Annotated in this window: 51 protein-coding genes and 1 pseudogene (2 of these 52 only partly in view); 35 read left to right on the top strand and 17 right to left on the bottom strand. The window is 66.4% G+C overall.

Annotated elements, in window-relative coordinates; all coding sequences use genetic code 11:
- Positions 1-585, bottom strand: the 5' portion of a protein-coding gene (locus ACFRAH_RS01045; RefSeq protein WP_377989059.1) for an LLM class flavin-dependent oxidoreductase. 456 nt of this gene lie to the left of the window's left edge; the window shows 585 of its 1041 coding nt (coding positions 1-585); the start codon lies at positions 583-585; its stop codon lies off the left edge, out of view.
- Positions 586-770: 185 nt separating this feature from the next.
- Here ACFRAH_RS01045 and bioB point away from each other — a divergent pair, with 185 nt between their 5' ends.
- Genes bioB through ACFRAH_RS01015 form a run of 6 tightly spaced genes read left to right on the top strand, consistent with a single transcriptional unit; the run spans position 771 to position 6429 of the window.
- The gene (gene bioB, locus ACFRAH_RS01040; protein WP_377989058.1) at positions 771-1820 is read left to right on the top strand and encodes a biotin synthase BioB; all 1050 of its coding nucleotides are present in this window, start codon (positions 771-773) and stop codon (positions 1818-1820) included.
- Positions 1817-2026 carry a hypothetical protein gene (locus tag ACFRAH_RS01035; RefSeq protein ID WP_377989057.1) on the top strand — a complete coding sequence of 70 codons (210 nt, stop codon included), beginning with the start codon at positions 1817-1819 and terminating at the stop codon, positions 2024-2026. Before bioB ends, ACFRAH_RS01035 begins: the two co-directional genes overlap by 4 nt.
- On the top strand, positions 2023-3390 hold the full coding sequence (locus tag ACFRAH_RS01030) for an adenosylmethionine--8-amino-7-oxononanoate transaminase (protein ID WP_377989056.1): 1368 nt from the start codon (positions 2023-2025) through the stop codon (positions 3388-3390). Before ACFRAH_RS01035 ends, ACFRAH_RS01030 begins: the two co-directional genes overlap by 4 nt.
- 8 nt (positions 3391-3398) lie before the next feature.
- The gene (locus ACFRAH_RS01025; RefSeq protein ID WP_377989196.1) at positions 3399-4556 is read left to right on the top strand and encodes an 8-amino-7-oxononanoate synthase; all 1158 of its coding nucleotides are present in this window, start codon (positions 3399-3401) and stop codon (positions 4554-4556) included.
- On the top strand, positions 4553-5227 hold the full coding sequence (bioD, locus tag ACFRAH_RS01020; RefSeq protein ID WP_377989055.1) for a dethiobiotin synthase: 675 nt from the start codon (positions 4553-4555) through the stop codon (positions 5225-5227). Before ACFRAH_RS01025 ends, bioD begins: the two co-directional genes overlap by 4 nt.
- A complete protein-coding gene (locus ACFRAH_RS01015) occupies positions 5224-6429 on the top strand; it encodes a cytochrome P450 (RefSeq protein ID WP_377989054.1) in 1206 nt (401 codons plus the stop codon). Before bioD ends, ACFRAH_RS01015 begins: the two co-directional genes overlap by 4 nt.
- Here the strand turns inward: ACFRAH_RS01015 and ribA are convergent.
- Both ribA and ACFRAH_RS01005 read right to left on the bottom strand, forming a co-directional pair.
- Positions 6426-8324 (bottom strand): GTP cyclohydrolase II RibA, encoded by a 1899-nt coding sequence (ribA, locus tag ACFRAH_RS01010; protein WP_377989053.1) that lies wholly within the window; start codon positions 8322-8324, stop codon positions 6426-6428. The two genes, ACFRAH_RS01015 and ribA, sit on opposite strands and share 4 nt — an antisense overlap.
- Before the next feature lie 179 nt (positions 8325-8503).
- Positions 8504-8770, bottom strand: a complete 267-nt coding sequence (locus ACFRAH_RS01005) for a DUF1876 domain-containing protein (protein WP_377989052.1) — start codon at positions 8768-8770, stop codon at positions 8504-8506.
- A gap of 162 nt (positions 8771-8932) precedes the next feature.
- On the opposite strand from ACFRAH_RS01005, the gene ACFRAH_RS01000 reads away from it, so the two are divergent.
- Entirely contained in the window at positions 8933-9745 is an 813-nt protein-coding gene (locus ACFRAH_RS01000; protein WP_377989051.1) for an SDR family NAD(P)-dependent oxidoreductase, read from the top strand.
- A gap of 364 nt (positions 9746-10109) precedes the next feature.
- Here ACFRAH_RS01000 and ACFRAH_RS00995 read toward each other — a convergent pair whose 3' ends face one another.
- Positions 10110-10748: a dihydrofolate reductase family protein gene (locus tag ACFRAH_RS00995; protein WP_377989050.1), complete on the bottom strand. Its 639-nt coding sequence runs from the start codon at positions 10746-10748 to the stop codon at positions 10110-10112.
- 160 nt (positions 10749-10908) lie between these two features.
- Between ACFRAH_RS00995 and ACFRAH_RS00990 the strand changes: the two genes are divergently transcribed.
- Positions 10909-12312 carry an aspartate aminotransferase family protein gene (locus ACFRAH_RS00990; protein WP_377989195.1) on the top strand — a complete coding sequence of 468 codons (1404 nt, stop codon included), beginning with the start codon at positions 10909-10911 and terminating at the stop codon, positions 12310-12312.
- Between the two features lie 28 nt (positions 12313-12340).
- Here the strand turns inward: ACFRAH_RS00990 and ACFRAH_RS00985 are convergent.
- A pseudogene (locus ACFRAH_RS00985) lies at positions 12341-12962 on the bottom strand (dihydrofolate reductase family protein).
- Between the two features lie 204 nt (positions 12963-13166).
- On the opposite strand from ACFRAH_RS00985, the gene ACFRAH_RS00980 reads away from it, so the two are divergent.
- Both ACFRAH_RS00980 and ftsW read left to right on the top strand, forming a co-directional pair.
- On the top strand, positions 13167-13601 hold the full coding sequence (locus ACFRAH_RS00980; RefSeq protein ID WP_377989049.1) for a CHAD domain-containing protein: 435 nt from the start codon (positions 13167-13169) through the stop codon (positions 13599-13601).
- Between the two features lie 125 nt (positions 13602-13726).
- Complete coding sequence (gene ftsW / locus ACFRAH_RS00975; protein WP_377989048.1) at positions 13727-14950, top strand: putative lipid II flippase FtsW; 1224 nt, start codon at positions 13727-13729, stop codon at positions 14948-14950.
- 8 nt (positions 14951-14958) lie between these two features.
- Here ftsW and ACFRAH_RS00970 read toward each other — a convergent pair whose 3' ends face one another.
- Complete coding sequence (locus ACFRAH_RS00970) at positions 14959-16419, bottom strand: MFS transporter (RefSeq protein ID WP_377989047.1); 1461 nt, start codon at positions 16417-16419, stop codon at positions 14959-14961.
- Between the two features lie 235 nt (positions 16420-16654).
- On the opposite strand from ACFRAH_RS00970, the gene ACFRAH_RS00965 reads away from it, so the two are divergent.
- On the top strand, positions 16655-16879 hold the full coding sequence (locus ACFRAH_RS00965; RefSeq protein ID WP_377989045.1) for a hypothetical protein: 225 nt from the start codon (positions 16655-16657) through the stop codon (positions 16877-16879).
- Positions 16880-16972: 93 nt separating this feature from the next.
- Here ACFRAH_RS00965 and ACFRAH_RS00960 read toward each other — a convergent pair whose 3' ends face one another.
- A complete protein-coding gene (locus ACFRAH_RS00960) occupies positions 16973-17335 on the bottom strand; it encodes a cupin domain-containing protein (protein WP_377989043.1) in 363 nt (120 codons plus the stop codon).
- Between the two features lie 193 nt (positions 17336-17528).
- Positions 17529-19349, bottom strand: coding sequence for a glycoside hydrolase family 15 protein (locus ACFRAH_RS00955; RefSeq protein ID WP_377989041.1), 1821 nt, complete (start codon positions 19347-19349; stop codon positions 17529-17531).
- Between the two features lie 119 nt (positions 19350-19468).
- Between ACFRAH_RS00955 and ACFRAH_RS00950 the strand changes: the two genes are divergently transcribed.
- The 7 genes from ACFRAH_RS00950 (at position 19469) to ACFRAH_RS00920 (ending at position 30458) form a co-directional block, all read left to right on the top strand.
- Positions 19469-20059: a TetR/AcrR family transcriptional regulator gene (locus tag ACFRAH_RS00950; RefSeq protein ID WP_377989039.1), complete on the top strand. Its 591-nt coding sequence runs from the start codon at positions 19469-19471 to the stop codon at positions 20057-20059.
- A 161-nt stretch (positions 20060-20220) separates the two neighbouring features.
- Complete coding sequence (locus tag ACFRAH_RS00945; protein ID WP_377989037.1) at positions 20221-20352, top strand: hypothetical protein; 132 nt, start codon at positions 20221-20223, stop codon at positions 20350-20352.
- Complete coding sequence (locus ACFRAH_RS00940; protein ID WP_377989035.1) at positions 20349-21845, top strand: aldehyde dehydrogenase family protein; 1497 nt, start codon at positions 20349-20351, stop codon at positions 21843-21845. Before ACFRAH_RS00945 ends, ACFRAH_RS00940 begins: the two co-directional genes overlap by 4 nt.
- Complete coding sequence (locus tag ACFRAH_RS00935; protein ID WP_377989033.1) at positions 21846-23486, top strand: GMC family oxidoreductase; 1641 nt, start codon at positions 21846-21848, stop codon at positions 23484-23486. It begins immediately after the preceding gene.
- Between the two features lie 293 nt (positions 23487-23779).
- Entirely contained in the window at positions 23780-25396 is a 1617-nt protein-coding gene (locus ACFRAH_RS00930) for an APC family permease (RefSeq protein WP_377989031.1), read from the top strand.
- An 82-nt stretch (positions 25397-25478) separates the two neighbouring features.
- Positions 25479-26720: an NAD(P)/FAD-dependent oxidoreductase gene (locus ACFRAH_RS00925; RefSeq protein ID WP_377989029.1), complete on the top strand. Its 1242-nt coding sequence runs from the start codon at positions 25479-25481 to the stop codon at positions 26718-26720.
- A gap of 489 nt (positions 26721-27209) precedes the next feature.
- Positions 27210-30458, top strand: a complete 3249-nt coding sequence (locus tag ACFRAH_RS00920; protein WP_377989028.1) for a choice-of-anchor D domain-containing protein — start codon at positions 27210-27212, stop codon at positions 30456-30458.
- A gap of 9 nt (positions 30459-30467) precedes the next feature.
- Here ACFRAH_RS00920 and ACFRAH_RS00915 read toward each other — a convergent pair whose 3' ends face one another.
- Positions 30468-31082 (bottom strand): carbonic anhydrase, encoded by a 615-nt coding sequence (locus ACFRAH_RS00915; RefSeq protein WP_377989026.1) that lies wholly within the window; start codon positions 31080-31082, stop codon positions 30468-30470.
- 21 nt (positions 31083-31103) lie between these two features.
- Complete coding sequence (locus tag ACFRAH_RS00910) at positions 31104-32597, bottom strand: PucR family transcriptional regulator (protein ID WP_377989024.1); 1494 nt, start codon at positions 32595-32597, stop codon at positions 31104-31106.
- A gap of 176 nt (positions 32598-32773) precedes the next feature.
- On the opposite strand from ACFRAH_RS00910, the gene speB reads away from it, so the two are divergent.
- The 7 genes from speB to ACFRAH_RS00875 all read left to right on the top strand — a co-directional run bounded on the left by speB (position 32774) and on the right by ACFRAH_RS00875 (position 41106).
- Positions 32774-33775 carry an agmatinase gene (speB, locus tag ACFRAH_RS00905; RefSeq protein WP_377989022.1) on the top strand — a complete coding sequence of 334 codons (1002 nt, stop codon included), beginning with the start codon at positions 32774-32776 and terminating at the stop codon, positions 33773-33775.
- On the top strand, positions 33775-35223 hold the full coding sequence (locus ACFRAH_RS00900; protein ID WP_377989021.1) for a purine-cytosine permease family protein: 1449 nt from the start codon (positions 33775-33777) through the stop codon (positions 35221-35223). The genes speB and ACFRAH_RS00900 overlap by 1 nt, the downstream gene beginning before the upstream one ends.
- Positions 35224-35238: 15 nt before the next feature.
- The gene (locus tag ACFRAH_RS00895) at positions 35239-36741 is read left to right on the top strand and encodes an aminobutyraldehyde dehydrogenase (protein ID WP_377989019.1); all 1503 of its coding nucleotides are present in this window, start codon (positions 35239-35241) and stop codon (positions 36739-36741) included.
- Between the two features lie 29 nt (positions 36742-36770).
- Positions 36771-38063 (top strand): D-arabinono-1,4-lactone oxidase, encoded by a 1293-nt coding sequence (locus ACFRAH_RS00890; RefSeq protein WP_377989017.1) that lies wholly within the window; start codon positions 36771-36773, stop codon positions 38061-38063.
- 200 nt (positions 38064-38263) lie between these two features.
- A complete protein-coding gene (locus tag ACFRAH_RS00885) occupies positions 38264-38701 on the top strand; it encodes a CBS domain-containing protein (RefSeq protein WP_377989015.1) in 438 nt (145 codons plus the stop codon).
- Positions 38702-38950: 249 nt separating this feature from the next.
- On the top strand, positions 38951-40150 hold the full coding sequence (locus ACFRAH_RS00880) for a pyridoxal phosphate-dependent aminotransferase (protein WP_377989013.1): 1200 nt from the start codon (positions 38951-38953) through the stop codon (positions 40148-40150).
- On the top strand, positions 40147-41106 hold the full coding sequence (locus ACFRAH_RS00875; protein ID WP_377989011.1) for a 2-hydroxyacid dehydrogenase: 960 nt from the start codon (positions 40147-40149) through the stop codon (positions 41104-41106). The genes ACFRAH_RS00880 and ACFRAH_RS00875 overlap by 4 nt, the downstream gene beginning before the upstream one ends.
- A gap of 147 nt (positions 41107-41253) precedes the next feature.
- Here the strand turns inward: ACFRAH_RS00875 and ACFRAH_RS00870 are convergent, their stop codons facing one another.
- Positions 41254-41376 carry a hypothetical protein gene (locus ACFRAH_RS00870; protein ID WP_377989009.1) on the bottom strand — a complete coding sequence of 41 codons (123 nt, stop codon included), beginning with the start codon at positions 41374-41376 and terminating at the stop codon, positions 41254-41256.
- A 534-nt stretch (positions 41377-41910) separates the two neighbouring features.
- On the opposite strand from ACFRAH_RS00870, the gene ACFRAH_RS00865 reads away from it, so the two are divergent.
- The 4 genes from ACFRAH_RS00865 (at position 41911) to ACFRAH_RS00850 (ending at position 46182) form a co-directional block, all read left to right on the top strand.
- Positions 41911-42663, top strand: coding sequence for a DUF429 domain-containing protein (locus ACFRAH_RS00865; protein ID WP_377989008.1), 753 nt, complete (start codon positions 41911-41913; stop codon positions 42661-42663).
- A 135-nt stretch (positions 42664-42798) separates the two neighbouring features.
- On the top strand, positions 42799-43053 hold the full coding sequence (locus ACFRAH_RS00860) for a helix-turn-helix transcriptional regulator (protein WP_377989006.1): 255 nt from the start codon (positions 42799-42801) through the stop codon (positions 43051-43053).
- Positions 43050-44303, top strand: a complete 1254-nt coding sequence (locus ACFRAH_RS00855; RefSeq protein ID WP_377989004.1) for a HipA domain-containing protein — start codon at positions 43050-43052, stop codon at positions 44301-44303. Before ACFRAH_RS00860 ends, ACFRAH_RS00855 begins: the two co-directional genes overlap by 4 nt.
- A gap of 373 nt (positions 44304-44676) precedes the next feature.
- A complete protein-coding gene (locus tag ACFRAH_RS00850; protein WP_377989002.1) occupies positions 44677-46182 on the top strand; it encodes an FAD-binding oxidoreductase in 1506 nt (501 codons plus the stop codon).
- A gap of 43 nt (positions 46183-46225) precedes the next feature.
- Here ACFRAH_RS00850 and ACFRAH_RS00845 read toward each other — a convergent pair whose 3' ends face one another.
- Together ACFRAH_RS00845 and ACFRAH_RS00840 are read right to left on the bottom strand one after the other, a co-directional pair.
- Complete coding sequence (locus ACFRAH_RS00845; RefSeq protein WP_377989000.1) at positions 46226-47098, bottom strand: RNA polymerase sigma-70 factor; 873 nt, start codon at positions 47096-47098, stop codon at positions 46226-46228.
- Positions 47099-47102: 4 nt separating this feature from the next.
- Positions 47103-48260, bottom strand: coding sequence for an NAD(P)/FAD-dependent oxidoreductase (locus ACFRAH_RS00840; RefSeq protein WP_377988998.1), 1158 nt, complete (start codon positions 48258-48260; stop codon positions 47103-47105).
- A gap of 445 nt (positions 48261-48705) precedes the next feature.
- Here ACFRAH_RS00840 and ACFRAH_RS00835 point away from each other — a divergent pair, with 445 nt between their 5' ends.
- Entirely contained in the window at positions 48706-49107 is a 402-nt protein-coding gene (locus ACFRAH_RS00835; protein ID WP_377988996.1) for a VOC family protein, read from the top strand.
- A gap of 21 nt (positions 49108-49128) precedes the next feature.
- Here ACFRAH_RS00835 and ACFRAH_RS00830 read toward each other — a convergent pair whose 3' ends face one another.
- Positions 49129-49407, bottom strand: a complete 279-nt coding sequence (locus ACFRAH_RS00830; protein WP_377988994.1) for a DUF1801 domain-containing protein — start codon at positions 49405-49407, stop codon at positions 49129-49131.
- A 249-nt stretch (positions 49408-49656) separates the two neighbouring features.
- Between ACFRAH_RS00830 and ACFRAH_RS00825 the strand changes: the two genes are divergently transcribed.
- On the top strand, positions 49657-50103 hold the full coding sequence (locus ACFRAH_RS00825) for a ubiquinol-cytochrome c reductase iron-sulfur subunit (protein WP_377988992.1): 447 nt from the start codon (positions 49657-49659) through the stop codon (positions 50101-50103).
- 154 nt (positions 50104-50257) lie between these two features.
- Here ACFRAH_RS00825 and ACFRAH_RS00820 read toward each other — a convergent pair whose 3' ends face one another.
- From ACFRAH_RS00820 to ACFRAH_RS00810, 3 genes are all read right to left on the bottom strand, one after another.
- A complete protein-coding gene (locus ACFRAH_RS00820; RefSeq protein ID WP_377988990.1) occupies positions 50258-51181 on the bottom strand; it encodes a pseudouridine-5'-phosphate glycosidase in 924 nt (307 codons plus the stop codon).
- Between the two features lie 89 nt (positions 51182-51270).
- A complete protein-coding gene (locus ACFRAH_RS00815) occupies positions 51271-51444 on the bottom strand; it encodes a hypothetical protein (RefSeq protein WP_377988987.1) in 174 nt (57 codons plus the stop codon).
- Positions 51445-51843: 399 nt separating this feature from the next.
- Positions 51844-52722: a LysR substrate-binding domain-containing protein gene (locus ACFRAH_RS00810; RefSeq protein WP_377988985.1), complete on the bottom strand. Its 879-nt coding sequence runs from the start codon at positions 52720-52722 to the stop codon at positions 51844-51846.
- Between the two features lie 129 nt (positions 52723-52851).
- On the opposite strand from ACFRAH_RS00810, the gene ACFRAH_RS00805 reads away from it, so the two are divergent.
- The 4 genes from ACFRAH_RS00805 to ACFRAH_RS00790 all read left to right on the top strand — a co-directional run.
- Entirely contained in the window at positions 52852-54012 is a 1161-nt protein-coding gene (locus ACFRAH_RS00805) for an FAD-dependent oxidoreductase (protein WP_377988983.1), read from the top strand.
- Entirely contained in the window at positions 54009-55259 is a 1251-nt protein-coding gene (locus ACFRAH_RS00800) for an allantoate amidohydrolase (protein ID WP_377988982.1), read from the top strand. Before ACFRAH_RS00805 ends, ACFRAH_RS00800 begins: the two co-directional genes overlap by 4 nt.
- A gap of 555 nt (positions 55260-55814) precedes the next feature.
- Positions 55815-56189: a hypothetical protein gene (locus ACFRAH_RS00795; RefSeq protein WP_377988980.1), complete on the top strand. Its 375-nt coding sequence runs from the start codon at positions 55815-55817 to the stop codon at positions 56187-56189.
- Positions 56190-56319: 130 nt separating this feature from the next.
- On the top strand, positions 56320-57035 hold the 5' portion of the coding sequence (locus ACFRAH_RS00790; protein ID WP_377988978.1) for a dienelactone hydrolase family protein. 34 nt of this gene lie beyond the right edge of the window; the window shows 716 of its 750 coding nt (coding positions 1-716); the start codon lies at positions 56320-56322; its stop codon lies off the right edge, out of view.

Below are 57035 nucleotides of genomic sequence, written 5' to 3'. Positions count from 1 at the left end.
GGGAAGTCCCAGCCGTCCGGCCCGGACGAAGCTTGCCGGTGTGCCGCCCACCCCGACCCAGACCGGCAGCTTGTCCTGCAAGGGGCGGGGCGCGATGTCCATCCCGGGAATGCTCTGCGTCAGGCTACCCTCCCAGTTGAGGTTGGCGTGCTCGCGGAGTTCAAGCAGCATCCGCAGTTTCTCGTCGAAGAGTGCGTCGTAGTCCGCCGTACTGTGGCCAAACAACGGATACGAGTCAATGAAGGCTCCGCGGCCGGCAATGATCTCGGCCCGCCCGCCGGAAATCAGGTCCAGGGTGGCGAACTGTTCAAAGAGCCGAACCGGATCCTGGGTGGACAGAACGGTCACAGCCGTACTCAGCCTGAGGTTTGTGGTCTCCCGGGCAATCGCTGCCAGCACGATCTCCGGCGCGGACAAAGCGAAGTCCGCCCGGTGATGCTCACCGAGGCCGAGGAAGCTGATACCAGCCTGGTCTGCGAGCTTGGCCAGCTCTATGATCTCCGCAAGCCTCTGCCGGGGTGGCATGGCCGAGCCGGTGGTGATGTCGCGGGATAGTTCGCCGAAAGTAAAAATGCCGAAATCCATATTTAGTTGAACTTTCAAGTATGATATTTCATTCCCGGCGTGGCTCCGGAGCGCCGCCACAGGTAGGAGCCCGGCCAACGTCCCGCCGGTCTGCTTGTGGGGACCCCACAAAATCTTGCCCCCAATAGGGAATTAGCGTCGGTTCGGAGGAATATCCGCAGCCATCACACGCAAAGGACCCATCAATGACGATTCAGGCAAACGCGGGCGAAGCCACAAGCCCCGCGACCATCCCGGGCACCTTCCCCATCCTGGAAATCGCCCGGCAGCAGGTACTCGAGGACGGCATCGGACTCACGCAACAGCAGCTCGAGGAGGTACTGCGCCTTCCGGATGCGGCTCTTCCCGCCGCCCTGCAGCTTGCCCACGAGGTTCGGCTCAGGCACTGCGGCGAGGACGTCGAGGTGGAGGGCATCATCTCCATCAAGACCGGCGGCTGCCCGGAGGACTGCCACTTCTGCAGCCAGTCCGGCCTGTTTGACTCCCCGGTCCGGGGCGTCTGGCTCGACATCCCCGAGCTGGTCAAGGCCGCGAAGGAGACCGCCGCCACCGGAGCCACCGAGTTCTGCATCGTCGCCGCGGTCCGCGGCCCCGACATCAAGCTCATGAACCAGATCAAGTTCGCGATCGACCGCATTAACGAAGAGGTCGACATCAACATCGCGTGCTCGCTGGGGATGCTCACCCAGCGCCAGGTGGACCAGCTCGCCGAATGGGGCGTGCACCGCTACAACCACAACCTGGAAACGGCCCGCAGCTACTTCCCCGAGGTCGTCACCACGCACAGCTACGAGGAACGCCTCGAGACCTGCAACATGGTCAAGGCGGCCGGCATGGAACTGTGCTGCGGCGCCCTCATCGGCATGGGCGAGACCCTCGAACAGCGCGCCGAACTCGCGGCCCAGCTCGCGGCCCTCGAACCCCACGAGGTCCCGCTGAACTTCCTCAACCCCCGCCCCGGAACCCCGCTGGAAAACCAGGGCATCATGGACGGCAAGGACGCCCTCCGCGCCATCGCCGCGTTCCGCCTCGCCATGCCGCGCACCGTGCTGCGCTACGCCGGCGGCCGGGAACTCACGCTCGGCGACCTCGGCACCCGAGACGGCCTCCTTGGCGGCATCAACGCCGTGATCGTGGGCAACTACCTCACCACCTTGGGCCGCCCTGCCACGGCCGACCTGAACCTGCTGGTCGAGCTGAACATGCCCATCAAGGAACTCCAGAAGACGCTGTGATCCCCAACACTACTTTTTGCGGGCACTGCGGTGAGGCGTACGACGGCGGCGACGGGCCGCCGTCGTACGCCCACCACGCGTGCGGCGAACGGCTGGCCATGGAACCGCCGCGCTACTGCACCGCCTGCCGGCGCCGGATGAAGGTCCAGGTGACGCCGCTGGGCTGGTCCGCCGAGTGTTCGCGCCACGGGGTGCTGGTCCCGTGAGTGCACAGACGAACCTGATCCAGCGGGACCGTGCACGGCTGTGGCACCCCTACGCGCCCGCGTCCCCGGACCTTCCGCTGTGGGAGGTGGAGGCGGCCGACGGCGTGCGGCTGCGGCTCCGCGGCGAAGACGGCACCCGGCACGCGGTGATCGACGCGATGTCCTCATGGTGGTCGGTGATCCACGGCTACCGCCACCCGGCCCTGGACGGCGCTGCCACAGAGCAGCTGGCGAAGTTCAGCCACGTGATGTTCGGCGGGCTCACCCACGCCCCGGCCGTGGAACTGGCCGAGCGGCTGGTGGCCATGGCGCCCGCCGCCCCGGGCCGCCCGGGGCTGGAGCGTGTGTTCCTCGCGGACTCGGGCTCAGTCTCCGTCGAGGTGGCGCTGAAGCTGGCGGTGCAGTTCCAGACCGCAGCCGGCCGGCCGCAGCGGCAGCGGTTCCTGAGCCTTCGCGGCGGGTACCACGGCGACACCTTCGCGGCCATGGGGGTCTGCGATCCGGTGGACGGCATGCACTCGGCTTTCCCGGGACTGCTGGCCGGCAACGTCTTTGCGCCGCGGCCGCCGGCGGCTGCGTCGGCAACACCGGAGACGGTGCAGGCGTGGGCAGCCGAGGTGGCAGGCCTCGCGGCTGCGCACTCCGCGGAGCTGGCCGCGATCGTCGTCGAACCGGTGCTGCAGGGCGCCGGCGGAATGCACGCGTACCCGGCCGAATGCCTGACAGTGCTCCGGGAGGTGGCGGACCGGCACGGGCTGCTGCTCATCTTCGACGAGATCGCCACCGGCTTTGGCCGCACCGGCGAGCTGTTCGCGGCCGATCATGCCGGCGTCGTGCCTGACATCATGTGCGTGGGCAAGGCCCTGACCGGCGGATACCTGACCCTGGCCGCCATGCTCTGCACGGCCGAGCTGGCGGCGGCCGTTTCCTGCGGCCGGGCCGGCGCGCTGCTGCACGGCCCCACGTTCATGGGCAACCCGCTGGCATGTGCCGTGGCAAACGCCAGCCTCGGCATCATCGAAACCGGCGGGTGGCGGGCCGATGTCGCCCGGATCGGCACCGCCCTGGAGTCCGGGCTGGCACGCGCCCTGGAACTTGGGGCCGTCCGGGATGTCCGCACCATTGGCGCCGTCGGGGTCATTGAGCTGCACGCGGCCGTCGATGTCACCGCCGTCACCGCCGCAGCCATCCGCCACGGGGTCTGGGTCCGCCCGTTCCGGAACCTCGTGTACACCATGCCGCCGTACATCAGCACCGCGGCGGACATCGCCCAAATCACCGCCGGGATGGTGGCGGCCGTCGCCGAAGTGCACGAAGCCCGGGTGCACGAACGCGTTCCGGCCCACTCCGGAGGCGCCACATGAGCGCCTCGATGCTCCAGTGGCTCGAGCGGCAGGCCGCCGTCCGGGAACGCCGCGGCCAGGTCCGCCGCCCGCTCCCCCGCGCCGCGCACGAAAAGTTCATCGATCTGGCCAGCAACGACTACCTCGGGCTCTCCGCCGATCCGCGGGTCGCCGGGGCAGCGGCTGAGGCGGCGTCGCGGTGGGGTGCCGGCGCCACGTCGTCGCGCCTTGTCGCCGGGACCATGCAGCTGCACCTGGACCTCGAGCAGGAACTGGCCACGTTTACGGGGATGGAAGCGGGGCTGGTCTTCTCCTCCGGGTATCTGGCCAACATCGGCGTGATCACGGCGCTGGGCGGCCCCGGAACCCTGATCGTGGCGGACGAGCACTGCCACGCCTCGATGATCGACGGCTTCCGGCTCAGCCGGTCGCGCACGGAATCGTTCACCCACAACAGCGTTGAAGAAGCCGGCCGCCTGCTCGCCGGCCGTCCGGAGCCTCGGGCGCTCATCACTGTCGAATCCGTCTACAGTGTTCTCGGCGACGAGGCACCCCTTGCCGGGTTGCTGGCCCTGGCCGAGCAGCACGACGCCATGCTCCTGATCGACGAGGCCCATAGCATCGGCGTCACCGGCAGCAGCGCTTTCCAGGGCCGGGGATCGGTGGCCGGGACCGCCCTTGCCGGGCACCCCAATGTGATGGTGACGGCCACGCTGTCCAAGGCGCTGGGCAGCCAGGGCGGAGCGGTCCTGGGTTCTCCGCTGCTGCGCGAACACCTCCTGAACCGGGCCCGCAGCTTCATCTTCGACACCGGCCTGGCACCGGCGTCCGCCGCAGCAGCCCTCGCCGCGGTGCGGATCATCCGGGATGAACCGTGGCGTGCGGGGGCCGTCCACGGCAACTCGGCGGCGCTGGCCGCCGGACTCGCCCTGGCCCTCGAAGCCCGCGGCGCCGCGCCTGAGCGGACAGCCGGCGCCGTCCAGTCCGTCCCCATGCCGTCCGCGGAATCGGCACTGGCTGCCGCCGAGGACGCACGCCGCGCCGGCGTCCGGATCGGCTGCTTCCGGCCGCCGTCCGTACCGGACGGGATCTCGCGGCTGCGGCTCACCGCCCGCGCCACCCTCACACCCGAAGAAATCGAAGACAGCTGCGCGGTGCTGCGCGGCATTTTGGAGGAACTTCCATGAACCTGTCCCCCGTCGTTCTGGTCACCGGAACGGACACCGGCGTCGGCAAAACCATCACGACGGCGGCCCTCGCCGCGGTGCTGCACGGAATGGGCCGCAGCGTGGCGGTTTACAAGCCGTGCCAGTCCGGCGCGGCCGACGGCGACTCCGACGCGGCCGAGGTTGTCCGGCTTTCCGGCGTGACCGCTGAAGCCGGGGCCGTCCTGCAGGAGCCCATGGCGCCCGTTGTGGCTGCCGCGATCGACGGGACACCGCTGCCCGCGGTTGCAGCGCACGCGGAACGGATCCGCGTACTCGCGGCAACCCACGACCACGTCCTGGTGGAGGGCGCCGGCGGCCTCCTCGTGGAGCTGGACACCGACGGCGGCACCCTGGCGGACCTGGGATCGCTTCCGGGCGCGGCATTTGTGCTGGTCGCCCGGCCGGGTCTTGGGACCCTGAACCACACTGCCCTGACCCTCGAGGCCCTGTCCACGCGCGGACTGGACGTGCTCGGCGTCGTGCTCGGAAGCTGGCCCCTCAGCCCCGACGCCATACACAGCAGCAACCGGCAGGTCCTCGGTTCGCTGCGGGTTCCCCTCCTCGGCGTCCTTCCCGAGCAGGCCTCCGAACTGTCCCCGGCTGATTTCCGCGCCGGTGCCGCAGCCTGGCTGAACGGACTGACAGCATGATGCCGGCACCCGGCACGGTTTTGGCGCCCCCGGCGGCTTTGCCACAAGCTGCCGTCCCAGTTGACATACCCGGCACGGCGGAAGGTGCCGGTCCCTCGAAGTGCCCGTACCTCGTGGTCCGCGACCCGGACTCTGTCCGGGATGTCCTGCACCGGCCGGCCGACTTCAGCCCGGCCAACGCGCTGGTGGCGGTGACCCCGCTGGAGGGACCCGCGCTGCGCGAGCTGCAGCGGGTGGGCTTTGCCTTGCCTCCCGTGCTGGCCAGCAACGACACCGACACGCACGGCGGCATCCGCAAGGTGGTGGCCGGTTTCTTCACCCCCGCCACCGTCGCAGCCATGGAGCCGCGCATCCGGGAACTGGCCCGGGAGGCTGCGGCGAAAGCCGGCGGGCGGCTCGCCCGGACCGGCCAGGCGGACCTGGTGCAGGCGGTGGCCGCGTTTCCGCCCGCCGTCGTGATGCTTGAACTCCTGGGGCTGCCGGTGCGGGATCTTGCGGACCTCAAGCGCTGGGGGCTCGACTCCATGGAACTGTTCTGGGGCTGGCCCGGCACGGACCGGCAACTCGAGCTGGCCCACAGTGCGGCCGAGTTCTACGTCTGGCTGCGCCGGTTGGTCACTGAATCCGTCGCCGCACCCGGACGCAACCTGTTCAAATCATTGTCCGAGCACGGTCTCTCGAGGACCGAGATGTGCTCGCTCGGCTACTTCCTGCTGATCGCGGGCCAGGAAACCACCACGCAGCTCATCAGCACCACGCTGTTCCGGCTGCTCGAGGGCACCGCGCCCGTGGGCTGGAGGGAAGCCTCCTCTGACGCCGGCGCCCGGTCAGTGGTCCGGCACGTGCTCGCCACCGAATCATCCGTTCCCACGTGGCGGCGCGTGGCGGCACACGACACGAGCCTCGGCGGCGGCGTGATCCCGGCCGGGACGGAGATACTCCTGGAGCTGTCGGGCAACCGGATCACCGCGGGCGCCGGCACAGTACCCCAGCCGGATGCCGGGCATGGTCCCTCCACCGGCCTCATTTTCGGTTCAGGCATCCACCGCTGCCTCGGTGCCAAGCTCGCCGAACTGGAGGCCGCCGTCATCATCCAGGAAGCCGCAGCCGGGCTGCCCGGGATCCGGCTGCAGGGCCCCGGGCCGGACTGGATCCGGCTGCTGTCCTTCCAGGCACCCCGGACCGTCAGTGTGATGAGCTAGAAGGACGGTACGGTGAAGCCCAGGCCCAGAAGGCCCCGGCCCGCCTGCTCAATGACCGGATCCAGACTGAGCGTCGGGTGGTTGAGGAGGACGCTCACGTCGCGCTGGATCCGCTGCAGGGGATGCGACAGCCGGTGGGCGCTGCCGCCCGAGCCCGAGACGGCGAGCCGGACCGCCTCCTCCGCTGCCTCTCCGCAGAGGGCAAGGGAGAGCCGGTAGCTGGCCCGTTCACCATCCGTCAGGCTGGACGGCTGGCGCCGGTGGGACTCAGCCACCGTCTGGACTGCCTCCTGCCAGTGCAGGCGCGCGGTTTCCACCAAGCCCCATGCCTTGCCGAAACGCGCTTGCGCCAGCGGTGAATCCGCCTGCCGGCTTTCAACGGTGTTCTTCACCTTTCGCTGCAGCATCCCTTCGCGGAACACCTCGACGGCGTACTCGGCGGCTCCCAGCGCTGCCGCGGGTGCCACCAGGTTCAGCAGCGTGGCCATCGGCGTGTGGATCATTGGGTCCTCGTGGATCAGGCTGCCAGGGTTATCCTCGGCGGTCAGCAGGGACCAGTCCATGGCCCGGTGCCCGGGCACAAACAGGTTCTCAGCGCGCAGGTCGTTGCTGCCGGTCCCGCGCAGCCCGGCCGTATGCCAGGCATCCACCAACTGCAGCTCTGCGACCGGAACGAGGCACTGCAGGCGCACGCCGTCGCACTCCACTGCCAGCAGGGCCCACTCCGAATGCATGACCCCGGACGCGAAGCTCCAGTGGCCCGAAATTGAAAACCCTCCGGGGACCCTGCCGGCCGTGCCCACGGGGGCGCTGGTGGCGGCAGCCAGCGGAGCGGGGCCATTGGCGAACACTTCGTCCTGGACATTCTGGGGCCAGCGGGCCAGCATCCAGACGTGCTCGATGAGATGCCCGGCAGTCCAGGCAGTCGAGGCGCAGCCCCGGGCAAGCCTCCGGATGACCTCACCATACGTTTCCACCCCCATGCCGAAGCCGCCCACGTTCCTCGGAGCCAGGATGCGGAAGACACCGGCTTCCTTCAGTTCTTCCATGGTGGCTTCGGGGAGGCGGCGCAGCCGCTCGGTTTCCTCCGCCCGCTCCCGGAGGCGGGGAACCAGTTCCTCAACCCGGTTGAGCATCTCGTCGTGACTGGGGACGTTGCCGGCTTTTGCCGGCTGAACGTGCCCGACGTCGGCCTGCGAAAGTTCCAGCGTATGCGCGGTCTTGTTCCGCTTCGCCGCCAGATAGCTGCTGTTGGCCGGCGAGAGGTGCACGCCCGTGGGAACCTGTTCGGCGACGCCGATGCCCAGGGACGTCAGCTGCCCGGACTTGTCCGGGTTATTGGTCAGCAGGCGGATCCGGGTGGCCCCAAGAGCCTCCAGCATCTGGGCAGCGGCGGTGTAGTCGCGCTCGTCCTCGCCGTGGCCGAGGGCCAGGTTGGCGTCGTAGGTATCCAGGCCCGTGTCCTGCAGCGCGTAGGCATCGAGCTTCGAATACAGGCCGATGCCGCGGCCCTCCTGGCGAAGGTAGAGCAGGAAGCCGCCGGCCGCGGCGATCTTCTCGGCAGCCTCGCGGAGCTGTGGGCCGCAGTCGCAGCGCTGGCTGCCAAAGACGTCACCGGTCATGCATTCGCTGTGCAGCCGGACCAGCGGCAGGCCGTGTCCTTCCGGGCCTTCCGCCGCTATGGGGGTGCCAGGAACACCGCCCAGGAGCGCCTGCTCCCAAGGGCCCAGTGCGAGCAGCAGATGTTCCTTGCCGTCCGCAAGGCCGTGGAACGTCAGCACCTCGGCGGTGGTGCTGAAACCGTCCGGAAAACGCAACGGCACCGTCACCTGGGTGCGGACGGCGGCAGCGGGCAGGACATCAGCCTGCAGGGCGGTTTCGGCACAAACGGTCATCTGAGGTCCTCGCTGCTCTGGATGAGGGACGGCATCAATTACTTGAAGCTTAAAGTAAGCGTAGCCGCGTCTACTTGAAGCTGCAAGTAAATTACTCAGATGTGAACGCAAAAAACCCTGCTTCCAGCCCTGGCGGCGCCCATGCCGCCAATCTGGCCCGCACTAACCCCCGGCGGTGGCTAAGCGCGCAGGTGGGCAGGTAATTTGGTGACTTTCTCTATGTCGCCCGCGGTGACCTCGATCAGCTGATGCGCCAGGTCGGCCAGTGCGCGGGCGGTCGCCAGTTCGTTCCCGATCTCAGGGATATCCGAATCTGCCGGATTGCGCCTGGCCATCCCGACGCCTTCCAGTTCAGGCCGATCCCCGGCACGCAACCGCGCGGTGGCCCGTGTTTGGCCATCATGTTCGTCGAGAGCGATGTTTACCGACCAGCTTTTCTCTTGCATTTTTGGTCGCCTCCTCCATCCAAATTCCACGATGCCAAGCCCGGGTCGGGCCGTCAAGGGTGCGAAAATTGCCGTGCGGGCCGTGGCACCTGCCGACGGCTTCGGGCCTATCATGGGCCACGTCACGGGTTGCGAAACGAGTGGTAAGTGGGGCAGTTCGGCATGGCCAGCGATCGCAAAGGCAATGATGATCCGACGGGGAACGTTGCCCTCGTAACCGGCGCCAGCCGCGGCGTCGGGAGGGGCGTCGCCGTTGCCCTGCTGGCAGCGGGGTTCCGGGTGTACGGCTCCGGCCGCTCGATCGGACACGCCGACCTGCCCGGGGAGGTGCGGCGCCTGCAATGCGACCATCTCGACGACGGCGCAACGGGGCGCGTGTTTGGAACGATCCGCTCCGAGTGCGGCCGCCTGGATCTCCTGGTCAACTGCGCCTGGGGAGGCTACGAGAGGATGGTGGAGGACGGCGTGTTCACGTGGGGTGCGCCGTTTTGGGAGCAGCCCCCGCATCGCTGGACCGGCATGATGGACGCCGGCGTGCGCGCCGCGTTTGTGTGTTCGGCGCACGCAGCCCGGATGATGGCGCCGCTGCACCGCGGCCTGATCGTCAACATCAGCTTCTGGGCCGCGCAGCGTCACCTCGGCAACACGATTTACGGCATCGCCAAGGCCGCCACTGACAAAATGGCCTCCGACATGGCCGTCGAACTGACGCCATTCGGCGTTCCGGTCATCTCGCTCTACCCCGGCCTTGTCCGAACTGAGTCCGTCCTCGCAGCGGCAGCGAGCGGCGCCTTCGACCTCTCAACCAGCGAAAGCCCGGAGTTCACCGGCCGCGTGATCAACGCGCTGTTCCATGATCCGGATCTGATGGCGCGGACCGGCCGGGTGTTGGTGGCCGCCGCGGTGGCGAAGGAGTTCGGCGTCCTGGACATCGACGGAAGTTCCCCGCCGGCGCTGACGCTTGATGACATTTAGTCCTGCGGCACTGTGCGGCGCAGCACCGGCGTGGCCGCCTGGCGCGAGGTCGAGGAAGATCAGGCCGCGGACAGCGAAGACGTGGGTATGGACCCCGATTTCATGGCCCTCACCGGCCCCCCTTGGAAACGGAGGCGGGGGCCCCAGCGGCGGAACCGGCTGTGGAGACGAAAGCATCACCGGCGCCGGCTCACGGATGCGCAGGCGGAGTCGGGCGGGTGGTCTGCCCGGGAGCCGTCCCGGATTTGCCGGGCTCGGTTGACGTCTGCTGCCCGTGCTTTGAGCCGCCGGTGCCTGCGTCGCGCAGGCGTTGCTGGACGTTTCGGGCGCCGGGGCGCTGGAACCGAGGTTCCCTCCGCTTGACTTAGCCGGTACCGGCAGCCGGCGGGCCGTTGAGCACGGTGGGGACGTACTCGAGCAGCTGGAGCCGGCCGTCGAACGTCCGGCTGTCCACCATCTCGAGTGCGACGTCGGGATAGCCGTCGTAGATCCGCTCCCGGCCGGTGCGGCCGGTGATCACGGGGAAGACGACCAGCCTGAACCGGTCCACGAGGCCGGCGGTCACCAGTGACCGGCAGAGGCTAAGGCTGCCCAGTGTGCTCAGGGGCCGGGTCCCGGTCCGTTTCATCTCCCGGACGGCCTCGACGGCGTCCCCGGTGACCAGTTCCGAGTTGGGCCAGGTGAGGGGCCCCTGCAGGGTGGAGGAGAAGACCAACTTCGGCACGGCGTCAAGGCCGGTCAGGGCGGCTCCTTCATCCCTGGAGAACTCCGAGTTCCCGGCCGCCGCTTCCTCCGACATGCCGGACAACACCCGGTACGTGGTTGCCCCCAGGAGGAACGTGTAGCCCTTCTCCCCCTCCTGTTCGAGCCAGGCCAGGTATTCGGGCCCCTCCAGACCCCACCAGCCGGGCCACCCTTCGGCCGAGGCATACCCGTCCAGTGAGATGATCAGGTCGACCATCAGGTCTGCCGATGATGATGCCTGTGACGTTGTCCCGCCCATGGCCGTCTCCCTGTTCTGATCGACGCTGGTGGCCGCCGGGACACTGCGCCGTTGGCGGCCGGTGCGGGCAATGCTATCCGTGGAGCAACCGGCCATTCAAGGGCCCCGCGCCGTGCCTTCCTGGCGTTCTGATGGACAGGGCAGCGCGCTGCGGCCGGCCATGAGGATGGCGCTCTGGAAACTGCTGCTGGAAGGTGCCAAGGTGAAGCAGTGGAGTGAACCGCGCGGCACCCAAGCAACGGAGGATGTCATGAATCCCGACGATCTGGTCTTCCACCCCTGGACTGTGCAGGGGCCGCGCGATGTGCCCACGTTGGTGGGCGGCTCAGGGAGCCACGTCTTCGGCGTCGACGGGCGGCGCTACCTGGACTTCAGCTCGCAGCTGGTGTTCACCAACCTCGGCCACCAGCATCCCCGCATTGTCGCTGCGATCAAGGAGCAGGCTGACCGCCTTTGCACCCTCGCACCGGGCAACGCGTCCGATGTGCGGAGCGAAGCAGCCCGCCTGATTGTGGAGGTTGCGCCGGAGCACCTCGGGCACGTGCTGTTCACCACCGGCGGGACCGAGGCCATCGAGCACGCGGTCCGGATGGCGCGTCTTTACACGGCACGGCCCAAGGTGCTCGCCGCCTACCGCTCATACCACGGCTCCACCAGCACATCGATCCATCTCACGGGCGACCCGCGCCGCTGGGCCTCGGACACGGGCGCAGCGGGCGCCGTCCATTTCTTTGGTCCTTTCCTGTACCGGTCGGCGTTCGGATCGGGAACCCTCGAGGAAGAGTCAGAGCGGGCGCTGGCCCATCTCGAGCAGGTGATCCTTCTGGAGGGCCCGTCGACGATCGCCGGGCTGGTCCTGGAATCAGTCATCGGCAGTTCGGGCGTGATCGTGCCGCCGCCCGGCTACCTGCGCGGAGTCCGCGAGTTGTGCACGCGCCACGGCATCGTCTACATCGCCGACGAGGTGATGGTTGGCTTCTGCCGCACGGGTGCCTGGTTCGGCGTGGACCACGCTGGCGTGGCACCCGACCTGATGGCTTTCGCGAAGGGCGTTAACTCCGGGTACGTTCCGCTGGGCGGCGTACTGGTCGGCGACGCGATCTATGAGACGTTCACCAAACGCCCCTACCCGGCGGGCATGACGTACAGCGGGCACCCCCTGGCCTGCGCGGCAGCCGTCGGCGCCATCAACGCCATGCACGAGGAAGGCACCGCCGCGGCTGCTGCCCGCCTCGGCACCGATGTCCTTGGGCCGGGACTGAGGAAGCTTGCCGGGAACCACGGGTCCGTCGGGGATGTCCGGGGCATCGGCGGCCTCTGGAGCCTGGAGCTGGTGCGCGACAGGCTCACGAAAGAGCCACTGGTGCCAGCCGGAGCCAGGGGCGCTGACAACGCGCCGATGGTCGCCGTCGCCAGGGCGTGCCTGGACCGGGGGCTCTTGCCGCTGGTCCAGGGAAACCGCGTCAATGTCGCGCCACCCCTCAACATGACCGACTCTGATGCGGCAGCGGGGCTGGCTATCCTGGACGATGCGCTGTCTGTGGCAGACGCCTACCTCAGCTGAGCCTGTCTGCACCCGTCCGCCGGCCGGATCAGGACACAAGCCGGTAGGTCACGTGCGTGACCAGGCTCGCTGCCCGCGACGCTGCCTGCTCAAGTTTCAGCGGCGGGACACCATCGAAGAGCCGCGTGCCTGCGCCGAACATGAGCGGCGCAATGTGCACGCGCAGCTCATCGACCAGGCCGGCGGCGAGGTACTGGTTGATGGTCGTGGCGCCGCCCCCCTATCGCCACATCGCCATCGCCTGCCGCCGCGCGTGCCTGTGCCAGCGCCGATTCGATGCCGTCCGTGACGAAGTGGAATGTGGTGCCGCCTGCCATCGGCTGCGGTTCGCGCTGGTGGTGCGTCAGCACGAAGACAGGAGCATGGAACGGCGGATCGTCGCCCCACCAGCCGTTCCACTGCCTGTCCCACGCGCCGCGCACCGGGCCAAACATGTTGCGCCCCATGATGAAAGCCTTGGCGGCGACAATCTGGTCGATCTCTTCCCGGTTCTCCTCGGGTGTTGTGAACATCCAGGCGTGCAGCGCGTCGCCGGTGCCGTCGCCGCCGTCGTCACCGAACGGGCGTTGCTCGGTCTGGTTGAGCCCGGCAGAGTATCCGTCGGCCGTGACCGTGATGTCGCACACCACCCTGCCCTGACGTTCCGCCATTGCCTTCTCCTCCTCGCAGCGACCTCGGTCGCTTGAACGGTGAGCCTGCTTGCAAGCCTCAGCATAGAACCTTCCGCATGAGAAGACCCTCACAGGCTTCTCATCGCTGTCTCAGGTCCCCGCGTCACCATGGTGGTGTCGAAGGCGATGAAGTCATCTGGGCCTTCCTCTGGCCCAGGCATCGGGATAGTCGGGACAGAAAAAATGCTGAAAGCTCTGGAAAAAACCCACCACACCGCCGACCCGGACGCGCCATCGTTCCTTGTCGACCAGGTTGCGGAGCTGCTGTGCTGCGACCCCAGTGTGCGGTCCGGCGAACAGTATGCCTCGAACGCCATGACTGCCGCCGCGGGGCGGGTCTGGTCAGTGCTTGGTGACCGCAGGCTGTACGACAGGACTGCCGTGGACGAGCTCCGTGCGGAACTGACATGGCTCACCGGGGCCCTGGGTCCTCTCAACCACTCCACGCCTGTGCGCGAACGTGCCCAATCGAAGGAGCCCGCGTACGAAGCGGCCTACGAAACGGCCCTCTCCGCCCTCGAATCCGACCGGTACTTCAGGCTGGTTGCCGACCTCCAGCAGTTCTGTTCCACTCCCCCGGTCCGGCAGCCGCGGCGCCGGCTCCTCTACATGGGATGATCCCGAAATGCGGCAAAGCACCGGATCCCGCCGGCCAGGACGTATGATTCTTCCCCGGTGGGTTTCTCCTTCCCGGAACGGCCCGGAGCAGGGCCGACCCGAGGGAGGGAAACAGTGATGAGGAAATGACCGCAAAGCTTCCGCCGGGCGGAATGCCGCGGCGCGGCGATGTCCTGCTTCGCATCGGACGCTGGCTGGGCGACGAGTCCGGGGACCGTACCCGGCCCGTCATCCTAGCGGTGGTGCTGGTGCTGGCGGCGCTGGGCCTGATCGAGGTTGCCTCCGCATCGTCAGTGGAGTCCGTGGCGGCCGGAAAGAATCCGTACGACCTTCCGCTGAAGCAGGCCATGTGGACGGCAGCCGGGATAGCCATCATGTTCGTCCTGGCCCGGCTCCGGGCGCGGCACATCCGCTGGCTCGCCTGGCCGATGCTGGGCGCCGCCGTAGTAGCCCTCGGCCTGGTGTTCACGCCCCTGGGCATGACGGTGAACGGCAACCGGAACTGGCTGAGCTTCGGCGGGTTCACCGTCCAGCCTTCCGAGTTCGCCAAGCTCGCGCTCATTGTCTGGGCGGCGGCCGTCCTGTCCCGCAAGCAGGCTTTGCTCCACGAGTCGAAGCACGCCGTGGTCCCCTTGCTCGTGCCGGGCGGCGTGGTCATCATCGGGCTTGTGGCACTGGGCCATGACCTGGGCACCAGCCTGATCATCATGATGATTATTGCCGCCGCAATGTTCTACGGCGGTGTGCGGATGAAGGTGTTCGGTGTCGCCGGCATTGTCGCCTCAGTGGGAGCCCTCACCTTGGCAGCCACCAGCGGCAACCGCGTATCCCGTATTTCGTCCTGGCTCGGCGCTGGTTCGGCGGACGATTCGCAGGGAGTCGGCTACCAGGCGCTCCATGGCCAGTACGCCCTGGCGTCGGGCGGCTGGTTCGGCGTGGGCTTGGGCCAGAGCCGGCAGAAATGGAACTGGATCCCCGAGGCCCACAACGACTTCATTTTCACGATCCTGGGCGAGGAACTCGGCCTGGCCGGAACCCTCCTGGTGCTTGGACTTTTCACCGTGCTGGCGATCGCCGTTTTCAAGGTCATTGCCCGGACCCAGGACACGTTCTCCCGCATTGTCTCCTCCAGCGTGATCACCTGGATCATTGGCCAGGCCGTGGTGAACATCGCCATGGTCACCAGCCTGCTCCCCGTCATCGGTGTGCCCCTGCCGTTCATCTCCTACGGCGGTTCCGCGATGGTCTCTTCCCTGGCCGGCGTCGGCGTGATCCTGGCAGTTACCCGCCCCCAGCCTGTCCAAAAGGCCCCGGCGAGGAAGCCGCAGCTGGCCGCGCCCAGGGGTTGACGACGGTCCTAATCCTGTGAGGAAGCCACGTTGGCCTTGGCGGCCGCGCCGGGGGCGCTGCTCCTGTCCGCTGTGCCAGGCATCGCGATGACGGCAATGACGGTGAGTATGGCGCTCACCAGTACGGCAAGGAACACGGCGGTCGACGCCGACACGATCGTCCGTGGGTCGGAGGCGCCGCCGGGGGCGCCGGCGTAGATCGCGTTGGCCACCGCTCCGAAAACGGCCACGCCGATGGAGCTGCCGATCGAACGGGCAAAGAGATTGGTGCCGGTGACAACGCCGCGCTCATTCCATTCAACACTTGACTGGGCGGCAATGAGGCTCGGCGTCGCCACCAGCCCCAGTCCAAGTCCGACGACGAAGCAGCCTGCCGCTGCCACCAGGACGCTGGGTGCCGGGGCAGTGAGCGCAAGAACGGCCGTACCGATGACTGTGACCGTGACGCCGATCAAAGCTGTCCGCCGGAACCCGATCCGAAGATAGAAGCGGCCCGCCTGCGAGGCACTGATCGGCCAGCCGATGGTCAAGGCCGCCAGGGCGAGCCCGGCCAGGATCGGGGAGGTCGACAGGGCTCCTTCGAGATAGGTGGGAACGTAGGAGGTGAGGCCAAGCATGACCGCACCGACGCCGAAAGCGATCATGGCGGTCGTGGCCAGCAGCCGGCGCGACACGACCCACGTCGGCAGGACCGGCTCCGCGGCCCTCCGCTCCACGAGGACGAACACGGCGAACAGGATTGCTCCGACGGCAAAAACCGCGATGCTGGCGGAAGAGTTCCAGGCCCACGCCTGGCCGCCTTCGAGGGCACCAAGGATCAGCAGGCTGAGCGAGACTGTCAGCAGTGCCGCCCCCAGATAGTCGATCCGGTGCTTCGTTCGCCCGATGTCCTCGTGGAAGGCCCGGACCAGCGTCCATCCTGCCAGCAGGCACAGCGGGATGTTCACGAGGAAGATCCCGCGCCAGATGCCCAGTGAGGCGAACACGCCCCCGAGCGTCGGACCAACGACGGAGGATACCGCCCACACGCTGGCGAGGTAGCCCTGCACCTTTGCCCGCTCGGCCAGCGTGTAGATGTCGCCGGCGATGGTGATCGCCACCGGCTGGACTGCTCCGGCGCCCAGGCCCTGCAGCACCCGGAACGCAATGAGGGCGGGCATGCTCCAGGCCACTCCGCAGAGGACTGAACCGAGCAGGAAAAGGCCGATGCCGCTGAGGATGATCGGCTTGCGGCCGACGACGTCAGAGAGTTTTGCGTAGACCGGCACCGAGACAGCCTGCGCCAGCAGGTAGGCCGAGAAAAGCCACGGGAAGGAGGTGAAGCCGCCGACGTCCTCCACGATCGACGGCACCGCCGTGGCAACGATCGTCGAATCGATCGCCACCAGGCCTGTAGAGAGCATCAGGGCAATCAGGATCGGTCCCCGCTGGGAACGGAATCCCACTCCTTCGGCAGCCGTCGTCGTCATTAATCCCAATCCGTTGTCATCCACAGCACTGTTCGCGCACGGAGACCGGTTACGGCCCCAAAGTGGATAACTGCCCCAGCCTCAGAATTAGTCCCGGCGGCGAGCATTACGGACTTTAGGAAAACTTGGCCAAAAGATGTTCGAATCCGGCCCCTTGCCTGATCAATTCTTGAGCGTGGCCCGGCAAAGTCACTTATGGCACAGCCAAAGCACCAGGCGCAGGAAGGGCAGGACGATGAACACCAGGACTGTACTCACCAGTCAGCACACCAACAGTCACTGGACCGCCGCCGACGTGAGGGAAAAGCTCGGGCGCGAGCTGGAATCTGATCCTGGCCTGGCCGAATTCCTTGCCGCAGCCCCCAACATGGCGCGCGCCCTCAAGGCTGTCCTGAACCTGGACCTCGGCGAACTCGCCGAGCGGCTGGTGCGCGCGGAAATCAGCGACATTCTCCACTGACCGGAGCTCCGCCAGCCGGGCGCGGGGCCGGTGCCAGTGGTTGCCGGATTTTCGGTATATACCCCCAGGCAATGCCGAAAATCCGGCACCGACTCAGGCGTTGAAGATGACGAAGAACTTCCTGATCCGTTCCTGGATTTCCCAGGTTCCCTGCCATCCGATGGGGAAGAAGCCGGCCGTTCCAGCCTCCAGGGTGACGGGCTCGCCTCCGTCCTCTGTGACCACCATGCGTCCTTCAAGGACGTGGATCACCTCTCCGCGCTCCAGGAATTCCCACCGCGAGAGGCCCGGGTCGGCTTCCCAGACGCCGGAGAGGATGCGGGAGTCGTCGCTGGCAAAGGGAATGCCAATTCGCGTGGGAATCTCGTCGCCAAGCACCTCGGCCAGCGGAGGGCCAAGCGGGGCTTCGTCCAGCTTCCCCTTGAAGAGTTCCGTGGGCTGGAAGGTTTTGCTCATTGGATGTACCTTTCTACTGCTGTTCGGCGCTATGGAATATGCCCTTACCTCCCCCAAAGGGTGGGCCTAACATCCATCGTCCTGTCTTTCGCAGCGAGGCAAAACACTCATTCGGGACAGTTTTAACTACCCGTTTGGGTCGGCATCGAGCCAGCATGCCAGCGGCGGGAATGCCGCGGCCGCTGTTCCGGGATCAGACTTTCGCTTCCGCGGCCATGCTCAGCAGGTCTACGCCGTGCATGGCGTCCGCAGCCCGGACGAGTGCCAGGTGCGAGAACGCCTGCGGGAAGTTGCCGGCCATCCGCATCGCCTTGGTGGCGTACTCCTCACTCAGCAGGCCAAGTTCATTGGCGAAGCCCACCAGCTTGTCCATGAGGTTCTTCGCCTCGGCCATGCGGCCAGTGCGCGCGTACTGTTCGACCAGCCAAAAGGAACACGCAAGGAAGGGGTGCTCGCCCGGGTCCAGCCCGTCAACGCCGGTCTCCGTGCGGTAGCGCAGCAACAGGCCGTCCTCGGTAAGGAGTTCCTCCTCCAGCCGGGCAACGGTTCCCAGCATCCGCTCATCGTTGTAGGGAAGGAACCCAACCTGGGGCATGACCAGCAGGGCCGCATCTGTTTGCTGGCCGCCGTACGTCTGCGTGAAGGAATTGAGGTCCGGGTCGAATCCCTCACGGATGATTTCCTCGCGCAGCCGCTCGCGCAGGTGTTCCCAGTGGTCAGCAGGTCCGTCCAGGCCATGGTTCCGGACCGCGCGGATGCCGCAGTCAAAGGCAGCCCACATCATGACCCGTGAATGCGTAAAGAACTGCGGATCCCCGCGCATCTCCCACAGGCCAAAGTCCTTGTCCTCGATGTGTTTCTCAACAAACCCGAGCAGGATCTGCTGAAGCGTCCAGGAGAAGTGGTCTTCCTTGCCGCCGGCCAGGCGGAGCCTTTCAAGCGCGACCATCACCTCGCCCACGACGTCAGCCTGAAACTGTGCCACCGCAGCGTTTCCAATGCGGACGGGCCGCGAGTCCTGATAACCGGGCAAATGGTCGAGGACACGCTCCGGCAATTCACGTTCCCCGCCGATGCCATACATGATCTGCAGGTCTTCGGGGTCGCCGGCGAGGGCACGGAGCAGCCAGTTACGCCAGTGCAGGGCTTCAGTCTCATAGCCGTGGGTAAGCATGGATTCCAGCGTCAAGGCAGCGTCGCGCAGCCAGCAGAACCGGTAGTCCCAGTTCCGTGGCCCGCCAAATTCCTCCGGCAGGGACGTGGTGGGTGCTGCAACGATGCCGCCTGTCTCATAATTCGTCAGCGCCCTGAGCACCAACAGCGAACGCTTCACCGCGCCTCCGTAGGGGCCATCGGAACGGCAGTGGCTCCCCCACCGCGTCCAGTAATCGATAGCCAGTTCGAGCGCAGCGTCAAAATCGACCGCAGGAGGGACGGGCCGGTGTGAAGGAAACCACGTCAGCTCAAAGTCGACAACCTGCCCTTGCGCCACCTCGAATTCACCGGAGTGCCCATGCGCGTGCGCCTCCGGCAAATGCGGTCCCCGCAGCGCAACAGCGTCCGGGCCGGCCATGGCCAGAAGCACTGTTCCACCGGCAGCGGCGCCGTCCTGGATCCGCCGGCTCCACGGCACAACTGTCCCGTACCCCAGGCGGATGATGAGCTCCTGGTACATCTCGACGCGCCCCTCCAGCCCGGTGACCCGGCGAAGAACTGACGAGCCCGTATGCCCCACCGGCATGAAGTCCGTGACCCGGACCCGTCCCGTTGGCGTCTTCCAGACTGTTTCCAGCACGAAGGTTGAATCGACGTACTGCCATCCCACTACTGCTGCTTCAGAGTTAAGGGGCGCCAGCAGCCAGCGGCCGTGGTTCTCGATTCCCAGCAGGGAACTGAACAGCGACGGGGAGTCGAACCGCGGGAAGCAGAGCCAGTCAACGCTCCCGGATCGGGAGATCAGGGGCCCCGTCTGGAGGTCCGACAGCAGTGCATAGTCCTCAATGGGAGCGGCCATGGATTTACTAAAGCACAACTGGCTTCTCCCCGTCAGGCTGCAGGCGGAAATTGTCCCGGGTCCGTGACGTCCCTTGTCAGCGAGATGCACTCGGTCAGGTTTCCCAATAGTCTGGCCGGGTGGATACAAGCACCGTGAACCCCGGCGAACAGCTTGGCAGGCAGTCGCGCATACTCGAAGCCGTGCTGGACCTGCTGTCGCGCCACGGGATTTCCGGTGTCAACATGCGCGCTGTCGCGAGGGAAGCCGGCGTCGCACTGGGGCTGGTGAACTACTACTACGAGGACAAATCGAGCCTGATCCGCGCCGCCCTGCACCGCATGGACGAGCACGACCTCTTGCTGGTCGCGCCCGACCCCGCCTCGTCCCCGGATGAACAGCTCCGCAAAGCCCTCAAGCGGGTTGCGGCCGCGGAACTGCTGACCACCCGGTACCTTTCCCTGCGCCTTCACCTTTGGGCGCTCGCCCAAGCCCATGAGGACTTTGCACTGATCAACGCGGCCGCGTTCGAGCGGTATCTGGACGGACTTGCCGCGCTGATCGGGAACGCCAAACCCGAACTTTCGCAAGATGAGTGCCGGCAGCGCGCAGACGACATCGTCGTCATACAAAACGGCATGTGGCTAACCGCGCTGCTTGGCATAGACAGCGCAGCCATCCAAAGAAGCATCGCCCGCACGGAGCAGATCGCCTTCGCCGCCGCGAACTAGCGCAACTGCGTAACAGGGCACCAGCGGGCCAGCGCACTCAGCGGCCTGGCCGCCCGCCCGTCCCCGAGACATCCCCTCCTGCCGCGACGGTCATGAACATTCTTGAACATTTGTTCATGCCAAACCTTGAACACCTGTTCAATTTCTACTAACCTGCATTTATGACCTACGCCACACCCGCCCAGTGCGTCGTGGCCATCGGATCCGCCCGATCCGTCGAAAACGTCCCGCTCAATGCCGACCGGGAGACCGACTGCAGGCCCGTCGCCGTACTACTGGAGGAGACCCTATGACCAATACCGCATCCACCCTGTTCATCAATGGCTCGTGGGAGCCGGCGAGCTCCGGCGCGGTTCGCCAGATCCGCAACCCGGCCGACGGCGAACTGGTCGCCACGGTGTCAGAAGCCGGCCGGGACGATGCCGGCCGCGCCATCGCTGCGGCCCGTGCCGCCTTCGACTCCGGCGTCTGGGCCGCGGTCCCGGCACCCGAGCGCGGCGCCTTCCTGCTCAAGGTGGCCGCAGGACTGCGCGAACGGCGTGAGAAGTTCGCCCGCGCCGAGTCGCTGGACACCGGAAAGCGGATCATCGAGAGCCGGATCGACATGGACGACGTCGCCGCCTGCTTCGAATACTTCGGAAGGCTCGCCGGGCAGCAGGCGGGCCGCATGGTCGACGCCGGGGATCCCGCCGTCGTGAGCCGGATCGCCTACGAGCCGGTGGGCGTCTGCGGACTGATCACGCCGTGGAACTACCCGCTGCTCCAGGCGGCGTGGAAGATCGCGCCCGCCCTGGCCGCCGGCTGCACCTTCGTCCTCAAGCCCTCCGAACTGACCCCGTCCACCGCCATCCTGGCCATGCAGCTGCTGCAGGACCTGGGCCTGCCGGACGGCGTCGCCAACCTGGTGACCGGGGCCGGCGCGGAGGCAGGCGCACCGCTCTCGGAGCACCCCGGCGTCGACCTGGTCTCTTTCACCGGCGGGCTGGAGACCGGCAAGCGCATCGCGGCAGCCGCTGCCGGCACGGTGAAGAAGGTGGCGCTGGAGCTCGGCGGCAAGAACCCCAACGTGGTGTTCGCCGACGCGGACTTCGACGCCGCCGTCGACAATGCGCTCAACGGGGCGTTTGTGCATTCCGGACAGGTCTGCTCCGCCGGCGCGCGGCTGGTGGTCGAGGAATCGATCGCCGAACGCTTCGTTGACGAGCTGGTCCGCCGCGCGCAGGATATCCGCCTGGGCGGCCCCTTCGACGAGGCCGCAGAAACCGGGCCGCTGATTTCCGCGGCCCACCGCGACAAGGTCCACTCCTACGTCCAGCGCGGCGTGGACGAGGGTGCGCGGCTGCGGTGCGGCGGCGCGGCCCCCGCAGGGCAGAAGTACGACGCCGGTTTCTACTACCAGCCAACCGTCCTGGACCGCGTGCGCAAGGGAATGTCCGTCGTCGTGGACGAGGCGTTCGGCCCGGTGGTGACGGTCGAGACCTTCCGCACCGAGGACGAGGCCGTGGCGACCGCCAACGACACGATCTACGGGCTTGCCGGCGCCGTCTGGACCCAGGATGCCGGCAAGGCGCAGCGCGTGGCAGGCCGGCTGCGGCACGGCACCGTCTGGATCAACGACTACCACCCCTACCTCCCCCAGGCCGAGTGGGGCGGCTTCGGCCAGTCCGGCGTCGGCCGCGAACTTGGCCCAACCGGCCTCGCCGAATACCAGGAAGCCAAGCACATCTACCAGAACACCAGCCCGCAGGCGACCGGCTGGTTCGCTGACCACAGCAAGGAGAACTAGATGCACACCGACAACGTCGAGAGCCTCAATGGCCGAGAGTTCGACTACATCGTCATCGGCGGCGGATCCGCCGGCGCCGCCGTCGCCGCAAGGCTAAGCGAGGACCCGGCCGTGTCCGTGGCACTGGTGGAGGCCGGCCCGGACGACCGCGGCATACCCGAGATCCTGCAGCTCGACCGCTGGATGGAGCTGCTGGAGTCCGGCTACGACTGGGACTACCCGATCGAACCGCAGGAGAACGGCAACTCCTTCATGCGGCACGCCCGGGCGAAGGTCATGGGCGGCTGCTCCAGCCACAACTCCTGCATCGCCTTCTGGGCCCCGCGCGAAGACCTGGACGAGTGGGAGTCCAAATACGGTGCCGCCGGCTGGAACGCTGAGGCCGCCTGGCCGCTGTACCAGCGGCTGGAGACCAACGAGGACGCCGGCCCGGACGCGCCGCACCACGGCGACTCGGGCCCCGTGCACCTAATGAACGTGCCCCCGGCGGACCCCGCCGGCGTCGCGCTCCTGGACGCCTGCGAACAGTCAGGCATACCGCGCGCGCAGTTCAACACCGGAACCACCGTGGTCAACGGCGCCAACTTCTTCCAGATCAACCGCCGCGCGGACGGCACCCGCTCCTCCAGCTCGGTCTCCTACATCCACCCGATCATCGAGCGCGCGAACTTCACCCTGCTGACCGGCCTGCGTGCCCGCCAGCTGGTGTTCGACGCCGATAAGCGGTGCACCGGCGTCGACGTCGTGGACTCGGCGTTCGGCAGGACCCACCGGCTTTCCGCGCGCTGCGAGGTGGTCCTGTCCACCGGCGCCATCGATTCGCCGAAGCTGCTCATGCTCTCCGGGATCGGCCCGGCCGCGCACTTGGCAGAACATGGAATCGAGGTCCTGGTCGACTCCCCCGGCGTCGGCGAGCACCTGCAGGACCACCCCGAAGGCGTGGTGCAGTTCGAAGCCAAGCAGCCGATGGTGCAGTCCTCGACGCAGTGGTGGGAGATCGGCATCTTCACACCCACCGAGAGCGGCCTGGACCGCCCGGACCTGATGATGCACTACGGCTCCGTCCCGTTCGACATGAACACCCTCCGGTACGGCTACCCCACCACGGAGAACGGCTTCAGCCTCACCCCGAACGTCACGCACGCCCGCTCGCGCGGCACGGTCCGGCTGCGCAGCCGCGACTTCCGCGACAAGCCCATGGTCGACCCGCGGTACTTCACCGATCCGGAGGGCCACGACATGCGCGTCATGGTCGCGGGAATCCGCAAGGCCCGCGAAATCGCCGCCCAGCCCGCCATGGCCGGATGGACCGGCCGTGAGCTCTCCCCGGGCATCGAGGCGCAGACCGACGAGGACCTGCAGGACTACATCCGCAAAACGCACAACACCGTATACCACCCCGTCGGCACCGTCCGCATGGGCCCGGCCGGCGACGTTATGTCGCCGCTGGACCCGGAGCTGCAGGTTAAAGGCGTCACCGGCCTGCGCGTCGCCGACGCCTCCGTCATGCCGGAGCACGTCACGGTCAACCCCAACATCACCGTCATGATGATCGGTGAACGCTGCGCGGACCTCATCCGCGCGAGCCGCAGCGGTGAAACAGCGACGGCGGAGGCGGAGCTCAGCGCGGCCCTCGCCTGAGCGGCAGCTTCATTCGCCCGCATCCGGCGCAACTATGATTGAACATTCGTTCACAAGCAAGCCTTGAACACATGTTCAGCATCGACTAGCCTGCTTACTATGACCCACGCCACACACAACGGAGTCCGAGGCGTGTGTCCATAAGTTTCAGCGGCCAGTCAACAGCAATGGGGGAAGACGGCCGGGCGCCGCAGCGCGGTGCCCGGCCCGTCGATTTCAGCAGTGTGATTTAATCTGCGTCCAATGGAGGCCGCGGGTAATCACCAACGTGCTTTTCTGACTTAGGAGTTCAGATGTTGGAACCCAGCAAGAGTACTGATTCAAGCGGCATGGACGAATTCGGCTATGCCCAGACCCTGGACCGGAGCATCGGCAAGTTCGCCAGCTTCGCCGCAGGCGTCAGCTACATCTCCATCCTCACCGGTGTTTTTCAACTGTTCTACTTTGGTTTCTCCATGGCCGGCCCGGCATACGCCTGGTCCTGGCCCATCGTTTTCGTCGGCCAGCTGATGGTGGCGCTGTGCTTTGCCGAACTGGCCGGCCGCTATCCCGTGGCCGGCTCGGTCTACAACTGGGCCAAGCGGCTCGCCTCGGGCACTTCGGCCTGGCTCGCCGGCTGGCTGCTGCTGCTGTCCTCGATCATGGCGCTGGGGTCCGTGGCACTGGCCCTGCAGATCACCCTGCCGCAGCTCTGGTCCGGCTTCCAGATCGTCGGTGACGGCACCGGCACGTACGACTTTGCCCTTAACGGGGTTCTGCTCGCCACCATCATGATCGCCATCTCCACGCTCATCAACGCGTTCGGCGTGAAGCTCATGACCCGGATCAACAGCATCGGAGTCTTCGTCGAGCTGATCGCGGCCGTGCTGCTGATCCTCGCGCTGGGCTGGCACGTGGTGCGGGGCCCGGAGGTCTTCTTCGACACTGCCGGCTTCGGCGAAGGCCACGACCTTGGCTTCTTCGGTGTGTTCCTCATCGGCGCCATGGCCTCCGGCTACGTCATGTACGGCTTTGACACCGCCAGCTCCCTCGGCGAGGAGACGAAGGACCCCAAGCGCACGGCACCGAAAGCCATCCTGCGGGCCGTCACGGCATCCTTCGTGCTGGGCGGGCTGATCCTGCTCTTCGGCATCCTGGCTGCGCCGGACCTCACCGACCCCAAGGTGGGGGCTGCCGACGGCGGCCTGCAGCACATCGTGCTCTCCGTCCTCGGCGGCCCCTTTGGCAAGGCGTTTCTCGCCTGCATCGTGGTGGCCGTGGTGGTCTGCACGCTGGCCGTCCACGCCGCTGCGATCCGCATGATGTTCGCCATGGCGCGGGACAACAACCTGCCGTTCAGCCGGCAGCTCAGCAAGGTGGACCCGGTCCGCAAGACACCCACCGTCGCAGCCATCGTGATCGGCGTAATTGCCGTTATCCCGCTGCTGGTCAACGTCATGCAGCCGGCCATTTTCACCATTCTGTCCAGCATCAGCATCGTCCTGATCTACCTGTCCTACCTGCTGGTGACGGTTCCCCTGCTGCGCAAGCGGCTCGCCAGGAAGTGGCCGCTGCTCGATGACCGTTCGGAAGCCGGCTTCAGCATGGGCAAGTGGGGGCTGCCCGTGAACATCCTTGCGGTCCTGTGGGGCGGGGCCATGACGCTGAACCTGGTCTGGCCGCGCCCGGAAATCTACAACTCCGTGCCGCCGTTCGAGTGGTACCTGCAGTGGGGCGGGGTCATCTTCGTCGCCGCTGTCACCGCAGGCGGTGCCCTGCTGTACCGCTTCAAGATCCGGCACCAGACCGGCGTCCTGGCCGAGCACGCCGCTGCCGTCCCGGCAGCTGCGGAGTTGTCCTCTGCCGACATCGACAGCGAAATCACTGATGCCCTGGCAGTCAATGCCGTCACGGCAAACGAAGGCTCGTAGGCCGCAAAGATAAGGGGCATTCGGGTGCGGCCGCACCCGAATGCCCCTGTTGCACGTTTGCCTGGCGGGGTATGTTGCACGAATGGACGATACATATCAGGTCATCGTGGTCGGCGGTGGGTTTGCCGGCATGACCGCAGCAGAGCACCTCGGCCGTAACGGCATCCGTGTACTCCTTATCGACGCGAACAACTATCACCAGTTCCAGCCCCTGCTGTACCAGGTGGCTGCGTCGCAGATCGGTGTGTCCGCCGTGGCCCGGCCATTGCGCTCCGTGTTCCGCGGCTCGCAGAAAGTCCGGGTCCTCACCGCGGAGGTGACGGCAATAGATTCCGCCACCCGCACCGTCACCACTGTCGACGGGTCCCGTTACCAGGCACGGATCCTGGTCATCGCCGCCGGCGCCGTGCCGAACTTCTTCAACACCCCGGGCGCCGAAGAACATGCCTACCCGCTGTATTCCGTGGCCGATGCCACGCGGCTGAGCGCCGCCCTCACCACCGTCCTGGACGAGACAGACCGTGCGCACACGGGCAATGCCGACGTGATCGTCGTCGGCGGCGGCCCCACTGGCGTGGAGACGTCCGGCGCCCTCGCCGAGAACATCAAATACCTAGTGCCGAAGTATTTTTCGCCGGACCTTGCCGCGAGGTGCCGCGTCCATCTCGTGGACATGGTGCCGAATGTGCTGATGGCGTTCTCCGCGAAATCACAGGCCTATACCCGTGACCGGCTGGTGAAGCTGGGCGTCCAACTGCACATGGGCCAGGGCGTAACCGAGGTCCGTGCCGACGGTGTGACGCTCGCGGACGGGACGGTCATTCCGGGGCAGATCGTCGTCTGGGCCGGCGGCCTGAAGGGCGGAAAAATCATCGCCGGCTCGGGCCTCCCGCAGGGCAAGGGCGGGCGCATCGACGTGCTGCCGGACCTGACCGCGCCCGGCGTTGAAGGCGTCTATGTCCTGGGCGACTCCGCCAACATCACCGACGCCACTGGCGCCAAACTTCCCCAGCTCGGCTCGGTTGCCGAGCAGTCCGGCAAATGGGCCGCCCGCAATATCCAGGCTGACCTTGCCGGCGGTTCCCGCCAGCCCTTCGCCTACTGGGACAAGGGCTACATGGCCATGGTCGGCCGCGGCGCCGCAGTCGCCGAGCTGGGCCGCAAGCGGATCCAACTGCAAGGCCCCCTGGCGTTCCTTTCGTGGCTCGGCGTTCACCTCGCCTTGCTCCCCGGCACCCAGCAGAAGATCCGCGCACTTTCGTCCTGGGTTACTGGCTACGTCACGCACAGTCCGTCACACGTCGTCGTCGGACGGCCCGACTAGGAGCCCGTCCGAGGCGGCCGCCGCCGGCCAGAACACCATCCACGCAGCCCCGGGCTGCTCCTTGAAACGCATGTACTAGCTCCGACCTGATCACAAATACCGTCATCCCCGGCCCCTCCGGGGCGCCTTTAGCGTGCCCGCGGCCATTGGGCCAACCGTTGCTGCTGTCAATCGCGCCACGCGCCGACCCCCTCATTTAGGGGTGCCAGTTCATTTCTCACGGTCGGCTCCCACTTTTTCGCAGGGCCCGCCACAGACAGTGGGGTGGTCAAGGGGGTCCCGATGTATTCCCCAGCTGCATCGGACTTGGCCTAGTCCAGCAACGGTAAAAGACAGGTCTCAAATAACATGCGCGATCAACATAGAACTGGGGCGTTGACCCGTGTCCTGGCTGCAAAGCCGGGCATTCCATTGCAGCACCGGCGCGGGTTGAGTGCTCTTCTCTCGGCGGTCCTTGTGTTCGCCGGGATATCCGTGGGAGGAGCCGGCGTGGCCGACGTCGGGACGATTGCCCACGATACGCTCCGCACCGGGTGGGACAGCAACGAGACCATCCTCTCGCCGTCGTCCGTCTCGTCGGCAAACTTCGGCAAGCTCTTCTCGACGGCGGTAGACGGGCAGGTCTACGCGCAGCCACTGGTGGTCGGCGGCACCGTGATAGCCGCGACCGAGAACAATGCCGTCTACGGGCTGGACAGTGACACGGGGGCAACCAGGTGGCAGCGTTCCCTCGGGCCGGCCTGGCCGGCGTCGACCGTGAGCTGCGGTGACCTCACACCCAACATCGGCATTACGTCCACCCCTGTCTTCGACCCGGCAACAAACAGCGTGTTCCTGCTGGCAAAGACGAACGACGGCGCGAGCCCCCAGCTCCCCCACTGGTACATGCACTCACTCGACCAGGTGACCGGGGCGGAGCGCGCCGGGTTTCCCGTCCTCATCAGCGGCGCCCCCACCAACGACCCGACCCGCCCCTTCAACGCGATGACCGCCATGCAGCGGCCGGGACTGCTCCTGATGAACGGGGTGGTGTATGCGGGCTTCGCCAGCCACTGCGACTACACGCCCTTCGTCGGCTACGTCATCGGCGTGTCCACCAGCGGACGGCAGGCAACCATGTGGGCCACCGAGTCAGGCAACGCCAACGCGGAGGGCGGGATCTGGCAGTCCGGCGGAGGACTGGTCTCCGACGGTCCCGGCCAGATCCTGTTTGCCACCGGGAACGGCATCTCCCCCAAGGCCGGTCCCGGCAATGCGCCTCCCAGCACGCTGGCGGAATCGGTGGTCAGGCTCCGGGTCGGAAGTGACGGCAACCTGAGCCCCACCGACTTCTTCAGCCCGGCCGGCAACCTCAGGCTGGACCAGAGCGACGCCGACCTGGGCGCCGGCGCCCCGGTTGCCGTCCCTGACGGCTATGGCACGGCCGAGCACCCGCACCTGCTGGCCCAGGTGGGCAAGGACGGGCACGTCTACCTGCTGGACCGGGACAGTCTGGGCGGCATGGCGCAGGGACCGGACGGCACTGATGCGGTCCTCGATGCGGCCGGACCCTACAACGGCGTGTGGGGACGGCCCGCGTTCCTCGGCACGAATGACGGCGGGTATCTCTACACAGTCGAGAACAGGGGGTTCCTCCGCGCTTTCAAGCTTGTGCCCGGCGCCACGGGCGGGATCAGGCTCGCCTCCGTCGGGACATCAGCGGGCACCTTCGGGTACACGTCCGGCGCCCCGACGGTGACGTCTTCCGGCACCGACGGATCGTCCGCCCTCGTGTGGGCGGTCTACTCCACCGGAGGAACCGGCGTCAATGCGGAACTGCGGGCCTACCGTGCCCTCCCGGACAGCACGGGCTCACTCCAGCAGGTGTTCAGCACCCCGATTGGCACGGCGGCCAAGTTCTCCTCGGTGGCCACGGACAACGGCAGGGTGTTCGTCGGCACCCGCGACGGCCACGTGCTGGGCTTCGGTTCCCCGACGACTGCAGCCGTGGGCGCCACATCCACAGACCTGGGCACGGCCGGGGTGGACGCCAGCCAGACCGGCAATGTTACGATCACCGCCACCCGGGCGGTGACGCTTAGCTCCATCACGGCTGCCGCGCCGTTCGGGATCGGAACGCTGACCAGCCTGCCTGCCACGTTGGCGACCGGCGACAGCCTCACCGTGCCGGTGATCTTCTCGCCGACAGCTCCCGGGCAGGCCGACGGCACCCTGACTGTCAAAACGGCCGACGGCGAGACCGTTCTCCTCGGTGTCCACGCCGTCGGCACCAGGGACGGCCTGGGCGCCACCCCGGCGGCGCTCCGGTTCACGGACGTGCCGGTCCCCACACTCAGCCGGCAAACTGTCAACATCGTCAACACCGGTGCCACCGTCGTCGAAATCACCGGCGTCACCCTGCCGGCCAATGCGGAGCTTAGCGTCGACGCGACGACGCTCCCGGTGGTGGGCCAGCAGATCCAGCCCCTCGCCTCGGTGCCGGTGTCCGTGACTTTCAGCCCCACGATCGCGGACCCGGTGACGGACTCGCTGGTGATCGCCAGCGACCGCGGCTCCGTGACCGTGCCGCTTAACGCAACCGCCGTCTCCGGTGCCGCGCACCTGCAGATGCCGCCCTCGCTGGACTTCGGGGACGTCCCCGTCGGGACGTCGGCCACGGCAGACTTCACCATCCTCAACACCGGCAACATCCCGATGACCATCACCAAGGCGAAGGCGCCGCTGGGTGCCTTCGCGACGAGCGCCCCCATTTCCGAGGGCATCACGATTCCCCCGGGTGAGTCGGCCTTCCAGAGCGTGACCTTCACGCCGACGGCCCTCGGACAGGCCGGCACACAGGACACTTTCTACCTGATCACCGCCGATGACGGCCAAGGCGCGCAGCAGGTCATGCTCACCGGTAACGGCACCGACGACCCGATCGCCGTCAAGGCGCAGCAGATCGGCGCCGGCCGCCCTGGGTCGAGCCTCGGCCGGGCGCTCACAGACCAGTACGCCGTCACGGGCGGAAAGTGCCAGGACTTTGTCCTCGGGGTGATCTGCTGGTCGCCCGAGACAGGGGCGCATGAAGTCCATGCCGCGGTCTACACCAGCTACAAGGCCGCGGGCGGGGCCGCCGGTGTGCTCGGTTTCCCGACAACGGACATGACGGTCACGCCTGACGGCGTCGGCCGCTACAACGACTTCTCCGGTTTCGGTGGATCCTCGATCTACTGGTCGCCCAAGACAGGCGCCCATGAGATCCACGGTGCGATCCGGACCGAATGGATCTCCCTGGGCGCGGAGAAGGGCCCGCTCGGCTATCCAGTCACCGACGAGAAAGCCACCCCTGACCGGGTGGGCCGCTACAACCACTTCTCCGGTTCCGGCGGGGCATCGGTCTACTGGTCACCCAAGACGGGTGCCCACGAAATCCACGGTTCGATCCGCACCAAGTGGGCGTCCCTGGGCTGGGAGAAAGGCCCGCTCGGCTACCCCATCACCGACGAAAAAGTCACTCCCGGCGGGGCGGGCCGCTACAACCACTTCTCCCGGGGGGCCTCGATCTACTGGTCATCCAAGACCGGCGCCCGCGAAGTCCACGGCGCGATCCGCACCATGTGGGCGTCCCTGGGCTGGGAGAAAGGCCGGCTTGGCTTCCCGATCACCGACGAGTATTCGGTTCCCGCCGGCCGCGAATCCGATTTCCGCGGCGGGCGGCTGGTCTGGAACGCCCGGACAGGGGTGGTCAGCGGATAGCGGCAGGCTTCAGAGGACGCCGGACGTGGACACGAGCTGCGCCCGGCCTTCCTCGAGCCGGTATGCAACGCCGATCACGGCGGTGGAGTAATTATCCACGGCGTCATAAATCATCCTTGAACTGTCCAGCAGCCGGCGCACGGTCTGCTTGGCGTGTTCGACCACCATGTCGTTGACGTCGGTCTTGTTCTCGCGCAGCGAGCCCAGCACCGACGGTGTGATCCGTTCCACCAGATCGCGGATGTGGCCCTGCGGCACGTCGCCGGATTCCACGGCCTCTTTCGCCGCAGTGACGGCGCCGCAGTTGTCGTGGCCGAGGACGACAACCAGCGGGACGTGCAGTACCGAGACGGCGTACTCGAGCGAGCCGAGCACGGCGTCGTCGATCACGTGCCCGGCCGTGCGGACAACGAAGACGTCGCCCAGGCCGACGTCGAAGATGATCTCCGCCGCGAGACGGGAGTCGGCGCAGCCAAAGATGACCGCGAAAGGGTTTTGGGTGTTCACCAGCTCGCTGCGGCGGGTGGCGTTCTGGTTCGGGTGCCTGGAATCCCCCGCGACGAAACGCTCGTTGCCTTCCAGGAGGCGCTGCCAGGCATCGTACGGGCTGATCCGGTTGCTCACCCTGCTTACTTTACGGGTGCTTCACTTCCTCATGGCCTCGTGGATCTGCAGCGCAAACCAGAGCTGCGCCACGGTGGACGTTTCACCCATGTCCAGGCCCGTCAGCTCACCGATCTTACGCATGCGGTAAATGATGGTCTGCCGGTGCGCGAAGAGTGCGGAAGCCGTCTTCTGCCACGACCTTTGGGTGTCCAGATACGTCTTCAGCGTCACCAGGAGATCGCCCTCCTGGCTTTGCTCGTAGTCGAAAATCGGGCCCAGCAGGCGCTGGACCAGCGCCGCCCCTTCCTCGAAGCCCGTAAGCCCCAGCCACGACGGGCCCTGGGCGTAGCGGGACAGTGCCAGCTTGTTGGCCTGGGCCGAACCGAGGGCCCACAACGATTCCTGCAGCGCCCGCTGGATGCCGGCGGCAGTGGCGGGAGCACTGATGCCGATCCGTGCGCCCGGCCCCGCACAGTGAAGCAGCAGGTCGTCGGCAGCGTCAGCAGGAACGGCCACGTGCAGCCTGTCATTCCGCTTCAGCGATGCGGCGGCGACGCCGTGACGCCAAAGTTCGACGTGGACGTTCGCCAGCCAGTCGCCGTCGTCCGCCGAGACCGAAGCCATCAGGAAATCCTGGGCCGGCACATCGAAGGCCGCCAGCCGGCTTTCCGCTTCCGCCGTCCCCAGCCTGCCGTCCAGGGCCTGCAGCAGGAATTCGCCGGCCAGCCGGTGGCGGCTTTCCAGGGACAGGACTGTCTGTGAAAGCTGCAGTCCCAGGACTGTTGCGGCATGCAGAAGCACGACGGCGTCCGGGTGCGGTTCGCTGTTGGGAAGCACCACCAGGAGGGCGTTGGCATGGGTAGGGATGTCCATCGTCAGCACGTGCCTGCCGCGGACCCGGTGCCACTGGAAATTCTTGCCCGCGGGCGTGACGTGTCCCGGCGACGGCGCCCACGCGTCCGCGAGGAAATCCGGGAGCGGCCGGCCCTCGGGATGCCACGGGTGCAGGCACCGCCGGTCCACCACCAGCAGGTCGGCGTCCAGCTCGGCGGCCAGTCTCCGGACAAGGCTCTGCCAATGGTCCCCCGCTTCTCCGGCGGTGCGGAGGAGGTCGTAGACGCGGGCTGTCTGGCGGAGGCGGTGTGATTCCTCGAGCAAGGACGACTCCGCCACGGACCGGGCAATGGCAATGAAGGGCAGCGGGTACGGGATGTTGATCAGGGGCAACGGCAGCCGGTCGCACGCAGCAAGGAACTCAGGGCGCAGCTCCGGAGCGTGCATCTTCTCGCCAATGGCCAGGGCGCTGGCGCCGGAATCGACCATCGCCTCGGCAAGCGCCACCTGTCCGGCGGCATCCGCTGGGATGGACAGGCCGTTGGTCATCATGAGCTCACCGCCGGTGACCCACTCCCACAGCCGTGGCAGGTCCGAGGTGTGGGCCCAGGTGATGCGGTTGTCGCGGCCTTCCGATCCGGCCATGAGCGTGAGCCCAAGCTGGGGTTCGGCTACGAGTTCAGCCACGGTTATTGCCACGGAATGCGCTCCTGGTTGCTGCTGGGCCGCCCGTTTGCAGGCGTTTATACATATGTCTAAGGGCCTCGGCCATTTGTAGTCAATCTACCGCTATACGCCGTGATGCGGGTCACCAAGAATTGAATTACCTACTTCCCGCTCAAAGGCGAGCACCCCTCTCCCCGAAGGATTCCGGCATGACAACGCACCAACCCATTGGCCCCGTCGACGCAACCAAAGTCCCCCGGTTCGCCGGCCTTGGCACTTTCGCCAGGCTGCCCCAGATCGACCGCGTACCGGACTACGACATTGCAATCGTCGGTGTGCCGTTCGACGGCGGGACCTCCTTCCGGCCCGGCGCCCGTTTCGGTCCTGCCGCAGTCCGCGAGGCTTCCCGGCTCCTGCGTCCCGGATACCATCCCGAACTCGATGTTGAGCCTGTGTATGAAGTCCAGGTTGTGGACGCCGGCGACATCGCCTGCACGCCGTACGACCTAACCCGCGCCGTCCGTGAAATCGAGGAGCAGGCGCTCCCGCTGATCAGCGGGGACAAGAAGCTCATCTCCATCGGCGGCGACCACACCATTGCACTGCCGATGCTGCGGGCTTTGAACGCGGTCCACGGACCCGTGGCGTTGCTGCACTTCGACGCCCACCTGGACACGTGGGACACATACTTCGACCAGCCGGTCACACACGGAACCATCTTCCGCCGGGCATTCGAAGAAGGCCTCCTGGTGGAGGACAAGTCCATGCACGTCGGCATCCGCGGCCCGGTTTACGACCGCAACGACTTCCTCCGCGACCACGAATTCGGCTTCCAGATCATCCGCTGCTCCGACCTGGACGTCATCGGCGTTCCGGCAGCGATCCAGCAGGTCAAGGACCGGCTCGGCAATACCCCCGTCTACGTGTCCATCGACATCGACGTCCTGGACCCGTCGTACGCGCCGGGCACCGGAACCCCTGAAATGGGCGGACTCCACTCCCGTGAACTTTTGGCACTGCTCCGCGGCCTGAACGGCATCAACATCGTGGGCGCCGACGTCGTCGAGGTCGCCCCCGCCTACGACCATGCCGACATCACCAGCGTCGCAGCGGCAACCCTGGTCTTCGACCTTCTCGCCCTGATGGTGAACCGCGGCAAGGCTGCCGCCGAGACCGTCCGGGAACTGCAGACAACCTCCCGGAGCCTGTGATGAGCACCCAAACCACTCCCGCCACGGAAGTTCCGCGGCTCGAGGACAAGACCATCCAGCCCATTCCCGCCAATGAGCGCCACGGAAAGGCCCGCGACCTTTTCACCATCTGGTTCGGCTCCAACATCATGATCATGACCATCGTGACCGGCGGACTCGCCACCACGGTGTTTGGCCTGGACTTTGCCACGGCGATCGTGGGAATCATCATTGGCAACGTGGTCGGCGGCATCTTCATGGCGCTGCATTCCGCGCAGGGCCCGCAGCTCGGCGTCGCACAAATGATCCAGACCCGCGGCCAGTTCGGGTCATACGGAGCGCTGCTGATCGTGGTGATCGTGGTCATCATGTACGTCGGGTTCTTCGCGGCCAACCTGGTCTTCGGCGGGGAAGCCATGGCCGCGGTCAGTCCAGGCATCAGCGTGGACGGCGGCATCATCATCATCGGCCTGGTCAGCGTGGTCGCCACGATCTTCGGCTACCGGCTCATCCACGCTTACGCCCGCTTCCTCAGCGTTGTGGCCGGAGCGGCCCTGCTGCTGGCCTTCATCTGGATCGTGTTCGTGCACGGACTCCCGGCAAACTTCATGGCGCAGGGCGCCTTCAACTGGGTTGGCTTCATGGGCACCATTTCCGTGTCCGCGCTCTGGCAGCTCGCCTACGCACCGTACGTTTCTGACTACTCCCGGTACATGCCGCAGGGAACCGGATCGGCACCAGCCTTCTGGGCGTCCTACTCGGGCTGCGTCCTGGGAACACTCTTCCCGATGATCCTGGGGGCCGTGGTGGGAACTCTCGCCGTGGCACTGAGCGCCGAGGCCGGCAATGTCGAAATCGTGGGAAGCCTGGGCGCCCTGCTCCAGCCATGGACCCTGGCCGTCATCGGGATCTTCTGCCTTGGCGTGGCCGCCTCCAACGCCATGAACCTGTACTGCGGGGTCCTCTGCACCCTCACCATCGGGCAGACGTTCCGGCCCAACTGGCTGCCGCACGCCAAGACCCGCAGCATCGCGTCCGTCATCATCTTCACCATCGCGCTCCTGATTGCGCTGTTCGCCCGCGACAACTTCATCTTCTTCTACACGAATTTCCTGTCCTTCCTGATGTACGTCCTGGTTCCCTGGACTGCCATCAACCTCGTTGACTACTACCTCCTGCGGCACGGCGACTACAGGGTTGAGGACTTCTTCCAGCGCGACGGCGGCGTGTACGGCCGGTTCAACCGGGTGGCCATCGGTTCGTATGTTGCCGGGGCCCTGATCCAGGTTCCGTTCTCGGCGACTGCCCTCTACACCGGCCCGCTCGCGGCAGCACTGGGAGGCGTGGACATCTCCTGGATCGTCGGCCTGGTGGTTGTCGCCCCGCTCTACTACTTCACTGCACGCGCCTTCCAGAAAAAGACCGCCGCGCCCTTTCCCACCCCCACACTCGCAAACGACCTGATCTAGCAAAGGCAAAACATCATGACCCTCACCCAGACCGAGCCGTTCACAGTCCGACGCTCCGCCGCGGACCACAGCCCCGCCGGAGTCCTTCCGCCCACCGGGCACTTCATCGGGGGATCCTTTGTTCCCGGCTCCTCCGCCCAGCTCATCGACGTCGAAAATCCTGCCACCGGGCAAGTCATCGCTGCTGTTCCGGCCGGCACCGCCGCCGACGTGGACGTGGCGGTCGAGGCGGCCGCCGCGGCCCAGACGTCCTGGGGCGCCACGACGCCCAAAGAACGCTCCGAGGTCCTGAGCCTGATCGCCAACATCATCGAAGCCAACCGCGAGGCCTTCGAGGTCATCGAATCCGCGAACACCGGCAAGCCCCGCACCGTCGCCGAGGACGACGTCTCCAGCACCATCGACACTTTCCGCTTCATGGCCGGGGCTTCCCGCACCCTCACGTCCATGGCCGGCGGCGACTACGCAACCGGACATACGTCGGTCATCCTCCGGGAGCCCGTGGGCGTGGTGGGCGTCATCACGCCGTGGAACTATCCGCTGCTGATGGCGGCCTGGAAGATCGCGCCCATCCTGGCCGCCGGCAACAGCATCGTCCTGAAGCCGTCCGAGCAGACGCCGCTGTCCACGCTGAAGCTGGCAGAAGTCCTGGCCGGACGCATCCCGGACGGCATCCTCAACGTCGTCACGGGCCAGGGCCGGACGGTTGGCCAGCGTCTCGCCGAGCACCCGGACGTTGCCCTCATCGCTTTGACCGGAAGCGTTGCCAGCGGGCGGGCAGTGGCCGAGACCGCAGCGAAATCCGTCAAGCGCGTCCACCTGGAACTGGGCGGCAAGGCTCCCGTTGTTGTATTTCCCGACGCCGACCTCCGCGCCGCTGCGGTTGGCGTGCGGAACGCCGGGTTCTGGAATGCCGGCCAGGACTGTGGCGCCGCCTGCCGCGTGCTCGTGCACGAGTCTGTGGCCGAAGAGTTCACCCGGCACCTGGTGAGGGAAGTGGGCACTTTGGTGGTCGGCGCGCCGGAGGGGGGTGACGACGTCGAAATCGGTCCCATGATCTCGCGCCCGCACTTCGAGCGCGTCAAGGAGTCGCTGGCTGACGCAAAGGCCGCAGGGCTGGAGGTGGCGATCGGCGGGTCCGCACTGGAGGGACCCGGCTATTTCATTGAGCCAACCGTGATCACGAACGTCCCGGCCGGCGCACACATCGCCACGCACGAGGTCTTCGGCCCCGTGGTGACCGTGGAGACCTTCAGTTCCACCGAAGAAGCCGTTACGCGGGCCAATGAGAGCCCCTATGGCCTGTCCGCCTCGATATGGACCCGGGACTCGAGCCTGTCGCTGAACGTGCCCAAGCGGCTCGACTTCGGCACGGTGTGGGTCAATTCGCACCTGGTGCTGGCGTGCGAAGTGCCCTGGGGCGGGTTCAAGGGATCCGGCTACGGCCGCGACCTGTCGCTCTACGCCCTGGACGACTACTCCCGCACCAAGCACGTCATGATCAACCACGGCGCATGAGCGTTCAGATCCAGCATCGGAGTCCTGCTATGACCACCGCCAACCTTCGCCGTACAGCCCCAGACCGTGCGGCAACCCCGTCCGCTCCCTTCGGCACGGACGTCACGTGGACCAACTGGGGCGGGAACCAAAGCGCGACGCCCGCTTTCACCGTCCGCCCTCGGACTGAACAGGAAGCGCTCGCCGCCGTCCGGTTCGCCATCCGCGAAGGCCTGCCCGTGCGGGCGGTCGGGTCAGGGCACTCGTCGTCGCCGCTGGTCCAGACGGGCGGTGTCCTGATGGACATGTCTGCCCTGTCGGCCATCACCGGAACCGACCGCGTCCGCCGCCGCGCCAGGGCGTTGGCCGGCACCACGATCAACGCCTTCGGGGATCCGCTCTGGGAACAAGGGCTGGCACTGGCCAACCAGGGGGACATCGACAAGCAGCAGATTGCCGGGGCCCTGGCCACGAGCACGCACGGCTCCGGGAAGGACCTGGGCAGCTTCTCCTCAGCCCTGCGCTGGGTGAAGCTGATCAACGGGTACGGCGACATCGTCGAAATCGGCGAAGGGCAGCTCCGCGAACTCAGGGCAGCCCAGGTTGCCCTGGGAACGCTCGGGATCTTCCTGGAAGTGGAGCTGGCGGTTGCGGACCGCTACTACCTGCAGGAACAGATCACGTATCCCACATGGTCGGAGACCGCGGCGACGTGGCAGGCTGACATCGACTCGAACCGGCACTACTCGTTCCTCTGGTGCCCGGAGGACGACTCGTGCGAACTCCTGGACCTGCCGGGCTCGCCTGAGCACCGTATGGGAAACCGCAGCTACACCAAACGGTACAACGTGGCGGAGATCCAGGACGAGGCGGGGATCTCCACTGTCGAAGGCGCACGCCTGGACCGCTCGTACCGGATCTATCCGGGCGGGTTCAACACGCCGTTCCACGAGCTCGAGTACTTTGTGCCCAGCGAACTCGGACTCACCGCCGTCGAGGCCATCCAGGACCTGATCCGGACCAAGCACCCCGACCAGAAGTACCCCGTGGAGGTCCGCTGGGTGAAGGCCGACGACGGGTACATGTCCCAGTTCCAAGGGCGCGACAGCATCGTCATCACCCTCACCACGGAACCCGGAACCGACTACTGGCAGTTCTTCCGGGACGCCGATGCGGTGCTGCGGGACTTCGAGCCGCGGGCCCACTGGGGCAAAATCCATTTCATGACCCGGAGCCGCCTGGAGCGCCTCTACCCGGAGCTGGACACCTTCATCCAGGTCCGGCGCGAGTTCGATCCGCGCGGAATGTTCCTCAACGACCACACCCGGTCCTTGTTCGCCTGACTTCCCCGGCTCCGCTCCAGACCGTTTGCGACGGGCGCTTGTGCCGGGTGGTGAATCGCCCGGCACAACCGCCTTTCCCTCCCGTTTCGGGAGGTTCGGAACCGCCGTCGACATCGGCTCCGGCCCGGGCGTAGGCTGGCAACATCGGCGCATGTGCCCGGTGACTCTGCGTCGATACTCCAATCGATGAAGGAGGACCAATGAGTGCTGTACGTGAATTCATGACTACGGATGCGCGGTGTATTAGGGAGAACCAGTCACTCGCGGATGCCGCACGGATGATGCTGGATCTGGACTGCGGATCGTTGCCGATCTGTGGTGACGACGGCAAATTGAAGGGCATGATCACCGACAGGGACATCGTGCTCAAGTGCGTTGCTGTGGGCCGCGATCCCCGCGAGGTGCTGGCCAGCGACCTCGCCACGGGCAAGCCCTACTGGATTGACGCCGATGCAAACATCGACGCCGCCATCGAAATGATGGAGAAGTACCAGGTCCGGAGGCTTCCGGTCATCGCCGACCACAAGTTGGTAGGGATCATCAGCCAGGGTGACATCGCACGCAACTACTCCGAAGAGAGGGTGGGCGAACTGGTGGAGCACATTTCGGGACGCAGCCGAATGCAGCCGAGCAACTGATCAAGCCAAGCAATTCATCAGCAAACAAGCGCCGCGGAGTTACCCTCCGTGGCGCTGCTTTGTTGCGTGGGACGTTTCTTCTGGTCCCGCTGCCCGCCAAGGACATTCGCCTGGCCTGGCACGCCATGCGGCAGGGGTGGTAATCACATTTCCCGGTTTGATATATTAGTTCCGATCGCTGATATATATTAGTTCTATATGAGGTCTTCTTCGGAGGGCCGACGTCAACTCGATGAGGAGTGGAACAGCATGCAGCAACTCGCGCACCGGCTCGAACGCCTGGGCACCGAAACCGCCTTCAGCGTCGCGCAGGCAGCCGCCGCCTGGAAGGCGAAGGGGAACCTGGTTTACCCCTTCCATCTCGGCGATATCAACATCCCCACCGCCCCGAACATCGTGGAAGCGATGAGCAAGGCGATCGCCGACGGCTACACGGGCTACTGCCCCGGCCCCGGCATCCCGCAACTGCGCGAAGCCCTTGCCGACGACATCGGCTCCCGCCGCGGTATCGAGTTCTCCCCCGAGAATGTGGTGGTGATGACCGGCGGCAAGCCCGTCATCACCAAGTTCCTGCAGGCGGTCATGAACCCCGGCCAGGAAGTGCTGTACCCCAACCCCGGCTTCCCGATCTATGAATCGCAGATCGAGTACCTCGGCGGCACGGCCGTCCCGTACCGCTATGTGCCCACGGACACGGGCTTCGCGATCGACCTGGACCAGATCCGCGCCTCGATCACGCCCAACACCGCCGCCATCATCTACAACGACCTGCAGAACCCCATCTCGGCAGAGTCGACGGCGGCCGAACGTGAGGCCATCGCACAGCTCGCTATCGAACACGACCTCTGGGTCCTCTCCGACGAGGCCTACTTCGAGACCCGCTACGAGGGCGTCTCGAGCTCGATCACATCGATCCCCGGCATGGCCGAGCGTACGGTCATCCTCTACACGTTCAGCAAGAAGTTCGCGATGACCGGCTCGCGCCTCGGCTGCGCCGTCGCCCCGCGTGAGATCGCCCAGGTGCTCAGCACGCTGAACACCAACGACGAGTCCTGCACCACGCACTATGTGCAGTGGGCCGGCGTCGAAGCGCTGCGCGGTCCCCAGGATTCGGTGCAGCAGATGCTGGACATCCTGCAGGGCCGCCGCGACACCGCCTGCGAGCTCGTCAACTCCATCCCCGGCATGCACGTCGCCGTGCCGCAGTCGACGTTCTACCTGTTCCCCGACGTCACCGAGGTCATGGAGCGCATGGGCTACACGGCTGTCGGCGACTTCGCCTCCGACGCCCTGTACAAGACCGGCGTCTCCTTCTGCACGCGCGAGCACTTCGGACGGCGGCTGCCCGGCGAGGACCGGCAGTACATCCGGCTCGCCTACTCGGGCATCGAGGTGCCGGACATCCGCGAGGGCCTGGGACGCCTGCGCGAATGGATCGTGACCGCATGAGCCGGGTAGTCGTCACAGGACGGATCCCTGACGCCGCGCTCGAACAGCTTCGTGCCGAGCACGAGGTCGATGCCTGGACCGGCCCGGAGTCGATCAGCCGCGAGGAGCTCCTGCGCCGCGTCGCCGGCGCCGACGCGATCGTGAGCCTGCTCACCGAGCGCATCGACGGCGAACTGCTCGACGCCGCAGGCCCGCAGCTCAAGGTCGTCTCAAACGTCGCCGTCGGCTATGACAACATCGACGTTCCGGCCTGCACGGAGCGCGGTGTCGTCGCCACCAACACACCGGGCGTGCTCACCGAGGCGACCGCCGACATCGCGTTCGGGCTCATCCTGATGGCAACCCGCCGCCTCGGTGAGGGCGAACGGCTCATCCGCGCCGGCCAGGCGTGGAAGTGGGGCATGTTCTTCCTGCTCGGCAGCAGCCTGCAGGGCAAGACCCTCGGCGTCGTCGGCATGGGCGGCATTGGCCAGGCGACCGCACGCAGGGCCAAGGCCTTCGGCATGGACATCGTGTACCAGTCGCGCAGCGAGATCGACCCCGCAATCGCCGCCGAACTGGGCGCCCGGCGGGTCGACCTCGACGAGCTGCTGACGGTTTCCGACGTCATTTCGCTGCACTGCCCGTACGGACCGAACACGCACCACCTGATCGGCGCGGAGCAGCTTTCGGCGATGAAGAGCTCGACCTACCTCATCAACACCGCACGCGGGCCGATCGTCGACGAAGCGGCGCTGGCCGCCGCGCTGCGTGAGGGCGTCATCGCCGGTGCCGGGCTGGACGTCTTCGAGAAAGAGCCCCAGGTCCATCCCGAGTTGCTGGACCTGGAGAATGTGACGCTCGTGCCGCACCTCGGCTCGGCCACCGTCGAGACGCGTACCGCCATGGCCGTGCTAGCCGCCGACAACACGCTCGCCGTACTCCGCGGCGAGCAGCCGCCTACACCGATCGGTTAGTAGCGGCCAACCAGCAGAAACGAGTACGGGCCCTGTCCTGAAGGACGGGGCCCGTACTCGTTTCTATGTGGAGCGTCCTCGTACCGGGAAATACCTGGACCGGCGCGCCATGCGCGTACTCATCCTCCCGGCGCAAGGACGTGCGGTTCAGGTCTGGAGGCCTGCCCGTTCCAGGGTTCTGGTGAGCTTGTCAGCGAGCAGGGTTCCGGAGCGTGCGTCGTGGCCCCGAAGGTGCTCGAGCGCTGCCAGCGCAGTGAGCGCGACATCCAACAGTTCCTCCTCAACGTCCCTGATTGTGTGCGTAACGCCTTTTCGGGGATTCTGTCCTGTCGCGCCAATGTAAGCGGCGACAACTTCGCCGGCTTCCTCAGTGATTTTCGACAGCCGTGCCCAGGTTGCGGCTTCGGGATGCCGGCTGACGTTGCCTGATCGATCCATGAGCTCAGGGCAGCCACTCCCTGCGAGAAGTCATCAAGCCCCACAGTCCCTGCTACGTTGCGTTCTTTCATACGACCACCCTTTCAAATGTCCTCGGCGACACAATAACGCCCTGCAGTACCGGCGTACCTGTCGAGCAGGGGAAGCCCGGTCCCTTCAGGGACCGGGCTTCCCGCCTCACAGGTGCCGGCGGGACTAGTGGATCGAGGCCCGCACAGACGCCATTGGCCAGCTCCTCATCGCGGCTTCACGCGCCATTACGCAGAACCTGCGATCGCGGAGGTGAAGGTGATTTGCTTACGCAATTCCACACAGCCGGTTCACCCACAGCGATGGCCAGGGGTCTGTCCTGATTAGAGTGACAGCGTGAAGACTCTCGGGGTTGACCTGGCTGCGGATCCGAAGAGAACGGCGGCTGCGGTCATCGAATGGGGCGGGGCGCAGGCAAGGCTCGTCCACCTGGCGCTCGGCTTGGGTGACGAAACCGTCGTCGAGCTTTTTGGTGCATCAGACACGACCGGGATCGACTGCCCTCTTGGCTGGCCCCGGCCTTTCCTCGAATTCCTGCTCGGCCATTTCCGGGAGGACCCTGATGCCGTGCTTCGCCACGACGGGCTGGCCGGACGTCGCGAACTTGCCTACCGGGCCACCGACCGGTTCGTCACGCGCCAAACGGGCCTCATCCCGTTGAGCGTGTCGGCGGACCGGCTAGCCCATCCGGCCATGCGCTGCGCCGTGATTCAGTCAAAAATAGCGCACCTCTGTGGCGTTCAACCCAGGGACGGTACGGGACGTCTTGTCGAGGTCTACCCTGCCGCCTCCTTGAAAATATGGGGCATCGAGGCCCGCGGGTACAAGGGCCGCGGGACGCCGGAGTCCGACGTCCGTGAGACCATGCTGGGCCAGCTCGCCGCCGCAGCGCCTTGGCTGGACCTTGCCACTTACCGCGATCAGCTGACCGCCTCTGATGATCTTCTCGATTCGGTCATCGCATCCCTGACAGCCCGCGCCGCCGCCACACGGACCACCCTGCTGCCTGGCCCGGATCAGGAGGTTGCAGCGCGTGAGGAAGGCTGGATCCACCTGCCAACCGGTTCGCTCGCCGAGCTGAACCGGTAACCGGGGCCCAGCGAAAGTCGGTGAATCCTGGGAACGTCGCCGGCGCATCGATGGCTGGAATATCGAACAATTTGAAAGAATGAACAGATGTTTGAAATATTGAACAAATCCGGATTTTCCTCGTAGGATCGATATATGGAACATGAGGCAACTCCCTTCTACCGCGCAGTGGATGCGCCCTCCCTGGGGCGGGCCATCAGCGATGCCCGCAAGGAGGCTGGCCTGACCCAGCAGGACGTGGCCGACCGGCTCAAGGTAACGCGCGGAACCATCATCAGGCTGGAACGTGGCGAAGCCGTGTCCGTCGTCGTCGCCATGCAGGCCATCAGGGTCCTGGGCCGTGACGTCGCCCTTGTCCCGCGGTTCTCCAAGCTCCAGGTCCGCCCGTGAGCGCACGGAAGTGCCTGGACGTTTTCCTTCGCGGCCAGCGGATCGGCGAGCTGAAAGGCAGCGGGCTTCGCCTGTCCTTCCAGTACGACCGGGCAACCCTGGCCGAATATGGTTCCGGGTCCATTCTGCTGTCCCTGTCCATGCCCGTGAGCAGGAACCGGCTGGACGGCCCGGAGGTCTACGACTTCTTTGACGGGCTCCTGCCCGAAGGCCAGGTGCGGTCCCACATCGCCAAGGAAAACGGACTGTCCACTCCTGACGCCTTCGGCCTCCTGCGCGTCCTGGGTGCGGACTGCGCCGGCGCTGTTCAGATCCTGCCGCCCGGCGACTCGCCCGAGGTGCCGGGCGCCGCCGTGCCCATGTCTGACAGTGAGGTCACGACCGTCGTGGAGTCGCTCCCGACCTGGGACCTGCCTGACGACTTCCTCATTACCGCGTCCTTGGGCGGGGTCCAGTCCAAGGTGCTGCTGACGCGGCACGGCGACGGCGGCTGGGCGTGGCCGGGCCGCGGGGCCGTGTCCACCCACATCATCAAACCGGAACCGCTGGAATCAACGATTCCCGATCTTCTCACCTCCGAGGACTGGGCACTGAAGACGGCAGCGGCTTCCGGCATACCGGCGGCGACGACACATCTGCAGATGTTCGGCTCCCGCCAGGCCATCGTGGTGGACCGTTACGACCGGGCGTTGGATGGCAGCCGCCTTCACCAGGAGGACTTCACCCAGGCCCTGGCGCTGGCCAGCGAAGCGAAGTACGAAGGCAGCTCCGCCCCGCCGTCGCGGCTGACCCGTCTGGTCAATGCCGCCGCCCCGCATACACGCGACGACGACGTGTTCCGCAGGGACCTGATCCGCGCCGTCGCCTTCAACCTGGCAATCGGCAACGGCGACGCCCACTCCAAGAACTACTCACTCATCCTGCGGGACGGCGGCGAGGTGCTGCTCGCGCCGCTCTACGATGTGGCCCCCACCCTGCTCCTCTACGCACCGAGCAACAACGCTGGCCACGCCATCGCCGGGCAGATCCGGCTCGGCTACATCACCCTGGACCACCTCGTGCGGGAAGGCGAAGCCTGGGGCATGGATCCTGACGACGCACGCCACACCGCAATGACCGCCCTGGAATCAATCGCAGCGGCAGCCGCCAACTCCCCCGCCCCGGACCGCCTCGACTTCCTCCGTGAGCTCGTTCCGGCCCGGGCTACCGACCTGTTGAACGGCGGTACCGCACGGCGTGCGCTGCAGTGAGCCACACAGTTCCTCCAAGACCGATTCCTCGTCCGCGGCGACGAACCGGGACACGAACTCGTCATAGGCCTCGTCAACTACGGCAACCAGCAGGAGACCCGCCCGGGGGGCGATATTCTGCGACGACCCACTGTCCGGCCGAGATGGGTTGTCCGCACTTATCCGAGGGGTAAATCGAGTGGATGGGTGCGCCGTGGGTGCCAGGTGAAGCTGGTCGGTGACGGCAGCTGATCCCTACGCGGAGCCACTAGAAAAGTCCTCTTGACCCGTCTGGGCCCCGGGCGTATACCGGGAAGGTCATGGCGCCGGCCCCGCTGGGCCAGTATTGGAGCCGGGCGCCCCCTCTGGTCTCGGAAAATAATCTGGAGTTGAGATGGGCACTGAGCGCTTCAACGTGCTCCGCGAGCAGGTGCGCGGACAGGTTATCGAAGAAGGAGACGCTGAGTACGAGGCGGCACGCCGCGTGTACAACGGCATGATCGACCGGCACCCTGCAGCCGTGTTGCGGGTTTCCCAGGTTGCAGATGTCATGGCCGCGGTCCGCTTTGCCCGCGGTCTCGGGATAGAGCTCGCCGTTCGCGGCGGCGGGCACAGCGCTCCGGGCTTCGGAACGGTCGACGGCGGCCTGGTCCTTGACTTATCAGCGCACCGGGGGGTTCGTGTGGACCCCGCGGCAAGGACGGCACGCGTAGAGCCGGGCGCCACCTGGGCGGATTACAACCATGCGACCCACGCGTTCGGCCTCGCAAGCACGGGCGGCATCATCGGCTCGACTGGCGTCTCCGGCCTCACGTTGGGCGGCGGCATCGGTTATCTCGCCCGGAAGTACGGCCTCGCCTGCGACAACCTGGTCTCAGCGGACGTAATCCTCGCAGATGGAACGTTCGTGACGGCAAGCGAGGCCGAGAACCTGGACCTGTTCTGGGCACTTCGCGGCGGAAGCGGCAACTTCGGCGTGGTGACGTCGCTCGAGTTCCGCCTCCACCCTGTGGACATGGTCCACATCGGGATCATCTTCTTCGACGCAGCCGCCGGGGCCGAAGTGGGCGCAGCTTACCGGGAATGGATTGCGGCCGAACGCGAGGAGATGGGCGCCTTCCTCGGATTCCACCAGGGCCCCCCGGTTCCCTTCCTGCCCGAGGAATGGCATGGGCGGCCCGTGGCCGTCATCGCCGGAATGTGGACCGGCGACCTCGACGCTGGACCGGCGCACTGGCAGCCCATGGTCGACGCCGGCCAGGTACTGGGAAGCTTCTTCGCGCCGATGCCGTACCCCGCACTCAACATCATGTTTGACGGGCTAAGCGGTGTTCCCGGGCTGCAGGGCTACTGGAAGGCAGACTTCCTGAGGACCCTCAGCGACGACGCGCTCCGCGTCGCCGTCGAAAGATCCCCGGGAATCCCCACCGTCCACTCGGCCAACCATTTCTATCCGATAGATGGCGCCGTGCAGCGCGTTGCGCCCGAGGCGACCGCCTTCGCCTACAGGAACGTCAACTTCGCCCCGGTCATCGCCGGGCAGTGGCCGGAACCCGCCGACAACGCCCAAAACATCGCCTGGGTCCGGGACTATTGGTCCGCGCTCCACGAGTACTCCGAGCCAGGGGGCTACATCAACTTCCAGGACGCCGACGACCAGTTCCGGATCGAAGACACGCTCGGATCAAACTACGCCCGTCTCGCGGAACTTAAGGCGAAGTACGATCCGGACAACTTCTTCCACGTCAACCAAAACATCAAACCGGCCGTGCCCGCCCCGGCGTCGGAAACCGTGGCTCCGGCACAAGTACCCGAAGAGCTGGAATCACCCGCCGAAGTCCGGGAATCCGAAGCAGCACGTCCCAAGCCCAACCCACCGGAGGCTGCCTCGAACCTGTGAAGCCTGCCACCGGGCAGGTCCCGCGCCGGGAGTAGCCCGCGCCCTACCGGCTGAACTGCCGCGTGGTGGTGGCAGCACCGAGTTTGTCCGGGTTCCGGACAAGGTAAAGGCCGGTCACATGGTCGTTGTCCGACTCCACCATGACGGCGAGGTCGATGGTGTCTCCGCTGTAAATCAGGATGGCCGGCATCCCGTTCAGTGACGATATCTCGACCCGCATGTCGGGAATGGGCTTCTTGGCGATGCCGAGCAGGAAGCGGGCGACATGGTCCGCACCGACAACGGGCCTGCGGGCAGCCGAGACCTTTCCGCCACCGTCCGAGAGAAGGACGGCACCGGGGGCGAGGACGTCCATAAGCGCCTGGACGTCGCCCCCAAGGGCTTCGATGAACCGCTCGGTGACGACCTTTTGCCGTTGTGCGTCCACTTCGAAGCGTGGCTGCCGGGCCTGTACATGTTCCTTGGCCCTGTGCGCCAACTGGCGGACGGCCGCCGTCGTCTTGCCGGTCGCCTCTGCGATCTCGGAGTACGGGAAATCAAAGACCTCGCGGAGGACGAAGACGGCCCTCTCATCCGGAGAGAGGCTCTCGAGGACGACGAGCATGGCAAAGGACAGCGAGTCAGCCAGAACTGCGTCTTCGGCCACGTCGGGGAGGGTGACCACTGGCTCCGGCAGCCAGGGGCCGACGTAGTCTTCCCGGCGCCGCTGGGTTGTCCGAAGGGAATTCAGTGCCTGCCGGGTCACCGTTTTGGCCAGGTAGGCCCGCTGATTTCCGATGGGGCCCGTGTCCACTGCCGACCATCTCAGGTAGCTTTCCTGGAGGACATCTTCGGCGTCTGTGACGGTCCCGGTGATCTCGTAGGCAATGGTGAACAGCAGGGAACGGTGTTCTTCGAAGACGCTGGCCGATCCCATTCTGCTACTTGGCTTCCGCTGGCACCGGGCCCCTGGGCCATCTGAACGAACCACTCCGGCGAATCTCGCTCCTGATCCAGGACAAGGTCATCCGGCATACCTGCTCTTTCGCCAGCCCGGCAAGACGGCCCCGAACGGCAAACTGCCGGGCCCGGTCATCAGCGGCGACGGTCTGGATGAGGCCGGACCTGCGGCCCAGGCTGATGCATCGGAACATATATCCGGCCGATAGCGGGGCCGGCGACCGGTTCTCCAGGCGGGCGATGATGCTGTCTGCCGCGTGTGCACCGAGAGGCAGGGCCGTCGCGCAACTCATGCGCAGATGGCGGCCGACCGGGTCCGGGACCCGAACGGCATCGCCGGCCCCGAAAATGTCGGGGTAGTCCGGGCAGGACAGTGACTCGTCGACGATGAGCCTGCCCTCGGCATCGGTTGGCAGCCCGCTGTCCCGTGCCAGGTGCGGTACTGAGAATCCGGCAGCCCAGACAGTGCAATCAGACGGCAGCGTGACCCCGTCTGAAGTTATGAGGTTGGAGCCATCGCAGCGTTGCACCTCAGCATTCTCCACCATCTCGACGCCCAGCGCTGCAAGCCGGGCCCGCACCGCTTGCGTGCCGGAGCCGGACAGGTCGCCCGCAATGAGACCGCGGGAAAGAAGACGGACCCGCAGCTGCGGATACTGCTGGGCTACTTCTGCAGCCAGCTCGACGCCGGTCAGGCCAGCGCCGACGATGCTCACGGTGGCGCCCCGGTCCAGCCGTGTAAGCCTCGCCCGGAACCGCGCCGCAGAGCCTGCGTCGCCAAATCCATATGCCCCGTCCGGGAGGCCTGGGGACGCCTGGCCACTGCCGACGGCGTAGAGCAGCCCGTCATAGCCAATCGGTGCGCGGCCGCTTGAGAAATGCACGCGGCGGTTGACCGGGTCGATCCGCGATGCGCTTTCCTCAACGAAATCAACCCGCCCGCTCAGGACAGACTTCATCGGCACCGCCGCCGTTGGCCTGCTTCCGGCAGCAACCTCATGCAGCCGGATCCGCTCGACAAAGTCGGCAACAGGATTGATCACGGAAACTTGCAGCTCATGCTTGCTCCCGGCGAGCCTGTTCGCCGCCATGACGCCGGCATACCCTGCTCCGATGATAACCACGCGACGTGGTGACATTTTCAACTCCCGTCAATGGATCCGTTGTTGAACATAGGACACCGCCGAACCATGGAATGTGACACCAAGCTGTCCATCGGCCATACGCAAAACGGTTCCATCGGAAATGCCTGCAGCAAATGCGTAAGGCCCCGCGGTCCGGTGACGGCGGGGCCTTACTGTCAACGGCCTGGACGAACACAACCGGAACATCGCCGCGTCCCTGCAGGCCGGCGGGAAAGAAAGTCTTCATTGCACCAACAACCGTCCGCGGCACCACCGCTCTCCGGGCGTGCATCGTCAATCCGCACATCGCCGTAAGCGGCGCGACGGCGCTCCTGGACATCATCTGTGAAGAAGCCTCACAGCTTGGCCGGACGTCCCTCCTCGGCGTTCGGTCCGGGCCCCCAAAAACCGGCGACGTGTCGGGCGGAGGGCTGCGTGATCGGGATTGTAGTATCGGCCCATGACGGCGCCGCAGATATATGTCAGTTTTCCCGGGACGGCACGTGAGGCCCTCACCTTCTATGCGGAAGTCTTTGGCGGCGAGCTGTCCCTGCATTCGTACAAGGACTTTGGTCGCAACGACGGTCCGGCCGACGCCATTGCGCACGGGGTTCTCCGTGGAGTAGTCGCCCTGGGCGGGTCAGATGCGGCTAAGGGTGAAAGCAGTGTCCGCATTGAAGGCCTCATGCTCTCATTGCTGGGCGCTGCGGAACCCGCAGTCCTTCACGCGTGGTTCGACAAACTCTCCGACGGCGGCACAATAGTGGACCCGCTGGCCCCAAAACCATGGGGCGCCAGCGACGGCCAAGTCATAGACCGCCACGGCCTCCACTGGCTAATAGGCTACGAACCCCAGCCGTAGACCTTGGCGGCAACCCCGGGTTCAACCTTTCTTGCCTCCAACGCCCGGCACCGACGTGACTTGTTTCATCCATGCCGCGATCTGGAGTTCGTCGATGTCGTCTATGGATTCGAGCTCCACACCGCGCGTCGACTTGCCCATCCCCACCGGTGTTACCGGCGGTACAGGCTCGAGCGCCGCACCATTCACAAACATGAGCTTGACGTGGCCAGCAAAACCGCCGCAGCTGAAGCACCACCCGTCACCGACGCCGTAGTACGACATACCCCACTTCACAGAGCGCCGGAGGTCGGGCAGCATCCGCGGAAGTGGCGGTCATGAGGACCAGTGCCTGGTACGCCAAACTGACCGCCGGCGCGGGTGTCGGCGGCATGGGCGCATCCCTGGCCGGCCGCTAGAACCATGGCCGGACCTACAGTAGGGGCCGGGAGGTTCATGGGTCTTCTCCAGCCGAGGATCCTGTCTGCTGGGACGAAAATCCTCGACGAAACGGCACCGAATGATGTCTGCGATGAGTTCACTTTCAGGCGGAGTTGGCAGGATAGGTCCATGAGTTCCGGAAATCCCCTGCCAAGACGCTCCGTGCTAATAGCTACGGCTGCCACGGCGGGCAGTGCGTTGGCCCTGTCCGCCTGTTCCGTCCCGCCCTCGGGCAGCACCACCGCCCCGGACGCTCCGGGCGCTTCAGCGTCACCCGGCCGTCCTTTCCGGATCGGGAAGCTCAGCGACGTTGGCGTCGGCGATACCGCCACCGGGAAAGCCAATGGAAGGACCGTCGTCGTCTACAGACCTGAAGACCGCAAAGTCGTGGCCTATGACGCGACGTGCACGCACGCCGGCTGCCCGGTGGCGCCTGCCGGTACGAACTTCGAATGCCCCTGCCACGGTTCCACTTTCAACGGGTCGGACGGCGGCGTCATCACCGGGCCGGCGCGCCGCCCTCTCACGCCTCTGACCGCCGCCATCGACGGGGACTGGATCACGGTCGTCGCCTGACAATTTGAACCCCAAACGGGGCCCCGAATGGACTGCCAGTCTGCTCTCAGAGACAGCAAGCAATGATGTGCCCGATGGCGCCGGCAGCTTGGGTGGTGTTTGGCTGTAGCCGAGATTCCGACCGTACGGCCACAGAACTGTGGCTCCTCCGGGGTTAGCAGGTCAAAGCGATGGCGACTTCGCCACCGAGGGACACGTTGCTGCGGTACACATCAACATTGACATTCAGGCTCCGGCCGTTCGAGGCGCGCCGAATGAAGTCCAGAAGGAACGGTGTAGTGCTCTTGCCGTTGATCCCGTCCTTCTCTGCCTGCGCCCACGCCCGGGCGAGAATGTCGTCGAGCTCGGCCGGAGGGAACTGCTTGTCCTCTGCGATCGGGTTTGCCAACAGGATGGCCGATTCAATGTGCAGGTCATCACGTGCCCTGCAGATTGCTGCCATCTCATCGGCAGAGTTGACCGCGTACTCGATCTCGAACCCGGAGTCGGTAACGTAGAAGCCAGGGTACTTCCTGGTCCTGTAGCCGACGACCGGGATGTTGAGCGTTTCGAACCGTTCGAGGGTAGCCGCTACGTCCAGTACGGACTTCACGCCGGCACTGACGACGACGATCGGGGTCCGGGACAAGGTGGTCAGATCGGCAGACTCATCAAAGGATGTTGCCGCACCGTGGTGAACTCCACCCAAGCCGCCGGTTGAGAACACTCTGATGCCGGCGCTGTGTGCCAGGAACGCCGTCGCTGCTACGGTGGTGCCGCCGTAGAGTTGAAGAGCAGCGGCTAAGGGAAGATCGCGGAGGCTGAGTTTCTTGACTGCCCCGTCATTGGCGAGGGAAGTGATCTGCTTCGGGCTGAGCCCCACCGTCGGAGCGCCGGCGAAGACACCGATCGTTGCAGGTACGACCCCTTGTCCGCGGAGGCGTTCCTCGGCTTCCAACGCAACTTCGAGATTGCGCGGTCGGGGAAGGCCGTGAGTGAAAATGGTCGATTCCAAGGCGACGACAGGGCGCCCTCCAGCAACAGCTGCGGCCACTTCCCCTGAGATGCGGATCGCGGCGCCGGTACTGGCCGATGACATGGCCGGTCTCCCTGCAGAACATGATGCGACTTGACTCACCAAGGTTCCCGCACGCGAGGACTAACAACAAGAATCAAACAGGAGCCGTCTCAGTTAGGCTTATTGCCCTTGGTTTGCGGGGCCCGCCATTGTGAGAGCCCTGCCCCAAGAAGAGCGATGCCGGCGCCGACGCGGCTGACGGCCGCGGCGAAGCCCGTGCCTATGCCACGGATCTCGGTGGGGAAAACCTCGCCCGGGTAGATGCCGGTGAGCGTCTTATACATCGGCTTCCTGGTAGGCACCATAGGAACATGCGGTTTCCGAGGTGTAGTCGCCGGCGAAGTGGATGTTCCGACGCTGCGCTGGAGATCCGGCAGTGCCGCGTTGCGCTTCGGTGAGAGCAGAGGGAGAAGCTATGCTCCCAAGTGGCTGCAGCCGCTCCCACGATCCGGCCGCGCAACCGGGGAGCGACTTCCAGTCCGCAAATTCGGGCAGGCCTTCCACGTTGGCGGCGATGGTGAACCTGGTGCTCCCCGGCGTTTCTTACGCCTGCAGCGCCGCGCGCTTCCATTCGGCCCCGACCCCCACGACGTCGCGGATCGTCTTCAGGCTTGCTCACCTTCTGGTCTGGCTATCCCCAGTTGGGATGTCCGCCCAGACTACGGCTGAGATTGTGATCAGAGCTATTGCGGCATCTCTCCTTTGAGGCAGGTTATGAAGTCCTCCACCGCGGGAGAGCTGCGGGGGCCGCGGGCGACGTGGAGTTCTGTTTGCGGCCTGCCGACGAAGGGGCGGGTGGTGATTCCGGGCATGTGGAAGCGCTCCACCGATTGTGGCAGGACTGAGATCCCGAGCCCGGCCGCCACGAGGCCGAGAACGGTTTCCTGATGGATGGCCTGCTGGGCAACGATGGGCGGAGTGGAGAGCTGGTCGAAGAGCCGAAGGACACGTGAGACGAAGCCGGGCATCAGGCGGTACGGAAACAGGATCATGGGCTCCCCTTCGAGCAGTTCCGGGTCAACTTCGTCCATGGCAGCCAAGGGATGGGACTCGGGGAGCACGACTACCAGGTCCTCGCTACTGAGGGGTTCGAGCCTGAGTCCGGGAACCGGGCCGGGGTCCCGCACGAGGCCGAGATCGAGTTCGCCGTCAAGCAGCTGCTCAATCTGCTCCCCGCTCGTGAGGGGAGCAAGCACCAGGTCCACCCGTGGGCGCTGTTCGCGGAAGGCCCGGATGGCTTCGGGAACGGTGGTGTAGCTCGCCGAGCTGACGAAGCCCACCCTGATCTTTCCGCTCCTGCCCGCAGCGACCTCGGCGACGTCACCGGCCGCCTCATCAAGTTCACCAAGGGCCGCCCCGGCCTTGTCCCGAAAGGCTTTGCCGGCGGGCGTCAGTGTCACCCGCCGCGTCGTCCGTTCGAACAGCGGAACGCCAAGTTCCCGCTCAAGCCGCTTCACGGCAACGGTCAGCGGCGGCTGGGTGATGTGCAGGCGCTCGGCGGCACGGCCGAAGTGCAGCTCGTCCGCGACGACGAGGAAGTACCTGAGCTGTCGGAGTTCCATCCCAATTCTTTCGATTGACGCTAATAATTACTAGTCAAATGATATTGGACGAGCGGTTACCTGGGGTGAGTAACTGGATATCAAGAAAGGCAGCGCCTGCTGCCCCTCCCCCGGCCTAAGGAGCCATTCATGGAATCGACCGAATACGCCGTCGTCGGCGCCGGGCTCTCCGGAGCCGCCACCGCCTGGCAGCTCGCCGCCCGCGGCCACGACGTCGCCCTGCTCGAACGCTCAACCCCGGCCAACGATGCCGGCAGCTCCCACGGCTCCGCCCGGATCTTCCGCTACGCCTACCCCGACGAGTTCTACACCGGCCTCGTCCAGGAAGCGAAAACCGGGTGGGACGAACTGGCCCGCCTCAGCGGCAAACAGCTCATCACCCCGGCCGGTGCCGTCGACTACGGCGCCATCCGCCAGCCCGAACGCCTCGCCGCCGTCCTGCAGGCCCGCGGCATCGACCACGAACTCCTCAGCGCCGAGGAAGCCCGCCGCCGCTGGCCCCAGATCGCCTTCGACACCCAGGTGCTGTGGCACCCGGGCGCCGGCGTGATCGACGCCCACGAATCCGTCGCCGCCATGGTCGACCAGGCCACCGGCCACGGGGCGGCGCTTTCCACCAACTGGGCCGTCGCGTCCATTACCGCCTCCAACAGGGGCTACCTGCTGACCTCCGAGGACGGCCGGTCGCTGCAGGCGGCCAACGTCATCGTCGCCGCAGGCGGCTGGCTCCCCCAGCTGCTGGGAAACCTGGCGCTCCCGTCCTCCTTCATGGGCAGCATGCCCCGGTTCGAGGTCCGCCAGGAACAGGCCTACCACTTCCCCTACGCCGACGGCGACCATACTGCTTCGCCGTGGCCGACGTTCATCCACAAGCGCGAAGGCTGGCAGGCCTACGGCCTGCCCGGCGGGCGCGACGCCGGCTTCCGCGGCCAGAAAATCGCCCAGTACAACGGCGGAAAGATCCTCCCCTCGGCCGCGGACCAGGACGGACAGATCAACCCGGACAACCGCCGCCGGGTCATCGAATACGTCGAACAGTACCTCCCGGGACTGATCCCCGAACCCTACGCCGAAACCACCTGCCTCTTCACCAACACCCCCACCGAGGACTTCATCCTCGACCGCGCCGGCGGCATCACCATCCTCTCCCCCTGCTCCGGCCACGGCGCAAAATTCGCACCCCTGATCGGACAGCTCGCCGCCGACCTCGCCACCGGAGCCGGCCCCGTCCCGGACCAGTTCCGGCTCGCCTTCCAAGCAGGCCCGGCAGCCGTGGGGGCCCACGCATGACCCCCGGCACGGAAGCCACCCCCCGGCCAGCGCTGACCGCCACAGTCACAGGCCTGCTGTCCGAGATCGCCGGCACCGGCACCGACACAGTCCGCGGCGGCTACACCCGGCCCGTGTACTCCACCGCGGAACTGGACCTGCGCGAATGGTTCATCGGACAGGCCACCCAGCGCGGCCTGACCGTGGAAACCGACCGCAACGGCGCCATCTGGGCCTGGTGGGACGTGCCCGGCGGGGGCCGCAGCAACAGCCTCGTCACCGGCAGCCACCTCGACTCCATACCGGGAGGCGGCGCGTTCGACGGTCCTCTCGGCGTAGCGTCCGCCCTGGTCGCCGTCGACATCCTCAAAGCCCGGATGGACACCCCGACCCGCCCGCTCGCCGTCGTCGTCTTTCCCGAAGAGGAAGGATCACGGTTCGGCGTAGCATGCCTGGGCTCCCGGCTGCTGACCGGCGCCATCGACCCCGACAAAGCCCGCAACCTCCGCGACCCCGACGGCTCAACCTTCGCCGACACCGCCAAAGCAAACGGCATCGACCCGCGCTTCGTGGGCAAGGACGACAAACTCCTCGGCCAGATCGGGGCCTTCGTCGAACTCCACGTCGAACAGGGCCGCGGCCTCATCGACCTCGACCAGCCGATCGCGATCGCCTCATCCATCCTCGGCCACGGCCGCTGGCGCCTCAGCGTGCACGGGCAGGGCAACCACGCCGGCACCACGCTCATGGCCGACCGGCACGACCCCATGGTCGCCGCGGCCCGAATGGTGACTGGGATCCGGGACATCGCACGGAACCAGGCCAACGCCCGCGCCACGGTCGGACGGCTCCAACCCGTGCCCGGCGGGACCAACGTCATCGCCTCGCGCGTCGACTTCTGGCTCGACGTGCGCCACCCCGACGATGCAGTGACCGCAGCCCTCGTCGAAAACATCCACGCACAGGCCCGGCTCATCGCAGCCGAGGAAGGCTGCAGGGTTGACCTCAGGGAAGAATCCCTCAGCCCGACCGTGCACTTCGACCCCGGGCTGCAGAAAGAACTGCAACTGGCACTGCCCCAGGCCCCCGTCCTGGACACCGGCGCCGGACACGACGCCGGCGTCCTCGCACCCTTCGTCCCCACCGCAATGATCTTCGTCCGGAACCCCAGCGGCGTATCCCACTCCCCCGAAGAACACGTCATCGACGAGGACGCCGAAACCGGCGCACAAACCCTCGCCGACGCCCTGCACGGGCTCATGGCCTAACACCAACAACAGCACCCGCGCCGACCAGGCGGCGCGGGTGCTCTCCCATGGCTCCGCCACACACCCATGCTCACCGAACCCCTTAAGCCCGGACCCTGATGCCCGCCTCAGTCAACGACGACAAGGCCCAGGACGCAGGCGTCGGCGCCCGCCTGAAGTACAGGCTGCGGACGGGCCGCGCCATTTTCCAAGATTTAGCGTGATCACCATGACTTGAGATATGTCCGCACCTTCCCCCAGAAGGCGGCCAGCAAACTGACGAAGCAGTCCCTGGCCAGCACCCGGCAGCGTCTGGAGAAGCGCATGGTAGCCCAATGACGAGAGGACCAGGCCCAGCCGCGTTCGACAGTGGCGTGAACTGGCTGGGGCATTTTCTTGATCCCATCCAGCGCGTTTGCTGCGCCATCCTTGATGGCAGGCCATCAGGCTGACAGCAGTCGAAATGATAGGGCCCTGAACCCGGGCCCGTGACGCACACCCGATGTGGGGCGGCGAAGGAGTTGTGCAGTGCGCAGAGGTAACCAGGTGGGTGAGGGAGCGAAGCCGACACTGGCTATGCAACACCTCCAGAAACTCGTGGAGGAAGCTTCCCTGGAGGCGGCCGAGTCGTTGGCAGCTGACTTCATGGCCCGCCTCCCCCGGTTCGTTGAACGGATCGTGCACACCGTCGGCGCCCAGGACGGGGATCTGGCACTGGACGCCTCACTGAACTTGAAGTCGAAATCTTGGCTGGTCGGTGCCCTGCGAATGAACCAACTGTGCTCTGAGCTGGAGCTGGCACTGGCATTGGGCGATTGGGGGACCGCCTCAGCCGTCGCACGGGACATCCAACTCCACCTTCCGCGCCTGCAGAAAGCCCTCCGGGCCGGTCCACGTCCCGCGCTCCGCACCCCGCGACCAAAGACACCCCAGGCGGCCATGGCGTCCTGATTCTCTGGACGCCGAATCCTCGGGGCAGGCACCTGATTACGACCACTGGGAAGGGGCCCCGGATGAACCTCTCGACCTGATGGCGGCACCCTGACCCGGCCTTACACCTGAGCTCCGATAGTGTGGGCCCATGCCCATCGAAATCCCCGCCGCCGAAGGCACCGCCGAGGCCCTCGTGGCCCGCCCTTCCACCGGAACCGGCCCCTTCCCCGGCGTCATCCTCTACATGGACGCCTTCGGCCTGCGTCCCCGAATCCAGGAGATGGCCCAGCGCGTCGCCGACTGGGGCTACGTGGTGCTGGCACCGAACGTCTTCTACCGCGAAGGAACCATCGCCGAGCTCGCCCCGGCCGTGGACATGTCCACCCAGGAAGGCAGGGAGGCTGCCGGCAAAGCCGCCTTTCCCCGGGTGCGGCGCCTGACGCCGCACAAGGCGCTGCCGGACATCGACGCGTGGGTGTCCGCGCTGGCTGGGCTGGACGGCGTAGCTCCCGGCCCCATCGGGACCACCGGTTACTGCATGGGCGCCCGCCTGTCTGTCCGGACCGCAACCTCACACCCGGGCGTGGTGGCAGCGTGCGGCGGCTTCCACGGCGGCGGCCTGGCCACGGACGAGCCGGACAGCCCGCACCTCAGGCTTGGCAACGCACGGGCCCGGTTCGCATTCGGCCACGCGGACCATGACCGCAGCATGGCTCCGGACGCCGTCGCCCGGCTCGGCGAAGCCCTACAGGCCGCAGGCCTTGAGGCGTCCAACGAAATCTATGCCGGGGCGCCCCATGGCTACACCATGGCCGACACTTCCGTGTTCGACCCGGAAGCCACCGAACGACACTTCCAGGAGCT

The sequence above is a fragment of the Arthrobacter sp. NPDC056727 genome, from assembly GCF_042790555.1.
GTDB lineage: Bacteria > Actinomycetota > Actinomycetes > Actinomycetales > Micrococcaceae > Arthrobacter.
This window is presented reverse-complemented; position numbering and strand designations above follow the sequence as displayed.

Bases quoted from the DNA above. Each gene is read 5' to 3' on its own strand.
- bioB (WP_377989058.1), top strand. From the start codon at position 771: ATGACGATTCAGGCAAACGCGGGCGAAGCCACAAGCCCCGCGACCATC.
- ACFRAH_RS01025 (WP_377989196.1), top strand. From the start codon at position 3,399: ATGCTCCAGTGGCTCGAGCGGCAGGCCGCCGTCCGGGAACGCCGCGGC.
- bioD (WP_377989055.1), top strand. From the start codon at position 4,553: ATGAACCTGTCCCCCGTCGTTCTGGTCACCGGAACGGACACCGGCGTC.
- ACFRAH_RS01015 (WP_377989054.1), top strand. From the start codon at position 5,224: ATGATGCCGGCACCCGGCACGGTTTTGGCGCCCCCGGCGGCTTTGCCA.
- ribA (WP_377989053.1), bottom strand. From the start codon at position 8,324: ATGACCGTTTGTGCCGAAACCGCCCTGCAGGCTGATGTCCTGCCCGCT.
- ACFRAH_RS01005 (WP_377989052.1), bottom strand. From the start codon at position 8,770: ATGCAAGAGAAAAGCTGGTCGGTAAACATCGCTCTCGACGAACATGAT.
- ACFRAH_RS01000 (WP_377989051.1), top strand. From the start codon at position 8,933: ATGGCCAGCGATCGCAAAGGCAATGATGATCCGACGGGGAACGTTGCC.
- ACFRAH_RS00995 (WP_377989050.1), bottom strand. From the start codon at position 10,748: ATGGGCGGGACAACGTCACAGGCATCATCATCGGCAGACCTGATGGTC.
- ACFRAH_RS00990 (WP_377989195.1), top strand. From the start codon at position 10,909: ATGAGGATGGCGCTCTGGAAACTGCTGCTGGAAGGTGCCAAGGTGAAG.
- ACFRAH_RS00980 (WP_377989049.1), top strand. From the start codon at position 13,167: ATGCTGAAAGCTCTGGAAAAAACCCACCACACCGCCGACCCGGACGCG.
- ftsW (WP_377989048.1), top strand. From the start codon at position 13,727: ATGACCGCAAAGCTTCCGCCGGGCGGAATGCCGCGGCGCGGCGATGTC.
- ACFRAH_RS00970 (WP_377989047.1), bottom strand. From the start codon at position 16,419: ATGACGACGACGGCTGCCGAAGGAGTGGGATTCCGTTCCCAGCGGGGA.
- ACFRAH_RS00965 (WP_377989045.1), top strand. From the start codon at position 16,655: ATGAACACCAGGACTGTACTCACCAGTCAGCACACCAACAGTCACTGG.
- ACFRAH_RS00960 (WP_377989043.1), bottom strand. From the start codon at position 17,335: ATGAGCAAAACCTTCCAGCCCACGGAACTCTTCAAGGGGAAGCTGGAC.
- ACFRAH_RS00955 (WP_377989041.1), bottom strand. From the start codon at position 19,349: ATGGCCGCTCCCATTGAGGACTATGCACTGCTGTCGGACCTCCAGACG.
- ACFRAH_RS00945 (WP_377989037.1), top strand. From the start codon at position 20,221: ATGACCTACGCCACACCCGCCCAGTGCGTCGTGGCCATCGGATCCGCC.
- ACFRAH_RS00940 (WP_377989035.1), top strand. From the start codon at position 20,349: ATGACCAATACCGCATCCACCCTGTTCATCAATGGCTCGTGGGAGCCG.
- ACFRAH_RS00935 (WP_377989033.1), top strand. From the start codon at position 21,846: ATGCACACCGACAACGTCGAGAGCCTCAATGGCCGAGAGTTCGACTAC.
- ACFRAH_RS00930 (WP_377989031.1), top strand. From the start codon at position 23,780: ATGTTGGAACCCAGCAAGAGTACTGATTCAAGCGGCATGGACGAATTC.
- ACFRAH_RS00925 (WP_377989029.1), top strand. From the start codon at position 25,479: ATGGACGATACATATCAGGTCATCGTGGTCGGCGGTGGGTTTGCCGGC.
- speB (WP_377989022.1), top strand. From the start codon at position 32,774: ATGACAACGCACCAACCCATTGGCCCCGTCGACGCAACCAAAGTCCCC.
- ACFRAH_RS00900 (WP_377989021.1), top strand. From the start codon at position 33,775: ATGAGCACCCAAACCACTCCCGCCACGGAAGTTCCGCGGCTCGAGGAC.
- ACFRAH_RS00895 (WP_377989019.1), top strand. From the start codon at position 35,239: ATGACCCTCACCCAGACCGAGCCGTTCACAGTCCGACGCTCCGCCGCG.
- ACFRAH_RS00890 (WP_377989017.1), top strand. From the start codon at position 36,771: ATGACCACCGCCAACCTTCGCCGTACAGCCCCAGACCGTGCGGCAACC.
- ACFRAH_RS00885 (WP_377989015.1), top strand. From the start codon at position 38,264: ATGAGTGCTGTACGTGAATTCATGACTACGGATGCGCGGTGTATTAGG.
- ACFRAH_RS00880 (WP_377989013.1), top strand. From the start codon at position 38,951: ATGCAGCAACTCGCGCACCGGCTCGAACGCCTGGGCACCGAAACCGCC.
- ACFRAH_RS00875 (WP_377989011.1), top strand. From the start codon at position 40,147: ATGAGCCGGGTAGTCGTCACAGGACGGATCCCTGACGCCGCGCTCGAA.
- ACFRAH_RS00860 (WP_377989006.1), top strand. From the start codon at position 42,799: ATGGAACATGAGGCAACTCCCTTCTACCGCGCAGTGGATGCGCCCTCC.
- ACFRAH_RS00850 (WP_377989002.1), top strand. From the start codon at position 44,677: ATGGGCACTGAGCGCTTCAACGTGCTCCGCGAGCAGGTGCGCGGACAG.
- ACFRAH_RS00845 (WP_377989000.1), bottom strand. From the start codon at position 47,098: ATGGGATCGGCCAGCGTCTTCGAAGAACACCGTTCCCTGCTGTTCACC.
- ACFRAH_RS00840 (WP_377988998.1), bottom strand. From the start codon at position 48,260: ATGTCACCACGTCGCGTGGTTATCATCGGAGCAGGGTATGCCGGCGTC.
- ACFRAH_RS00835 (WP_377988996.1), top strand. From the start codon at position 48,706: ATGACGGCGCCGCAGATATATGTCAGTTTTCCCGGGACGGCACGTGAG.
- ACFRAH_RS00830 (WP_377988994.1), bottom strand. From the start codon at position 49,407: ATGCTGCCCGACCTCCGGCGCTCTGTGAAGTGGGGTATGTCGTACTAC.
- ACFRAH_RS00825 (WP_377988992.1), top strand. From the start codon at position 49,657: ATGAGTTCCGGAAATCCCCTGCCAAGACGCTCCGTGCTAATAGCTACG.
- ACFRAH_RS00820 (WP_377988990.1), bottom strand. From the start codon at position 51,181: ATGTCATCGGCCAGTACCGGCGCCGCGATCCGCATCTCAGGGGAAGTG.
- ACFRAH_RS00815 (WP_377988987.1), bottom strand. From the start codon at position 51,444: ATGTATAAGACGCTCACCGGCATCTACCCGGGCGAGGTTTTCCCCACC.
- ACFRAH_RS00810 (WP_377988985.1), bottom strand. From the start codon at position 52,722: ATGGAACTCCGACAGCTCAGGTACTTCCTCGTCGTCGCGGACGAGCTG.
- ACFRAH_RS00805 (WP_377988983.1), top strand. From the start codon at position 52,852: ATGGAATCGACCGAATACGCCGTCGTCGGCGCCGGGCTCTCCGGAGCC.
- ACFRAH_RS00800 (WP_377988982.1), top strand. From the start codon at position 54,009: ATGACCCCCGGCACGGAAGCCACCCCCCGGCCAGCGCTGACCGCCACA.
- ACFRAH_RS00795 (WP_377988980.1), top strand. From the start codon at position 55,815: ATGCAACACCTCCAGAAACTCGTGGAGGAAGCTTCCCTGGAGGCGGCC.